The organism is Sphingomonas sp. ABOLE, from assembly GCF_003950455.1.
Lineage (GTDB): Bacteria > Pseudomonadota > Alphaproteobacteria > Sphingomonadales > Sphingomonadaceae > Sphingomonas > Sphingomonas trueperi.
The window spans coordinates 1-56,873 of sequence record NZ_QQWY01000016.1; the positions used below are offsets into that span (position 1 = coordinate 1).

A 56,873-nucleotide genomic window follows, 5' to 3' on the forward strand; every position below is an offset into this window, starting at 1 on the left:
CGCCTGCCGCGAAAACCTGTGTCTGCTGGGCGACACCAGCATCTCGGGCGTCAGGGTCGCACGTGAGCTCGACACGCTGGTGCGTCTCTATGGCAAACCGGCCTGTGTCGTGAGCGACAACGTCCTAGGTCGGGAAGCAGCGGCGGAAAACGGCCAGCAGGTCTCGTTGCGCCGATGGCGATCAGCGCTATGCGGTTCTGATCCAGATGGCTTCCATCGTCAAGGAAAGCGCTCTCGGCCATAGCAAACACAGGATCCAGCGTCCGAGCCGGTCGTGGTCCTCACCGTCCTTAAAATGAGATGCGGATGCCAGATGGAAGGCCCGAACATTATCTACAGGGTCGCCGTAGCGCCCTCACGGCACAGCAGAGAGGGGTCCTTCCATCTGGTGTCCGCCCGTTCGACGAACGGACGGTACTCGGTTCCCGTTTTGATGACGGCGTGCGCGACGCGCGCCATCTTGGCGGTGAGTGCGGTCATGGCCTTGCGGCGGCGATCCGGGTCGTTGCCGTGTCCGGCCACGTACCGACCCAGCTTGTCGCGGAAGCTGTTGTCGCGCTGGCGAATGGCAACCTGAGTCGCCATCCAGAAGGTGCGGCGTAGCCGGGCGTTGCCATACTTCGACAGCTTGGTCTTACCGCGGAATGTGCCGGACTGGCAGGTCGCGAGATCAAGTCCGCAGAACTTGAGGAACTGCCGGTGGTGGGCGAAGCGGCGAAGATCGCCGGCTTCGGCAAGGATGGTCAGCGCGTTGATCGGCCCGATCCCGGGAATCAGGCGCAGGAGCTGATAATCGCGGTTGTCGCTGAGCAAGGCATGGGCCGTTCGCTCGATCTCGTCGCGTTGGCGGATCAGGCCTCGAGCCTGGGCGATGACCATGCGGAACATGGCTATCGCCACGCTGTCTTCGTCGACCGGCAGGGCCACGGAAGCACAGGCTGTCGCGTAAATATCGTTGATCAGCCGGGCCTTGGAGACCTTGCGACCGACTAATGGCCAGACCTCGTTCGTGAATGCCTCCTGGCCCAGTGATGTCATGCTCGCTGGCGTGGGGAAGCGCTCGAGCAAGGCCAGGAACCAATCGGACCGGCTGTTGCCAGCGAAGCGCTCGATCTCCGGAAAGTACAACGGCAGGTAGTGGGTCAGGATCCGGTGCCAGGTCTGGGTCTTGGCCTTGGAAATGGCCTCGTGCGTCTTCGACATCTCCTGCAGATCGTTGATGCCGGCGGCGAGCGGGTCGACATAGCGCTGGGTGGCGCCGATCCGCAGCATGTGCAGGATCACCTGCGCGTCTTTGGAATCGTTCTTATCCCAGCCATTGTGCAACGCCTCACGGGTCCGGGCCAGCGCGACCGACGAAATCAACCGCAGCTCGAAGCCCGCGGCCAGCAGCCGGTGCGCCAGGGTGCGATGGTAGTTACCGGTCGCTTCAAAGCCGACGACAATCCGCCGCCCGATCTCTCCAAGGTCCGCTGCGAGGCGATCGTAGTCCGCCTTGGTTGCCATCACGGTCATCCGCCGCCGGCGACCGCCTTCCGGACGTTCGATCAGCACCTCTTGGCGATGCTTTGACATATCGATGGCTACCAGCACGGCGTCGGTGGGGTTAGAACTGCGCTTGGTCATGGTCGGTCAATCTCCAAAGTGTTGAGTCGACAACTTCACTTTAGAGATCTGCTGGCCGGTCATGGCCGCCTTGATGAAGCCCGCGGGCGCTACGCGCCCTTGCCTTCAACAAGGCAATCCGGCTCTTCGCGGGATCGGTTCCCAATGTGCTACGGAACCGAGTTTACCAGTCGGGCAATCCTGAAATGGGCCAGCGAGAACCGGGTCGAGTGGCACTACATTGACCCTGGCAAGCCCCAGCAGAACGCGTTCATCGAATCATTCAATGGGTCGTTGCGCGACGAGCTGCTCAACGAGGAACTGTTCGACAGCCTGGCGGACGCCAGGCGGAAGCTGGCCGTCTGGCGTTACGACTACAACAACGTCAGGCCGCACTCGTCGCTAGGAAACCGAACACCGGCACAAGCGCGCCGCGCGTTCCTGCAAGACGGAGGCGTCACGCCCGGCGCGCTTGTGCCGGTGGCGCACCACGAATATCAAACCGGCGGACTCTCGTTATGACTGCAGGACCAACCGGGGGCAGGTCACCGCCCGACCGGTACTTGCGGCTCCCGCAGCCGCGCAAGTACTGGCTCCGGCGCCAACCGCTGACCTGCCGTATCAATCTCCAATTCTCACACCCCAGCGCTCTCTTCTGAATTGGACTAGCTTTCCCAAAGAAGAGCAACGCGCCGCTAGCACCCAAGAAGCGTAGGATGATTTCCAGCATTGTTCCTGCCTTGGTGAGTACGCAAGGGGGCTTCTTTCTGTGACGAATGGAAGACGACGTAGCTGCCGATGTCTCCCGGGGACGTGACCCGGCGTTAGCTGGTCAACTCCGGCAACAAGGCGCGCGCCGCCCGTACGTCCGGATAATGCTCATCGCCTTCGATACGCGCGAGTGCGGGTACCAGAATGCGCGCCGCTGCGTCCGGCGTCACCAAGCGGGCCAGCGATGTCGCGGCTCGTAGCGCCCATAGTCCGGCGCCCTGCGTCTCCGCGATCGCCAGCGCCCGCTCGAACTGCGCGCGCCCGGCCACCGCATCGCCGGCGCGCAGCCGATTCTCGCCATCAGCCCGCAGGATCTCGGCAGTTGCCCAGTGAGGCGCGCTAGCTTCTGCCCGCGCGGTCGCTTCCGAATCGCACAGCGCTGCGCAAGCGGTGATGAAAACATCCTTGTCGTGCGGCAAGGGGGGCGGATTCGGTCGATCGGAAACGGCTGTAGCGGCTTGCCCATGCGCAGGTCGGCGATCCGCGAAAACCATGCAGCGAGTTCGGCCATGTAGGTGAAGCGGTTTTCATCTGCCACGCAGCCGAGCAGATCGGCATAGTGCCGGGCCAGTTCGTCGTCGCCCAGCCACAGCGCGATCGGGCAGGCCGCGCTGCTCAGCAGATAGCAGAACGAACTGGGATTGCGCAGCCGCCGGCCATCGATCACCGTTTCCATGACAAGCGCCCGGGCGCTGTCCAGCCGGCCCTGCACCGCCAGCGTGACGCTGTGGTTGCCCCGCAATATCGTCGAATGATCGTAGCGAAGCACCGCGCCATAGGCGGTGCGATCGCTGCATTGGCGGACCAGCTCTGCCCCGATTGCCGCCGCTTCTTCCATGCGCCCCACGCGGAAGGTCATCCCGGCGACCACCCGCTGGGCGAAATGCTGCAGGTCGCGGTCGACATCCGTGCTTCCGGGCGCCAACATCTGCTGCGCGAGCGTCAGCGATGCGGGATGATCGCCCATGATCCCCCGTTGCCCCGAAAGCAACCACAGCGCTGTCGCCCGGGCCACCGGATCGCCGATCTTCTTGGCAATGCGCAACACCTGTGTCGCCGCGCGCACGAACCCTTCGCCGGGCCGGTCGGCGTTGAACAACAGCACGCACAGGCCGACCTGCAGCTGGATCTCCTCGGCCCCGCCGCGCTGGCCGAGCGCGTCCAGCGTGGCGAGCGCTTGCTGCAGCCAGCGATGATATTCGGCGAATTGCGACATGCCGAGCCAAAGCGGCGCGGAAGCCAGGATGAGGCGGACGCCCAGCCGCTTGTCCCCGGCCTCGCCGAGCGACCACACCAGCGCCGCGCGGACGTCGTCGATCGCGTTGCCATATCGTTCCCACCAGGCGGCGCGATCCATCCGCAGCCAATCGGCCTGGGCGCGATCCAGCAGCATCCCGACCCATTCGGCATGCCGGCGCGCCGCGATTTCCGCATGACCGGAGCCCTCGAGCTTGCGCCGCGCATAGGCCTTGGTCGTCTCCAGCAGGCGATAGGCGACCCCTTGCCGGGACGGCTCGATGAACAGCAGCGACTTGGCGGCAAGTTGCAGAATGGCCTGAGCAGCGCGCGCATCCTCCGCCCCATTCGGCGTCGCCACCTGCACGGCGGCGGCAAGATCGAAGGTGGAGCGGAACAGGCTGAGACAACCTAATATCAGCCGCTCGTCGGGCGCGAGCAGTTCGAAGCTCCAGTCCAGCATCGCTTCGAGCGTTTCGTGCCGCGCGAGCGTGCGTCGACCAAAGGACAGGAGCGACAGGCGCCCAACCAACCCGGTGGACAGCCCCTCCAGCCCCACCATCGGCATCGCCGCCGCCGCCAGTTCAAGCGCCAGCGGCAGCCCGTCGAGCGAGCGACACACCGCTGCTACCTGTCGGGCATTCTCCTCGGCCAGCCGGAATCCGCCAGCCGCTGCCGCGGCACGCTCTGCGAACAGCGCGACCGAGGGGTTGCTGGCGATCGTCTCAACCGCGTCTGCGGCGCCGGGTACAGGCAGTGGCTGGAGATGCACTCGCACTTCCCCCGGCACCCGCAGCGGTTCGCGGCTGGTCGCCAACAGCCTCACGCGGGAGCAGGAGTGCAGCAGCGCCTCTGCAGCCTTGGCCGCGATGTCGATGAGATGCTCGCAATTGTCGATCAGGAGGACGAGTTCGGCTGCGCGCAGGCGTTCCACCAGCACGGCGGGCGTCGTGTCCTGGCCCATCGGGCTTTGGAGCGCCGCGGCCGTGGCGGTGGCGACGTGTGCAAGGGACGTGCAGTTCGTCAGATCGACGAAGCAGACGGCGGTACGGGTTCGGAGCTCCGTAAGTGCCGCCAGCGCCACGCTGGTCTTGCCGATGCCGCCTGGGCCGACGATCGTAACAAGCCGATGGCGCGCGATGCATTCCACCACTTCGGCTACGCAAGACTCGCGGCCGATCAGGCGGTTGATCTGCAACGGAAGCGGAAGCGGGCGGATTTCCGCAGACATCGTCGCCTCGGGCGCTTGCTCGCCTGTCGCCTCGATGGTCACGTCGGCGCGCAGCCGATAGCCGCGGCCGGGCACATTGACGATCTAGATATCGTCCTCCGCCCCGGCCCGCAGGGTGCGCCGGATCGCGGTGATGTGCACGCGAAGATTGTTTTCCTGGACGAAAATGTTCGGCCAGACGCGATCGGTGATTTCCTGCACCGCGACGACCTCGCCGGCGCGCTCGGCAAGCAGCACCAGAATCGCGAGCGCACGCGACCCCAGGCCGACGCGGACGCCGCCACTCAGCAATTGCCCTCGTTCCGGCCGAAGCTCGAACGAGCCGAACCGGATGCTCCGCTCGCTCATGACCGTCTGGCGTCTAGCCGACCCACCTACGTCCCCCCGCAGACACGTTAGCGCTAACCGTATGCGCGAATTAGCAGCGTTTGGCACCTGTTAAGTCGGGGCTTTTGGGCGCTTCGGCTATCCGGACCCGAGCACGGACGTAGACCTGGATTGCTCGACGTCCGTGCCGTTTCGCGCCGGGAGATAGTGTATGCGCCTCGTGGAGATTGCGGCGCCGGTCGACGCCGGCGCCGGGGAGACGACTCATCGGCCAACGCCGGAGCAAGTGCGGGCACAGCTGGAACGGCTTCGCGCCCATGCGTTCACCGGTTCGGACAAGCTGTACGCCTTTCTGCACTTCGTGGTGGAGGAAGCGCTGGCGGGCCGCGCGGCGACGCTGAAGGAGTTGGTGATCGGCGTCGAACTCTATGGTGGTGTCATAGAGTATGACCCGAGGATCGATTCCGCCGTGCGCGTGGAGGCGCGCCGATTGCGGCGGAAGCTTGCCGCCTATTATGCCGGTGTGGGTCGTGAAGACGCGGTGATCGTGTCGATTCCGACGGGAGGCTATGCGCCGAGCTTTCGCCTGCGGCAGGATGCGCGGTGCATCGCCGCCGATGCCCCAGGCGCGGCGCTGGAGCCGCCGATACTGGCGGTGCTGCCGTTCACCGCACTCTGCATTCACGAAAAGGCCTTTGCGGCGGGTGTGACGGACGAGATCATCTACGCGGCGGAGCGTGATGCGCATCTCCGCGTCGTGCCGAGAGCGATCATGTTCCAGTTTCGCGAGAGCCGCTATTCGCTCGACGAAGTCGCCACGCATGCCGGCGCGGCCCTGGTGCTGCACGGCACGATCCGGCGGATGCAGGAAGTACATCGCGTATGCGTGGAACTTTCCAGTCGATGCGGGCGAATCCTCTGGTCGGATCGCATCGACATCATCGGCGAAGGCGGCCTCGACGTGCAGGAACGCATGGCCGAAGCGATCCTCGAACGGCTCCCGCGTTCCGCGGTGCGGGAACGATGCATCCGGGAGATCGCATGAAACGCGCTTCGACGTCAACGGGTTAGTCGAAGAGGGCCCTCGGAGCCCTTAGAGCCTGTTTGGAATGCGCCCAGGCGCATTTCCAAACGGTCTCTTAGACGCACTAACAGTCACTCGCGTCCCGCCCTCGCCCGCAATCTATGTCGTGATGAATGCGAGCGCCAACCTTTCGCTCGTCAAGGCGCGGGCCCAATTCGGCATCCCGCAAGTGACCGGCTTTTTCCTCGGTCTCTACGCGTTCGCGGGGCTGCTCCATTTCGGCTTCGCCGGCTTCTGGGCGGCGGTGTTCGTCCGCGCGACCAGCGGGATTGCCGCCGCCGCGCTCGTCACGCTCGGCACCTACTCTCTGATGCAGGCCTTCCCACCCAAGGCAAAGCCGCTCAGCGCGTGATTGGCATGGGATCGGTACGCCACTGGCTCGGCTTGTCCCCGTCGAGGTGCTGGTCAACAGCGGACTATGGGGCCTGCACGCACTCGAACTTGCCTTGGCGTCGCCCTGCCACTGCCGCCCAGCGAGAAGAGCGCCGCTTTCGCGCCGCGCGATTTCCTCACGATTGCGTCGGCGACCGCCGGCCTGTTGCTGCTTTGCCAGGTCATCGGTCAGGGCCGGACGCTCTGGTGGTCCGGCACGCCTTGGCTGCGGGCGAGCGTCACCCCCGCTCACGTCGCCGAATCGATCGACGCAGGTACATCCGCCGCGTTCGACGATGGGACTGGAGGTGCCGAGTGCAGCCCACGCGAGGTCAAGATCGTCGCGTGGCCCGACCGCGCACTTGTTCGGCCAACTGGTCCCGCTGCGTCGGTTTCCAGCCACTGGCCTGGCTGCGTGCCGCGCCCGACTTCATAGCCTTCAGGAGTGCCATCATGCGCCGTCCCCCCGAGATTGACCTTTCCATCCATCACCCTGCCCATGGCGGTTCCGATCGCTTCGCGCTGGCCGTGACGAGGCTGCTGCGGTTCTTCGCCGACACTTTCTTTGCCAAGCGCTACGGCCACCGCGCCATCGTGCTGGAAACGGTGGCGGCGGTGCCTGGCATGGTCGGTGCCACACTCACCCATCTGCGGTGCCTGCGACAGATGAAGTCCGATCGGGGCTGGATCCGCATCCTTATGGAAGAGGCCGAGAACGAACGCATGCACCTCATGACCTTCCTGGAGGTGTGCAAGCCGACCCTGTTCGAGCGGCTCATCGTGCTCATTGTCCAGTGGCTATTCTACATTTTCTTCTTCGCCCTCTACCTGATCAGCCCCAAGACCGCACACCGGCTGGTCGGCTATTTCGAGGAAGAGGCGGTGATCAGCTACACCCATTATCTCGCGGAAATCGATGCGGGGCGCAGCGCCAACGTGCCCGCGCCGGCGATCGCATGCCGCTATTGGGGGCTGCCCGAAAGTGCCACGCTGCGCGACGTGGTACTGGTAGTGCGCGCCGATGAAGCGCATCACCGCGACGTGAACCACGGCTTCGCAGCCGACCTGGGGGGCAAGACGCCCGGCGCGATCTCGCCCTATCCGTGGCACGCCGCCGAGTTGGACGGCCCTGCCGTGCAGGAGCCCGTGCTCTCGGGGCTCCCGGCGCCGCAGTCTAGCACAAACGCGATCGGGTAACCGCGATCGTCGCTGCCTCCAGCGGCTTCGAAGCGGTGCGGACGAAGGGCATTCCAAGATCGCAGCGCAAGGCCGTTCGCCGGTCACGATGCGGAGGGTTCGCCGGCCGCTCGGTTTCATCAACATGGCGAGCGGCAAGCGCCCGCGCTCTACGATCGCCGCACGGGATCTGCTTCTGGTGCTGCGGGAGAGGGAGGCCATGGCGGTCGCATCGGCGGTCGTCCGGTTGCGCAGGTCATGGTCTTCGACCGTACCGCATCTCTACGGCGCAAATGTATCGTGCTCCGGTCAGTTCAGCTCCCGCGCGACAGGATATTGCAGAAGAAAGGCATGGCCGGTGCCCGCATGGGCGAACAACCAAGCTAGCCGCGCGTCCGGGTCGCCCGCAAAGCCGGGTTCGGCCTGGAGCTTCGCCTCGAATGCGGCCTTGATCGCCGGATCGGTGGCGAGCAGCCGCTCGCCGAGCGCGGACAGGATGAAGGCATCGGTGCTCGGCACGGGTGCCAGCATTTCCGGGAAAAAGCCCCAGGCCAGGAACGAGTCCTGGCTCTCGGGCTCGAGCAGCGCGGCTGCCAGCAGCCCCAGCGGCTGATCGGCAGGCACGCGAACGCTGCCCGCCGGCAACACCTGCTCGGCGACGCCGTGGACGAACCCGGCGGTGATCGGCACCCTGCCCTCCTTGGGCTGGGCGAGCTTGGCATCGACCAGCCGCACCCGATCGAGCCGCAGCGTGCGCGGCGCTTCGATCGTCTCGAAGGCGATGCCATGGACCCGCAGGCGATCGATCACCTCGGCCTGTTCGGGCGGGATCCACCAGGCCTTGGGCAGGCGCACGCGCTCGGTGGGGCGCTGGCCGATGATCGGCATGCGGAAGGTGATCGGCTTGCCGGTCCAGCGCTGTTCCGGGCGCCCCGAGGCCGGCGACGGCACCATCTCGAACGCGACCCCCTTGAACTGCTCGATCCAGCCGATCGGCTGTTCGGCGGGCGTCCAGCGGGTAAGCAGTTCGGCCGGGCGGCTGGCGCGATCCTGCGCCTTGGCCTCGGCGATCCGCGCAGCGTCACTGCCGGCGATCCGCAGCGCCGCCTCGAGCAGCACATAGGTGCCGAGCACGCGCTGCCGATAGGGCTTGAGCATATGGTTCTCGACCAGCACCGTCGGCATGCCGATGAAGTCGCCATAGCCGGTCGAATAACGCGGCCCTTCGGGGCTGTAGCGGATGCCCTTGCTCGGCACGCGCGTGTCGATCGGGCTGGGGTAGATGATCGGCGTATGGCCTGCTGCCGTCAGCGCCTGCATCGCGGCGGGGCCGAAGCGTTGCTCCAGCCAGTCGGCGGTAGCGCGGTGGCGGGCATATTTGCCCCAGCCGGCATAGGTGAAGGTGATGTCATACTGCATGTCGAAGCCCTCGCTGACATGGCAGTCGACATAGAGGATGGGGTCCAGCTGCCGGATCAGCCCGATCATCGCGCGCGTCTCGGGCGCGTCGACCTTGGCGTAGTCGCGGTTCAGGTCGATGTCGCGGGCATTGGCCTCCGCACCCTTTTCGGCGGGGCCGCGGATATGGACGAAATTCCAGCGGCTCAGTTGCTCGTGCCCGTCGATATTGTAGATCGGCACGAAGACGAGATCGACCTTGTCAAGCAGGTCCGCCTTGCCGCGCAGCGCGATGTCGCGCAGCAGCATCAGCCCGGCGTCCTTGCCGTCAATCTCGCCCGAATGGATGCCGCCCTGGACCAGCACCACCCGCTTGGGTCCCCCGCCCTTGCTGGCGTGGACATACAGCATCTCGCGCCCCTGGCCCGTGCGGCCGAAGCCGTGCAGCGTGATCAGGTCGGAGGCCGCATCGAGCCGTTCCAGCCATGCGCGGACCTCGGCATAGCGCGGCGTCGTTCGAAACCCCGCCGCTTCCGCCGGCGTGATCCAGGGATCACCGGGCCGAGCGACCAGTGCCGCGCTCTTGCCGGACCAGGGCAGCGCCGGCGGCAGGTCGAGCACGTCCTGCGCGGCGGCTGGCGCGGCGCTCGCGCAGAGCAGGAGGGCGGCGAACGTCGCCAGGCGGGGGCACGAAGGCATCATGGTCGCGATACTCTTACTGGATCAGGAGGCTGGCTGCGCGCTCAGAAGTTCGCGCGCAGGCCGATCGTGGCGGTGCGGGGTGCGCCCGGCTGCACCCAGAGCTGGGTATAGCTGTTCGCATACCAATGCGCGTCGAACAGGTTGGAGACGGTGCCGAACAGCTGCAGCCGCTCCGTGATCCCGACCTCCCCGAACACCCGTGCCAGCGTGTGCGACGGCAGGGTGAACCGCGTGCCGGTCTCGCCCGAGCGCTCGCCGACATATTGCACGCCGCCGCCGAACCGGGCCTTCATTCCGGCGAGCGTGAAGTCGCGTGCCAGCTGCACATTGGCAGTGTGATCGGGGATGTTGATCAGCCGGTCGCCCGGCCGCACCTGGAAGGAGAAGTTCGGATCGAGCACGTTGGAGCGCGCCTCGGCGTCGACATAGGCATAGCTGAGCAGCAGGTCGAGATCGCCGGGCAGCTTGCCCGTCAGATCCACTTCCACGCCGCGGCTGCGCGCCTTGCCGATCGCGACCGAGAAGCCCGGGTTGGCGGTATCGGTGGCCAGCACATTGCGCTTGTTCATCTCGAACACGGAGACGGTGCCGTTCAGCCGCCCACCGAAAGCGCCGAACTTGACCCCCGCCTCGATCGAGCGGGTCGTCTCCGGATCGAAGATCACGCCCGCCGCATCGGTGCCGACATTGGCGCGATAGCCTTCGCCATAGCTGGCATAGAGGCTCAGCGGATCGCTCAGCCGGTAGACGATGCCCGCCTGCGGGCTGAACCGATCGCGCGTGCGGCGGCTGTTCACTGCGGTCTGGCGGTTGTCGGTACGCAGGAGCAGATGGTCGTAGCGCCCGCCGAACCGGATCTGCAGCCGGTCGGTGAGACTGATCTGGTCCTGCAGATAGGCGCCGCTCGCCTCCTGCACATCGCGGCGATCGGTGATCACCCCCGGCGTCGGCAGCGGGAAGCGGCCGTAGACCGGGTTGCGGATGTCGATGACATAGCCGGCCCGGTCGCTGGGGTTGGACGACACGGCGGGCGGGCGCACGCGGGTGAAGACCTGGTCGTAGACGAACCGGTCATGGTCCGCACCGAACAGCAGGCGATGGCGCAGCGATCCGGTCTCGAAACTGCCCGACGCCTCGGCGCGCACCGCGGTTTGTGCCGCGTCGTAGTAGCGGCTGCGGCGCTGGCGCGACAACGAATGGCCGTCGACGAAGAGCTTCTGGCGCGAGGCCGCCGTCTCGGCATCGGAGGAGAAGCCGGTCAGCAGCGTGTCGCGGTGGCTGGCGCCGACCAGCAGACTCCAGCGGTCGCTGAAATCATGCTGCACGCGCAGCTGATGCCCGGTCGCGCGCGCGACGGTGTCGCCATCGCCCGGCTCGCCGAGGAAGCGCGCGCGCGGCACCGTGTCGAGATTGCCGTTGAGCACGACGATGCCACGATCGAACGGGGTTTCCACCCGCGTCCATTCGAAATCATAGGTCACGCGGGTCGCCGCGCCCAGCGCGACGCCGAACGACGGCAGCAGGCCCCAGCGCTTCTGGTGCACCATGTCGCGGAAGGTGTCGCCATCCTCGACATAGCCGATCAGCCGCGCAGTGATGCCGGGGGTGAGCGCGACATTGGCGTCGCCCTCGGCGCGTACCCGATCGAAGCTGCCATATTGCAGCGAGGCGCTGCCGAAGCTGCGGCCGAGCTGGGCCTGTTTGGTGACGAGGTTGATCGTCCCCCCCGGCTCGCCGCGCCCGAGCAGCGCCGCCGCGGGGCCTTTGAGCACCTCGATGCGCTCGATCCCCGCCACGTCGCGCTGGCCGCTGAAGCCGCGCCCGCCGTTGAAGCCGTTGACCAGATAGCCGCTGGGCAGATTCTCGTCGCCGGCAAAGCCACGGATCGCGAAGGAATCCCACAGGCCACCCAACGTATTCTGGCGGGCGACCGAGGCATTGAGGTCCAGCGCATCGGTGAGGCGGGTGATGTTCTGCTCCTGCAACACCTTGTCCTCGATCACCGCGATCGCCTGCGGGATCTCGCGCAGCGCGAAATTGCCGCGATAGGACTGGCGCACCCCGTTGACGGTGATCTCCTCGCGGTCCTGCTCCAGCCCGGTCTCCTGCACGGCCTGGGCGAAGGCCGGCGCGGAGACCAGCATGGCGAACGGAAGAGCGCCGGCAAGCAAGCCGGTACGAACGGAAAGGTGCAACGCCAAATCCCCTGTGTCTGGTGCGGGCGCCGGCCACGGTCGTGGCGGACCCAATGCGCAACGTCTGGCGACCCTGTGGCCCGCCAGCGACGTGAGATGTTGTAACGTTATACAAATTGTTGCGCAAGCGCGAGGATTGCTACGGAGTGTTTCCGGGCCACGCGATGCTCTCCGGCGCGAGATCCCGCGTATAGGCCTCCCCCTTCGCGAACCTCGGCGCTTGATTCCTGTCATCACATCCGCAATGATGAATGATACATTGTATCATGCGAGCGTTCATGTCCTCCCTTTTCCCCACATCGTCTCCGTGCCGCATTCCTGCGATTCCTGACCGACCAACGGGTACCGGCCGCGCATGAAGAGCCCGTGCATCAGCGTCTGCCGGTTCGACGGCCGCACCGGCTGGTGCGTCGCGTGCGGGCGCACGCTGCCCGAGTGCCGCGAATGGAAGAAGGCGCCGCGCCCCCGCCTGCTGGCGATCCGCAAGGCGCTGCCGGCGCGGCTGGCCAAGCTCGACGCGCGCGGCGTGCGGGTTGCCGAGGAAGAGGCATGATCGAGTTTTCCGCGCTTTGGCTGATCTTCGTGCTGGGCTTGCGCCATGGCCTCGATCCCGATCATGTCGCGGTGATCGACAATATCGTGTTTCGCACGGTCGAGGTGCGGCCACGGCTGGCGCTGTGGGTCGGCACGCTGTTCGCGCTGGGCCACAGCCTGTCGGTCGCCGCCGTCGCCATCGGGGTATCGTTGGCGGCGGGCGCGTTCGTGCTGCCGGCCCGGACGGCGCCGATGATCGACCTCGCGGTGATCGGCCTTTTGCTGATCGTGGGAACGCTCAACCTGCACGCGCTGCTGACCCAAGCGCGCTACACGCCCGTGGGGTGGCGAAGCGCGCTGGTGCCGAAGCGGCTGCGTACCAGCACCCATCCGCTGGCGGTGGTCGCGATCGGGGCGATCTTCGGGCTGGTGTTCGACACCGCCACGCAAGCCGCGGCCTGGGGTGCCGCGGCAACGGCGAAGGGCGGGACGACCGCCGCGCTGGCGATCGCCGCGACCTTCGCCATCGGCATGATGCTGGCCGATACGCTCGACAGCCAGATCGTCGCCCGGCTGCTGCGTACCCGCGGCCGCGCCACCGCAACCGTGCAGCGCTATCGCCGCGCGGTGGGCTGGCTGGTGGTGGCACTCAGCTTCGGCACCGCCGGCTATGCGCTCGCCGAACTGGCAGGGCTGACCGTCGCCTTGCCGGACGGAGCATTCACCGCGATCGGTGTCGCCGCCGCGGCCACGATCATTCTCCTGCTGCTCGCCAGCCGCTGGCGGGCAACGGCAGGAACGCGCGCCTGAGCGCCCATTACAAGACTTTCCAAGGGGGATTTCGACATGACCATGAAGGTGCGGCACCTGCCGCGCACGGCGCTGCTCGCGCTCGCCGCCACCGCTGCGGCGCCTGCCCTGGCGCAGGGGGCAGCACCCGGCAGCACCGCCGACGAGATCACCGTCACCGGCTGGCGCCTCCGCCAGCTCGACGTGATCGTACCCACCGGCAGCCGGCTCGACCTATCCATCCGCGAAACCCCCGCGACGCTCGACCGGATCGGCGCCGACGAGATGCTGACGCGCGGCTTCCGCACGGTCGAGGAAGCGACCGGCAGCCTGCCCGGCATCATCTCCGGCGGCTCGCCGGGCGATCCGTCGCTCTTCTCGATGCGCGGCTTTACCGGCGAGCAGATCACGATCCTGCACAACGGCCTGTATCTGGGGCCCGCCAACATGATCAACCGGCCGGGCAACAGCTTCAACTTGGCGGGCATCGACGTTCTGAAGGGCCCCGGCTCGGTGCTCTACGGCCAAGGTGCAGTGGGCGGCGCGGTCAACATCGTCAACAAGCGCCCGGACTTTGCGCGCAATAGCAGCCAGGCGCTCGCCGCCTATGGGGACTTCGACACGGTCAGCCTCGGCCTCGGCGGCAACCGCGTGCTGAGCGACACGCTCGCCGCGCGGGTCGATGCCAGCTATCACCGCTCGAACGGCTTTGTCGACGATACCGGCCCGCATTCGTTCAACGTGACGGGCGGGCTGCGCTACCGTTCGTCGAGCACGCTTTCGGTCGAGCTCAGCGTCGACTATCTGCGCGATCGGCTGTCGACCTATTACGGCACCCCGCTCCTCCCCGCCGGCGCGGCGACGGATCCGATCCCCGGCATCCTCACCAGCGCGAGCGGCGCAATGGTCGATCGCCGCACCCGCTTCGTCAACTACAACGTCGCGGACAGCCGAGCGAACAGCTGGCAGGTCTGGCCGCGGCTTGCCGTCACCTGGTCGCCCTCCGACACGGTGACGCTGGCCAACACCGCCTATTATTTCCACGCCGACCGCCAGTGGATCAACGCGGAGAACTACACCTACAATCCCGGCACCGGGCGGATCGATCGCGACCGCTTCTTCGTCTTCCACCGGCAGGATCTGGTGGGCGACCAGGGCAGCGCGACCTTCCGCCACCACCTCGCCGGGCTGTCGAACAAGCTGGTGGTCGGCTTCGACTATAGCCATCTCGATTTCGTCCGCAGCCGCGGCTTCCCGGACGGAGACAGCGTCGACCTGCTGCGGCCGGTGCGCGGCAGCTTCGGCCCGCTCGACCGCCGGGTGAGCCCTACCCGCTGGGACCAGATCGCGCTGTTCGCCGAGGATGCGCTGGACCTGACGGCCAGGCTCAAGCTCGTCACCGGCCTGCGCACCGAGCGGCTGTTCCTAACGCGCGAGAATTTCAACCTCGACGGCAGCTTCGCCGCGGGCTCCAGCTTCCGCCGCGTCTACAAGCCGTTCAACTGGCGCGCCGGCCTCGTCTACGATCTGACGCCGGCGGTGACGGCCTATGCGTCGTACAGCACCGGCCAGGATCCGGTCGGCGCGAACCTCTTTCTGGTCAATGCCGGCCAGAACTTCGCGCTGTCCAATTCCCGCCAGGTCGAAGCGGGGGTGAAGGCATCGCTGCTCGGCGGCCGCGGATCGCTGACGCTGGCGGCCTATGACATCGAACGCCGCAACATCCTGACCCAGGTCGCGATCGACACGGTGAGCAATATCGGCCGCCAGCGTTCGCGCGGCCTCGAGCTTTCGGGCGAGGCGCGGCTGACGCCGCACTGGGCGGTCACCGCCAGCGGCACCTATGTCGATGCCCGTTACGGCAACTTCGTCGATCCCAATTACAGCGTCGCGGCATCGGGCAACCGGCCGCCGAACGTGCCCGACTGGACGGCCAATATCTGGACCAGCGTCCAGAAGATCGCGGGGCTGCCGCTCGAAGCGGGCGGCGGGGTGAAGTTCGTCGGCGAGCGGTTCGGCAACACTGCCAACACGCTCGTGCTGCGCCCCTATGCGACCGGCATCGTCTATGCGACCTGGGCGCTCACCCCGCGCCTGTCGCTGACCGGGCGGGTCAACAACGTCTGGAACAAGAGCTTCGTGCAATGGGCCGACATCTACTACCCCGCGCAGGTGATGCTGGGGGAACCACGCCGTGCCGAGGTGAGCCTGCTTGCCCGCTTCTGATGCGCACCTGTCGCGGCGCCTGCTGGCGGTGCTGGTCTGGTTCCACCGGTGGCTCGGTGTCGCCACCTGCCTGATCTTCGCCGCCTGGTTCGCCAGCGGCGCGGTGATGCTGTTCCAGCCCTTTCCGGCGCTGCCGCATGCCGCACAAATGGCGCTGCAGGCGCCGATCGCACCGCACGCGGACTTGGTCCCACCAGTACGGGCCGCAGCCGCGCTTCCCGGCGCGGAGACGCTGCGACTGGTCCAGCGCGCCGGACGCCCGGCCTATGTCGTAGAAGGCGGCGGCGTCCTACAGGCCATCGATGCGAGGACGGGTGCGATTCTCCCACCGCTCTCGACCGCTCAGGCACTTGCCGAAGCGCGCCGGATCTTCGGCACTGGAGCCAGCGCCACCGGGCCGTTCGCCTATGATCAATGGGTGGTGCACAACCGGTTCGATCCGGCCCGCCCTTTCTACCGCCTCGATGCGAAAGACGCAGCGGGCACACAGCTCTATCTGTCGGCACGCTCGGGCGAGCTGCTCCAGCGTACCCGCCGCAGCGCACGGGCATGGAACTGGCCGGGGGCGGTGCTGCACTGGGTCTATGTGACGCCGCTGCGCAAGGACTGGCGCGCCTGGGATGCCGGCATCTGGTGGCTGTCGCTGGTCTGCATGCTGGTCGCGATCGCGGGCATGGTCCTGGGTATCGTGCGCATGCTCGCGGCACGGCGCCTCCATCCGCCGCGCCTGACCTTCTTCCGCCGCCGCTGGCTGCGCTGGCATCACCTGCTCGGACTCGGCGCGGGCGTGTTCGTGCTCGGCTGGATTGTCAGCGGCTGGCTGTCGATGGACCATGGGCGGCTGTTCTCGCGCGGGACGCCCACCACCGCGCAGGCGCAGGCCTATGCCGGTTGCCCGCTGGCGGATGTGCTCCGGCAGGTGGACGCCACGCGACTGGCCGCCGGTGCGCCGCCCGAGATCAGCGTGACCCCACTGGCCTGCCGCGCGATCCTGACGCGCTCGGCCGCGAACGGCACCGTCGAACGCGTCGACGGTGCGGGACGCCGGATCGACGACGCAGCGATGCGCGCGCTGGTGCTGCGTGCGGTCGCCGCCAGCTGGCCGCAGGCTTCGGCGGCCCACGTTCTGCCGGTCGATCCCGATGCGACCTATGCGCTGGCCGAAGGCTGGCCACGCTCGGCCTGGCGGATCCCATCGGGCGCCCCGGCCGCGCCGGACCTGTATGTCGACGGCAATAGCGGCCGCCTGCTGACGGTGATGGACTCCAGCCGCGCCGCCTATGCCTGGGTCTATTATGCGCTGCACACCGGCAACGTGCCCGGCCTGACGACACGGCCCGCGCTGCGCCGCCTCCTGCTGCTCCCGCTGGCGGCGGGGTTCCTGTTCAGCATCACCGGCGTGGTGCTCGGCTGGCGACGCCTGCGCGTCAGCGCGTCTCGATCGTGAGATGGGCGAGTTCGTGGACGGGCGCCAGGCGCCGGCGGACCAGCGCCGTGTCCGAAACGCCGGTGACGCTGACGATCGCCGCCCGCGCCTCGGGGCCGACGCGCCAGACGTGCAGATCTACGATGCGGGCATCGCCCGGCGCCTCGACCAGCGCGCGCACTTCTTCCGCGACATGGTCGTCGGTCGCATCGAGCAACATGGCGGCGGTGTCGCGCAACAGGCTCCACGACCAGCGCGCGATGACCACGGCGCCCACCAGCCCCATCGCCGCATCCATCCACGACCAGCCGAGATGGCGCCCCGCCAGCAGCGCCGCGATGGCGAGGATCGAGGTCAGCGCATCGGCCAGCACATGCACATAGGCGGCCCGCAGATTATTGTCGTGATTGTGACCGTGATGGTCATGGCCATGGGCGTGCCCGTGATCATGGTGGTGATGGTGGTGATGCCCGCCGCTCAGCAGCAGCGCGCTGGCGAGATTGACCAGCAACCCCAGCACCGCGATCCAGGTCGCCGTGCCGATATCGACATGCATGGGCTGGAACAGCCGCCAGGCGGACTCGCCGGCGATCCCGGCAGCGACGAGCCCCAGCACCAGCGCCGAGGCGAAGCCCGCGAGATCGCCGACCTTGCCGGTGCCGAAGCTGAACCGCCCGCTCGCGGCATGGCGCCGGGCAAAGGCATAGGCCCCCGCCGCGACCGCCAGCGCACCCGCATGCGTCGCCATATGGAAGCCGTCTGCGAGCAGCGCCATCGAGCCCGTCGCATAGCCCGCGGCGATCTCTCCCACCATCATGCCGGCGGTGAGCAGCACGACCCACTGGGTACGCCGCGCATTCGCGTCGTGCGCGGCGCCGAGGAAATCATGGCTATGGTTCAGCGCGGCAGCGTCAGAGGCCGTCAGCATGGCAGCATCCTATTTGGAGTAGCGGCGGATCACCGCCAGCAGATCGGCAGCGCCCTGGGCACGCGCCTCGTCGGTCAGCCCCGCCCCGGCGACATGCGCTTCGAGATGCTCGGCGATGATTTCGTCGACCAGCCCGTTCACCGCGCCCCGCACGGCCGCCACCAGATGGAGCACCTTGCCGCAGGGTGCGCCTGCAACGAGTTCGCGCTCCACGGCGGCAACCTGTCCGGCAATCCGGCGGACGCGCGCGATCAGTTCGGGACTGGCATCGGTCAAGTGACTCATAGGGGTACCCCCTACCCCTATATTTATGCCGTCCGCAAGGGGCCGAACGCCCCCTGTCCCCACGCGCCAAAGCAGTGGACGTTGCGGCCCATCTTCCTATGCTTGCCCCACGAGACAAACGGAGCCTTCCCCTGAAACATCTGGCCTATCCTCTCGCCGGGGCGCTCGCCCTCGCTGCCCTGCCTGCGGTTGCGCAGACGCGCTACGATCCCGCTACGGCTTTCGCGCCGCTCGCGCTGCCCAGCCCGGCGAATACGGTTCGCGGTGCGAACGGCCTGCCGGGGCCCGGCTATTGGCAGAACCGATCGGACTACCAGATCCACGCGACGCTCGATCCGGCCGCCAAGCGTGTCAGCGGGACGGCGACGATCACCTACACCAACAACAGCCCGGATCGGCTCGACAGTCTGTGGCTCCAGCTCGACCAGAATCTCTACCGGCCGGGCTCGCGCGGGGCGATGGCGAGCGGACGCGTGCCCGGCGGCACCACCGACGGCATGGTGATCGAGGCGGTCGAGCTGCTGTCCGGCGGCAAGACGATCGCGGTTACGCCGCTGATTTCGGATACGCGCATGCAGGTGTCGCTGCCGACGGCCTTGCCCTCGCATGGCAAGATCAGCCTGCGCATCCGCTACCATTTCACCATTCCCGGCGAATGGGGCGGCCGCATGGCCTGGGGCAAGGCCCGCGACGGCGAGGTCTACAACATCGCGCAATGGTATCCCCGCATGGCCGTCTATGACGATCTGCGCGGCTGGGATCCGCTCCCCTATCTCGCCCAGGAATTCTACCTCGACTATGGCGATTTCGACTATTGGGTGACGCTGCCCGCCGGCATGATCGTGGCGGGATCGGGCGAGTTGCAGAACCCGCAGGACGTGCTCACCGCCACCCAGCGTGCACGGCTCGCCAAGGCGCGGACCAGCGATGCGACGGTCGAAGTGATCGCACCGGGCGAGATCGGCACCCCGGCCTCCCGCCCCCGGCAGGACGGCACGCTCACCTGGCACTTCCGCATGGAGAACAGCCGCGACGTCGCCTTTGCCGCCTCGTCCGCCTTCGCCTGGGATGCGGCGCGAATGAACCTGCCCGGCGGCAAGACGGGATTGGCCATGTCGGTCTACCCGGCGGAGAGCCAGGGCCGCGACAAATGGGGCCGCTCGACCGAATATCTGAAGCATGCGGTCGAGGAGTTCTCGCGCCGCTGGTATCCCTATCCCTGGCCCAATGCGGTCAACGTCGCCGGCATCGCGACGGGCATGGAATATCCCGGCATCGTGTTCGACGGGATCGAGGATAGCGGCAACGAGCTGTTCTGGATCACCGCACACGAGATCGGCCATAGCTGGTTCCCGATGATCGTCGGCTTCGACGAGCGGCGGGACGCCTGGATGGACGAGGGCTTCAACACCTTCATCGACGTCTACGAATCCGATGCCTTCAACCACGGCGAATATGGGCCCAAGCGCGACAGCGAATATGCCGAGGGCGGCGGCAATCCGGTGGACGAGATCCTGCCGGTCCTCGCCGATCCCTATGCCCCGCCGATCCTCTCGCGCGCCGATACGGTGACCGAGAAATACCGGCACGCGGTGACCTATTTCAAATCGGCGCTCGGCCTCACCCTGCTGCGCGAGCAGATCCTCGGGCCGGAGCGGTTCGATCCGGCCTTCCGCCGGTTCATCGCCGCCTGGACGTTCAAGCATCCCAAGCCCGCCGACTTCTTCCGCGCGATGGAGGATGCCAGCGGCGAGGACCTGAGCTGGTGGTGGCGCGGCTGGTATGTCCACAACTGGACGCTCGACCAGGCGGTCACCCGGATCGGCCCGGCACGGCAGGGCGAAGGCTCGCTGGTGACGGTGGAGAACCGCGATCCGATGGTGATGCCGGCGACGCTGCGCGTCAGCTTTGCCGACGGCTCGAAGCGCGACGTCGCGCTACCGGTCGAAACCTGGATCCGCACCGCCAGCACCGATGTGTACGTGCCCGGACCACAGCGGGTCGTGCGCGCGGAAATCGATCCTGACCACAAGCTGCCCGACCGCGACCGGAGCAACAACGTGGCACGATGATATCGGGGCGGCCGCCGTCAGGCCCAGCCGCCCCCGATCACGCCGCCGGGGACGCCGGGCGCCGGGATCTGCTCCACCAATCCCTGCAGCCCGAAGCGATCGAGCCCGATCGTCATCAGCGACAGCGTGCCGCGCAGCTGATCCGCGGTGATGTCGCGGGTGATGAACACCATGCGCGTGCGGCGGTCCTCGGAGGGCCAGTCGTCCAGCTCCACCGGCGGGTGGAACAGATGCTGCACCCCGTGCACCACCACCGGCCTGGGATGATCGCGCAAGTGCACGATTCCCTTCACGCGAAGGATGTCCGCGCCCTTCAGGCTGGTCAGGATGTCGATCCAGCGCTCGAACGCCTCGGCACGCAGCGGCGCATCGAAGGTCAGGCAGGTCGCGCGGATGCGATCGTCATGGCGGTTCACGTCGTGATGGTGATGGTGGTGGTGGTCACCATGCCCGTGCCCGTGCCCGTGTGCGGCGTCATAGGCCTCCGCCTGCAGCCAGCGCTGCACGTCGAGGCTCTTGGTCTCCGGATTGTACAGGCCGGCATCGAACAGCCGGTCGGCCTCGATCACGCCGTGCAGCACCGGCACGATCGGCGCCGCCGGGTTGATCGCGCGCAGCCGCGCCTCGATCTCGCGCCGCGCGTCGCTGGACAGGAGATCGATCTTGGTGAGCACGATGCGATCGGCGACCGCGGCCTGGCGCACCGCTTCTTCCTGGCTGTCGAGCGTCGCCATGCCGTTGAACGCGTCCACCGTGGTGATCACGCCGTCCAGCCGGTAGAGCGTGCGCAGCTGCGGATCGGTCATCAGCGTGTGCAGGATCGGTGCCGGGTCGGCGAGGCCGGTCGTCTCGATGACGACGCGATCGAACCAGCAGCGGCCTTCGCGCGCGAACCGCCAGGGCGCATCGCGCAGCGTGGCGCGCAGGTCGCCGCGGATGGTGCAGCACAGGCAGCCGCCCATCATCTCGACGACCATGTCCTCGTTGGACCGCGCGATCAGATCATGGTCGAGGCCGACCGCGCCGAACTCGTTGATGATCACCAGCGCGCGGCGCAGCTCCGGCATCCGCACCAGATGATTGAGCAGCGTCGTCTTGCCGCTGCCGAGGAACCCGGTGAGCACGCTGATCGGGATCAGCGCCTGTTCGCCCGCCATCACGCCGCTCATTCCGGCAGGCTCGGCGCGGGAGCCGGATCGATCGCGAGCAGCAGGCGCGTCTCCCCCGTATCGCCGATCGGCGGCGAGCGATGGAGGATCGCCAACGCCTCCGTCGCCAGCCGGCCCTTGAAGATCGCGACGTCACCCGTGCGCATCTGGCGGATCGGCGTGTCGGGGCCGGCGTCGCCGTGAATCCACTGCGTGCCCGTTCCCATCAGGGTGGTAAGCAGCCGCGCCGTCACATGGTCTGCATGGAATTTGTGGCAGGCGTCGGTCTCGATCACCTCGAGCCGGATGGCGAGCGCGTCGATCTGCTGGACCGCGGCGAAACGGCGGGCGTGGTCGATCATTTCCCCTGCGAGCGCGTCGCCGCGGGCGCCCGCCGGGTATCCGGCTTCCGCCAGCCCCTCGGCGACGTCCGCCTCCAGCGCCTCCAGCGTCGTCGTGAAATCCAGGTCGTCGATCTTCGACCAGTCGAGCTGCGGCAGCCAGGCGAGTGCCAGGGGCAGCGGTCGGTTCCAGATCGCGAGGTGTACCTCCGGGCGCACCACGGCTTCGAGCACGCCGGGATCGCCGCGCTCCAGCGCCACGGCCGGTGCAGCCGTGCGTTGCCCCGCAGCGGCGATCATAGCGACACCTCGCCTGGCGCGGCATTGGAGAGACACTGGTTGCGCAGAAACGGCGCCTTCAAACAACGCTTGGTCGCGCGGCCTGGGCCGGCAGAGTCGATGGAAACCAACCGACGATCCTTGAACTGAGGATATGATGTATCATCTCTATCCGTAAAATGGATGAGGCTCAAGCCGCAGCGCGGCGGGAAGGCAGGAATGGTGCAGGACGAACGACGTGCAGCGGCGGGGTGGCAAGGGAGGCTCGATGGGCTCGGCATCTGCGCCTCGGCGCTGTGCCTGCTGCATTGCCTCGTGCTGCCGCTGCTGCTCGCCGCGCTCCCCGCGCTGGCGGCGCGGTTGGGGCCGCACGACAGCCTGCACTGGCTGGTACTGGCGATTGCGCTCCCCACCGGAGCGATCGCGCTCGGCGGCGGCTGGCGCCGTCACCGCGCAGCCGCGCCCTTGATCCTGGGGGTAATCGGGCTGGCGTCGCTCGCCGCCGGCGTGGCGCTGCCGATGCGGGAATTGTTCGAAACCGGGCTCACCGTCGCCGGCAGCCTGCTCCTCGCCGGCGCGCACCTCGCGAACTGGCGACGGCGTGCCGGTCCGCTCGCGTGGCGCCGCCGTTGCGATCTGGCGTGCTGACGCTCGGGCTACCGACAAATAAATGTAATAGAATATTGTCACATGGACCTCGCCACGCCACAGGGCGAGGACCGGAGACATGATGATGCACGATGACGAGACCCTCGCCCCCGAACGGGCTGCCGCCCCCGACGCCGTCGCGAATCCCGAGCGGCGCGCGCTGCTCGGCGCGGTCGGCATGGCCGGGGTATTGGCGGCCGCGCCGTCCGAAGCCGCCGGGCGCGGCGCGGGAGGGTTGACCGAGATCGAGACCGTCGTCGTGATCTACGCCGAGAACCGCAGCTTCAACAATCTGTTCGCCGGCTTCCCCGGTCTCGCCGACCCGCTCGCGGCGGCGGCGCCTGCCCGCACCGCCCAGCGCGATCGCGACGGATCGGTGCTGAAGGCGCTGCCCAAGATCTGGGAAGGCATGGTGCCCGACGAGCAGGTGGTCGAGCATCGCCGCTACAAGATCGGTCCGGACGATCTGCCGCCGCTCGCCAACGCGCCCTTCGCGCTGGCGACGCCGGAGGGCGATCCGCTGCCGCACGGCGTGGTGACGCGCGACCTGGTCCACGCCTTTTACCAGAACCAGCTGCAGATCAACGGCGGCCGCAACGACGGCTTCGTCGCCTGGGGGGACAGCGGCGCGCTGGTGATGGGCCATTATGGCGAGGCCTCGGCGAAACTCCGCCTGTGGCAGATCGCGCGCGAGTTCACGCTGTGCGACCGCTTCTTCATGGGGGCGTTCGGCGGTTCCTATCTCAACCACCAATATCTCGTCGCCGCCCGCCCGCCTTTCTATCCCGATGCGGACAAGGGCCCGGCACGCGGCCGCATCGCGCAGGTGGAGGGCAACGACACGACCGGCATACGTCTAAAGCTGAAGCCGAGCTCGCCCAAAAGCGCGCTGGACGGGCCGCCCGATTTCGTCCCCAGTTCGCTCACCCCGGATTTCTGGTCGGTCAACACGATGCTGCCGCCCTATGCGCCGACCTACCAGCTCGATCCCGAGCGGCCGGGCTATGCCGACTGGAGCGACGCCAAGACGATGGTCCCCCAGCGCCACGCGACGATCGGCGACGTGCTTTCCGCCAAGGGCGTGTCCTGGGCCTGGTATGCCGGCGGCTGGGCCGCCGCGCTGGCGGGCCACGCGAACGACGGCAGCTTCCCCAGCCGCCCCAACTTCCAGCCCCATCACCAGCCGCTCAACTATTTCGCGCAGTTCGCGCCCGGCACGGCGGCGCGCGCCAAGCATCTGCGCGACGCCGGCGAAGGCGAGACGCCGCGCACCAACCACTTCCTCGCCGACGCGGCGGCCGGCACGCTCCCTGCGGTGAGCTTCTACAAACCGCAGGGCAACCTCAACATGCATGCCGGCTATTCGGACGTCGAGGCCGGCGACCAGCATATCGCGGTGGTGGTCGATGCGCTGCGCCGCAGCCCGCAATGGCACAAGATGCTGGTCGTCATCACCTTCGACGAGAATGGCGGCTGGTGGGACCATGTGCCTCCGCCCAAGGGCGATCGCTGGGGCCCGGGCACCCGCATCCCGGCGGTGATCGTCTCCCCCTTCGCCAAGCGCGGCCATGTCGACCACACCGTCTACGATACCGGCTCGATCGCGCGCTTCCTCACGCGGCGCTTCGGCCTGCCCCCGCTGCCCGGCCTGGTGGAACGCGAGCGCGCGATGGTCGCCGCAGGCGGGCCGGCGCCGGGCGACCTCACCGGCGCGCTTACGATCGGCTGAGCGTCTCGGGCGACGCGAACCGCGGCGCACGGTCGAAGTCCGCCTTGCCGAACGGTCGATCGTGGAAAAGATAGTCGTAGTAGAAGGCCCGCAGCCGCGCGTGGAAGGCGCGGATGCGGTCCTGATAGGCGAGCTGGGCGGCCAGGTCGGTATCCGCCAGCCGCGTCAACAGCGCCTGCACGCCCACCGAGGGCAGCAGCCAGCCCAGCGCCCTGCCCGCCGCATCGCGCCGCTCCAGCCCGGCACGATAGGCGCGGACCCGCGAAGCGACAGCTTCGTCGCCATTCTGGTGGAAGGCGAAATACCATTTGTAGTGGAACTGCGACCCCAGCGGCGGCGAATCCGCCCATTCGGGATGCGCGGCATAGAAGCGCCGCATCGTCGCTTCGCGCGGGATGTCCCAGGCGCGGTTGACCGCATCGCGCTGCGCGAGCGCGATCTCGGCTCCCTGGTCGACCGGGACCGTTTGGTTGATCAGCACGTTGGCGAGCGTCGGCACGATCAGCACCAGCACCAGCCACGCCGCCGCCAGCGTCGCGGCATTGGCGACCGAGCTCCAGCGCAGCCGGCCCACCAGCGCCGCCAGCGCGACCCAGAACAGCAGATAGGCCGCGATCACCACGAGCACGAGCAGGATGGCGGGCGCGCCCACGCCTTCCACAACGGCAGCGACGACGAAGGGCAGCGCGAGCGTCGCCCAGAGCAGCCCCAGCCGCAGCGCGGTCCGCCGCCGCCAAAGTGCCGCGCCGCCCCGGGGCAGCGCCTCCAGCGTGCGCTGGCGCCCGGCCTCGCGCTCGCCCGAGACGAGATCGTGGAACAGCGCGATCACGAACAGCGGCGAGAGGAAGACGAGGACGAAGGCGAAGTCGAACCGGCCGGGCAGCGCCAGCTCCGGATTGAAGGTGTCGCCGTCATAGATCTGCGCTTCCAGCCCCAGCGCCCGCACCCGCAGGATGTACGGTGCCACGTCGCGCATCCCCAAAGCGGCGAAGGCGAGCGGCGCGGGGGGATCCCAGGTCGCGTGGAAGCTGTAATAGGCGGCGCTGCCGGCATCCTTCTTCTGATCGACCCAGGCGGCGATCGCGCCGATATCCTCCGCCTGCGCGGCGGGGATCGCCGCGATGGCGGCGCGCTGGCGCGCGACTTCGGCCATGCCCGCGGCGAGCGCAGCCACGGTGAGGAGGCCGAGCAGCGCGAGCGACAACAGGGTAAGCCGCTGGCGAAGCAGCAGCCGGACTTCGTGCAGGAACAGGGTCATCGAAAGGCTCCCAGGCGCCGGGTCGCCAGCGCGAGCAGCAGGCCGACGACGGCCAGCCAGGCGAGCAGCACGGCCAGCCCGGGCAGCGCTGCCTTGGCGAGCGCGGTGCCGCTCGGCGCGACGAAGGTGAAATCGGGCATGGCCTGCCAGTTGGCGGCCGAGACGCGCTTGCGGCGATCGGCACCCGCATCCTCGGCGGTATCGTCGCTGTAGCGCACCTTCTCCGCCTGCATCGCGTTCAGCCGCTGGACCAGCGCGTAGCGATAGGCTTCGGCCTGTTCGAGGAACCTGCGGTGCCCCGCAAAATCGGTACCCGCGGCCGCCATGGACAGCGAGCGGATCGCGATGGCCGGGCTGAGCACCGCGGCGGTTTCGACGATGGCGTTCTGGCGTGCCTGCGCGGCGTAGCTCTGGCCGGCATAGCGATCGAAGAGCGCCGTGGTCAGCCGCTCGCCCTCCACGCCGAGCAGCCCCTTGTAGTTGACCGGCAGGTCCTCGACGCGGGTCACGCCGTAGCGCGCGAGTACCGCGTGCTTGAACTTGGCGAAATGCGGATCGTCGGGATTGTGGCTGTCGCCCATCCGGCGGAGGTCGCGGGCGATGGCGACATCGGTCTGGAGGCGGTTCTGCAGCGGCACCGCCGCGCTGGCGACATCGGGGGCAACGCGCGGCAGCAGCACCACCGCGATCGCCCAGAGCGCGACGAGCGATAGCAGCGCGTCACGGCTGCGGCGGACCAGCGCCGAGACAAGCAGGATCAGCACCACCCACAGCGCCAGATAGACGCAGTATCCCAGCGCGATCACCAGCATCGGCAGCGCCAGCGCGCCCGGCTGGCCGGCGATCAGTGCGAAGCCCAGCAGCGCCGGCAGCGCCGCGAGGATCGCCACGGTGGCGAGCGCGAGCAGCTTGCCGGCAACGATCTGCCGCCGCGTCACGCCCTGCAGCATCAGCAGCCGCATCGTGCCGCGTTCGGTCTCCCGCGCGAGGGCACCATAGCCGAGAAAAACCAGCAGCAGCGGCGCCACCACCTGCAGCACGAACGCCGGGGTGAGCTGGCCGAAGCGGACGAGCAGCGAGCTCTGCCGGACATCGCCGAAATTGGCGGTGTTCTGCCGGTGCCCCTCCAGGAACATGCTGTTGCCGGTGAACGCGTCGACGCCGGGGTCGAACGCCGCCAGCGGCCCCAGCGGGCGGAAGATGAAATGGCCGTAATGCACCACCCGGTGCGGGTGCCGGTCCGGCTGGGCGTGGAACGCATCCTCGGCCGCCTGGGCATGCCGCGCGCGCAGCTCGGCCATGCCGCGCTGGTGCGACCAGCTGCTCGCCACCGCCACCAGCGTCAGCAGCACCAGCAGCGCAAAGGCGATCATCGCGACGCGGTTGCGCAGCATCAGCCGCAGCTCGTCGCGGGCGATCAGGCGAACGACCTTCATGCCGCAGCCTGCGCTTCGCCGGCCTGGAAGCGGGCGTGGAGCGCGCGGACATCGAAGCGATCCGGTCCTTCCGCCAGCACTTCGTAACGGACGCGGCCGGCCTCCAGAAAGGCGATGCGGTCCGCCACGTCGGCGGCGGAGAGCAGGTCGTGCGTGACCATCAGCACCGCGGTCCCCCGATCGCGCACCTGCAACACCAGCGCGTTGAAGTCCGCCGTGGCGCGCGGGTCGAGCCCCGAGGTCGGCTCGTCGAGCAGCAGCACCGGCACCGCGCGCAGCAGCGCCACCGCGATCGCCACCTTCTGGCGCATGCCCTTGGAGAAGCCGTCGAGCCGCTGGTGCCAGGCGCGTTCCTGCAGCCCGGCGGCGGCCAGCGCGTCGGTGATCGCCCCGCGCGGCTGACGTTGGCCGGACAGCGCCAGCAGATAGTCGGCATTCTCTACCGCCGTCAGATGCTCGTAGAGCGCCACATTTTCCGGCAGATAGGCGATCCGGCGGCGCGCGCCGTCCGGGTCGGTGCCGGGATCGATCCCGCAAACCGCGGCCCGGCCCGCATCGCCGCGCGCAAAGCCCAGCAGAACCGAGAGCGTCGTCGACTTGCCCGCGCCGTTGCCGCCGAGCAGCGCCGTGATGCTACCGGCCGCGACGGCGAGCGATAGCGCGTCGAGCACCCGGTGCGGGCCATAGCTGAGGGTCAGTTGATCGAGCAGGATCGGCGGTTCGACAGCGGTCACGGGGCTTCCTCGGCTTCGGGAGGTAGATGATCGGAACATGAATGCGACGTTATACCGTCCCTCTGCCGCCGAAGTCGTTGCTTGGCTAGACGAAGATTCGTCCCGCAAACATTTTTCACGATGGGAGGGACGGCCGCAGCGACATGAACCGTCATGCCGGTCGGGCGGCCAGGGGCATAGTCGCGGCGCCGTCCGCCGGTCCCGCACGGCGCTGTTGCCGCGTCGCATGGGGATGCAGCCGCCGCCGGCGCTCGTCCGCATGGCTTGTGCGGATGCACGCGCGCGGCGATGAAGCGGCATGGCTCCCGAACCGACGCTTCGTCTCGACTGGGATGATCTCAAGCTGTTCGTCGAGATCGCCCGCACCGGCACGCTGACCGCAGCCGCCGAGCGTCTGCGGCTCAGCCAGCCCACCGCCGGCCGGCGGCTGCGCGGCCTGGAGGAAGCCGTCGGCGCGGCGCTGTTCCAGCGCACGCCTGCCGGCTTCCGCCTGACCGACGAGGGCGAGGCGATGCTCGTCCATGCCGAGCAGATGGCGGAGGAGGCGGTTGCCCTGCAGCGCAAGCTGATCGGCGGCGCGCGCGGACTGGAAGGGGTGCTGCGGCTCTCCACCTCGGACTGGGTTTCGTCGCGGGTACTGGCGGCGCCGCTGGCCGGCTTCGCGATCGAGCATCCCGGGCTGGTGGTGGAAGTGCTGGCCGACTCCCGGCTCTATGATCTCCAGCGGCGCGAGGCCGATCTGGTACTGCGCTTCGTGCCCTTCTCCGGCAGCGACATCGTCCAGCGCCGCTTCCTGCGCATTCGCTATGCGTTATATGCCGCCCCCGCCTATCTGGAGCGCTGCGGCGATCCGCGCGCGAGCGGGGACGGCAACGGCCATCGGCTCGTGACGATGAACAGCGCGCTCGATCAGCTGCCCGACGTCGCCTGGCTGCGGGGCCGCTGGCCCGCCGCCCTGCCCGCCTTCCGCAGCAACAATCGCGAGGCGCAGGGTGCTGCCTGCGTCGCCGGCGCCGGGCTGGCAGTACTGCCCCGCGTGATCGGCGATCAGTTGCCGCTCGCCCGCCTGGAGAGCGAGGCGCCGCCGCCGCGCGACCTGTGGCTCGGCTATCACCAGGATCTGCGGCGGTTGCGACGGCTTCGAACGCTCGTCGATATGCTCGTCGCCGCATTGCCGCCCGAACTCTGAACGGCATGCGTCACCGCATGGAGGTCGTGCGGAACTGGGCGTGGCAAACCGCATTCGCATGGGCAATCTGAACCGCGAACGATCATCAGGAGGTTCGACATGAAAGCCATCGGTTACCACCAGCCCGGCAGCATCGACCGGGACGACGCGCTGCTCGACCTGGACATTCCCGCGCCCACCCCCGGCCCGCAGGACCTGCTCGTCCGGGTGAAGGCCGTCTCGGTCAATCCGGTCGACGTGAAGATCCGCGCCGGCAGCCCGGCGCCCGAAGGCGGGCCAAAGATCCTGGGCTGGGATGCGGCCGGCATCGTCGAGGCGGTGGGAGATGCCGTGACGTTGTTCCGTCGCGGCGATGCGGTCTTCTACGCGGGCGACATCACCCGCCCGGGCGCCAATGCAGAACTGCACACGGTCGACGCGCGTATCGTCGGTCACAAGCCGACCAGCCTCGACTGGGCCGAAGCCGCCGCGCTGCCGCTCACCGCGATCACGGCCTGGGAACTGCTGTTCGAGCGGCTGAACGTGCCGCACGGCCGCAAGCAGGCGCAAGGCAGCCTGCTGGTGATCAACGGCGCCGGGGGTGTCGGTTCGATCCTGATCCAGATGGCGCGCCGGCTGACCGGCCTCACGGTCATCGCCACCGCCTCGCGCCCGGAGACGATCGCCTGGGCCGAGCAGATGGGCGCGCATCATGTCATCGACCATCACAAGCCGCTGGACGAGGAACTCGTCCGCATCGGCCATCCGGAAGTCCACTATGTCGCCGGCCTCACCGCGTCGGATCGCTACCTGCCGCTGTTCCCCAAGATCGTCGCGGCGCAGGGGCACATCGCGCTCATCGACGATCCCGCGCACTTGGATATCGTGCCGCTCAAGCGCAAGTCGATCACCGTCGCGTGGGAGCTGATGTTCACCCGCGCAATGTTCCACACCCCGGACATGATCGAGCAGCATCGTCTGCTGGAGGAGGTAGCACAGCTCGTCGACGCCGGCGTATTGCGGACGACCTTGCGGGAGCGGATCGCCGGCATCCATGCCGCCAATCTGAAGCAGGTGCACGCCCTGCTGGAAAGCGGTCGCGCGATCGGCAAAACCGTGTTGGAAGCGCTGTAATCAGCCTGATGCCGCCTGCGGTGCAGGCCGGCGTATCGATCGCGCCGCTGCGGCGCGATCTCCCGACCGACCCCGCAGGGCCGGTAAACGCCGGGCCCCGAAAGGCCCGGCGTGAACCCATTACTTCTTGCCGAGCGTGAGGCCGCCGAAGCGCTTGTTGAAGCGCGCAACCTGGCCACCCTGGTCGAGCAGCTGACCGCGACCGCCGGTCCAGGCCGGGTGCGCGAGCGGATCGATCTCGAGCTGCATGAGATCGCCTTCCTTGCCCCAGGTGGAGCGCGTCTCGTACACGGTGCCGTCGGTCATCTGCACCTTGATCATGTGATAATCGGGGTGGGTGTTCTGCTTCACATCGAATTCCTTGAAAGAGGCCGCCGGTTTCCGACCGGCAGCGGACGCGCGCGCCTAGCAGAGCTGGGGCCCGCACGCAACCTCATTGCCGCATGCGCCACCAGCGGCGGAGCGCAACGAGCGACCAGATCGCCTCGACCAGCCCGAACGGCCAGGCCCCCTGCAGGAAGCCATAGGCCGATCCGAGCAGGCAGGCGCCGGCAAAGCCGAGCACCCACCAGGTCGAGCGCGCCTCCAGCGCATAGGTGACCAGCATCGCCGTCACCGCGAACAGGCCGAACCAGGTCAGTGCGTCCATGGTCCGGCCCTGGTCTCGATCACGTGGCGGGCGCATCGGCTATCATCGCGGTGAATTCGCATTCCGCCGCCACTTCGCCGTCGATCAGCGCCTTGCCGGCGAACTTGCTGACGCGCGAGCGCTTCTGCACGAACTCGACGTGCAGCTTGAGCAGCACGCCCGGCTCCACCGGCTTGCGGAACTTCACGTTGTCGATCGCCATGAAGTAGACCAGCTTGCCCGAGCCGCCGAGTTCCATCGACTCGACCGCCAGCACGCCCGACGCCTGGGCGAGCGCCTCGACGATGAGCACGCCCGGCATGATCGGCCGACCGGGGAAATGGCCCTGGAAAAAGGCCTCGTTGATCGTCACCGCCTTCACCGCCACGATCGACTTGTGGAGGATCAGCTCCTCCACCCGGTCGACCAGCAGCATCGGAAAGCGGTGGGGCAGCGCCGCCATCACCCGCCCGATATCGAGCGGACCGATGTTGCTGCCCCCCTGCTCTTCCCCGCTCACCGCGGTTCGGGCTTGGCCGGCTTGGTCGCCGGGGCGGCGGCCGGACGGGCGGCACCCGGTGCCGCGGCGGCACCCTGCTGCTGCTGCTGCTGCGCGCGGGCGGCGGCGAGCTGATAGGCGCGACGCTTCAGCTCGTTCACCTGCTGCTGGAACTGCACGGTGCGCTGCTGCGGCTGCCAGTTGGCCGGCGGGGTGATCGCGACGGTCGGGGTCTTGTCGAGCTCGGCGACGACGGCGTCGCTGATGTCCACCGCGTCGGGGGCGTAGACGATCGCTTCCGGCTGCAGGATCACGTTGACCTTGCGGGCGTTGACGACCGACATCTGCGCCGCGTCATACAGCGCCAGGATCTTCTCGAACGCGAACAGCTCCGCCAGGATCGACGGCATCTGCAGCTTCTGGATTTCCTCGTTCGCCTGGTTCTGCAGGGTCATCAGCTGGGTGTAGTTCGGATCCTTGCGCGCAGCCGCGGCCTGCTCTTCGGCTTCCGAAACCTGGCCGTCCTTGTTGGTGTCGATCGTGGCGATCAGCGCACGGGCGTCGGTCTGGAACTTGGTCTGGCGGGCCTGGATCTGGTCGCGCACCGGCTTGTAGGTGGTGTCCAGCTGGCTCTCGGCGGTGGTGAACGCCTTGGCGCGGGTGATCACCTCCATCGTGTTGATGGTGGCGATGCCGGCGACCTGCGCCGAGGCCGGCGCAGCGACGGCCATCGCCGCGGAGGCGGCGAGCGCCGCCGCGAATACACGGTTCTTCGTCATTAGAACTGAGTCCCTACGTTGAAAGTGATGAGCTTCTTGTCGTCGCCGGGCTGGCTGACGATCGCCTTGGCAAGGTCGATGCGCAGCGGGCCGAAGGGCGAATTCCAGTTGACGCCAACACCCACCGAGATGCGCGGCGACGCGGTGCTGCCGCGATAGGCCTCGTAGAAGGGCGAAGTCGAGGTGAAATACTGCGTGTTGACCGAGGTGCCGGCGCAGGCGTCGGTCGTGCCTGCGGCATAGCCGACGGTGCAGCGCGTCAGCAGGCCCTGGTTGGTTCCCGAGCTCACCGTGTACAGCGGGTTGCCCGCGCTGTCGAACACCGGATCCTGCTTCACCAGCAGCGTCGGGGAACCGTCCTTGTTGAACAGCTTCTTGCCCGAGGCGTCGGTCGCCTGGGTGAAATAGTTGTTCGTGGTCGGCTGACGGATCGAGAACAGCGAGCCCATCTGGACATAGATGGACGGGCGCAGGCCGAGCTCCGCCGCACCCGAGCCGAGCGGCAGCTCGAGCTCCGCCTTGGTCAGGTAATAGGCCTTGCCGCCGAGCGCGTCGTCGATGACCTGGTCGCGGTTGGTGATCAGCGCCTGGGTGCCGGCAAGCGGGTCGCCGCTATACTGGTAGCGCTGCACGCGCGGGCCGACGCCGCGAATGTCGAAGCCGCGGAACTGCGGCTCGCCGAGGTAAAAGCGATCGGTGATGCGGACCTCGGTGCCGTCGAGGCTCTTGATCACGCCGCCCTCGCCGGTGACCGAGAAGACGAAGCCGCTGCCGAGGCCCCAATATTTCGCGCCGTCGACCCGTCCGCGAACGTACCGGACGTCGCCGCCCAGCCCGGCCACGTCGGCACCGAACGAGATGCGCTGGCCGCGCGTCGGGCGCAGGCGGCTGTTGAGGCTGTCATAGATCAGCGACAGGCCGACCAGCGAGGTCAGGCGATTGCCCACCGCTTCGCAATAATAGCGGCCGGCCTTGAACGGATCGCACTGGCCGTTGGTGTAGAAGGTCGCCTGGTCGAGCGTGACGTCGTCCTTGGCCAGATAATAGCGGCCGGACAGCGTCCAGTATTCGGTCAGCGGCAGACCCGCGACCAGCTGGAAGCCGGTCGACACCTGGCGATAGGTAGTGTTGCGGTTGGTGCCGAGATAGTTGAACGAGTTATAGTCGCGACGGAAGATCGTCGCACCCAGCGCGATGTTGCTGTCGAACAGATACGGCTCGGTGAAGCCCAGTTCCACCGACTTCGAATAGCTCGAATAGTCGGCCGAGATGCTCGCCGTCTGGCCCATGCCGCGGAAGTTGCGCTGGCGGATCGAGGCCTGGAGGATGAAGCGCTCGAGGCTCGAGAAGCCCGCCGACAGGGTCAGTTCGCCGTTCGGCTTCTCTTCCACGTTCGCGCCGAGCACGATGCGGTCGGGCGCCGAGCCTTCCTTGCGCTCGATCTCGAACTTGTCCTGGAAATAGCCCAGGCTGTTGATGCGGTCCTGCGAGCGCTTGACCAGGAAGGTGTTGAAGGCGTCGCCCTCGGCCACGCGCATTTCGCGGCGGATCACCTTGTCCTGCGTCTGGCGGTTGCCGGTGATCTCGACCCGCTCGATATAGGTGCGGTTCGCCTCGCCGATGTGGAAGTTCATCGACATCGTCAGCGCATCCTTGTTGCGCTGGAAGTCGGGGCGAACATCGGCAAAGGCATAGCCGAACAGGCCGGCGGTCTCGCTCAGCTGCTCGACCGTGTCCTCGACGGCCTTGGCGTTATACCACTGGCCTTCCTTGATCGGCAGTGCCGCGGCGAGCTTCTTGTCATCGAAGTCGCGGATCGCGCTGTCGACCGTCACCGGGCCGAATTTGTAGCGAGGGCCTTCCTCCACCACATAGGTGATGATGAAGTCCTTCTTGTCCGGCGTCAGCTCGGCCACCGCCGAGATCACGCGGAAATCGGCATAGCCCTCGGTCAGGTAGAACTGGCGCAGCTTCTGCTGGTCATAGGCCAGGCGATCCTGGTCGTACGACGTGTTCGAGCTGAGGAAGTGCGACAGGCTGGCCACCTTGGTCGCCATCTGCGCGCGCAGCTTCTTGTCGCCGAACACCTCGTTGCCGATGATGTTGATCTGGCGGACCTTGGACTTCGCGCCCTCGTGGATCTCGAAGATCACGTCGACGCGGTTCTGGTCGAGGCTGACCATCTTCGGCTCGACGCGCGCGGCGAAACGGCCCTGGCGGCGATACAGCTCGATGATCCGCGCGATGTCGGCGCGCACCGCGGTGCGGGTGAAGATCTGACGCGGCTTGAGCTTGATCTCCTTGTCGATCTTGTCCTGCTTAAGCCGCTTGTTGCCTTCGAACACCACGCGGTTGATCACCGGGTTCTCGCGGATGCGGAGCACCAGGTTGCCGTCCTCGACGCCTTCGATCGCCACGTCGGCGAGCAGTTCCGAGGCGAGCAGGTCCTTGATCGCCTGGTCGATCGTCTCGTTGGTATAGCTGTCGCCCACGCGCAGGCGCGTGTAGCTGAGCACCGTCTCCGGCTCGATGCGCTGCGAGCCTTCCACCCGCAGCGACTTGATCGTGCGCACCACCGCCGGCGTCGCCGGAGCGGGTGCAGCCTGGGGCTGGGCCGCCGGCGCCGCGGGCCTCGCCGCGGTCTGCGCCTCTGCCGGCGCTACCACGCCCGACAGGATCGTCCCTGCCAACAGCGTAGCCGTCGCCCGCGCGCCCAAATTGCTTGCCTTGATCGCAGTCACCATCCCACCCCAGTCGGAATCCAAATATTGCCGGAACGCGCGCGGCATAGTGCCGCCCTGCACGAACCCCCTTAGCCGATCAAGCCGGCCAGATGCCTCCACACACCGAAAGCGCCCAGATCGTTGAGCGTCACGAACAGCATCAGGGCAAGAACTGCCAGCATGCCGCCACGGAACGCCCATTCCATCACCTGCGGCTCCACCGGGCGCCGGCGGACCGCCTCGACGGCGTAGAACAGGAGATGACCACCATCCAGTACCGGCACTGGCAACAGGTTGATGAATCCCAGATTAATGGAGACGAGCGCGATCAGGAAGGCGAACTCGATCGGCCCCATGGAAAGCCGTTCGCCCGAGACCTGGGCGATCTTGAGCGGCCCGCCCAGCTCGGCAACCGAGCGGCGGCCGGTGATGATCTGGCCAAGGCCGTCCACCGTCATGCGGACAATGTCCGCCGTGGTCCGCAACCCTACCAGCGGCGCCTCGATCAGCCCCACCGGCACTTGGGTCGAGCCCGCCGCGCCGATGCCGAGCTGGCCGATCTTGAACTCGTTGCCGAAGCGATCGCGCTCCAGCCGCGTGCCGATCACCGCATCGACGCTGCGCGGGGCGCCGCCGCGGACGAAATCGACCCGAACGGGTTCGTTCGGCCGCAGCTGGGTGAACTGCACCATGTCGGCATAGGTCTCGACCGCGCGGCCGCCCAGGCCGGTGATGCGATCGCCGGGCTGCAGGCCGGCCTTTGCGGCGGCGCTGCCCTCGATCACCGTGCCGATCACCGACGGCGTCCGGTTCTCGCCGAACATGAAGGCGAAGGCCGAGAGGATGACGATCGCCACCAGGAAGTTCATGATCGGGCCGGCGGCGACGATGATCGCGCGCTGCCACAGCGGCTTGGCCTGGAAGGTCTTGGCGCGCTCGCTCGCCGGCAGCTGCAGCCATTCGGGCGAAGGCTGGCTCGCCGGGTTCATGTCGCCGGCGAAGCGGACATAGCCGCCCAGCGGCAACAGGCTGAACTTCCAGCGCGTGCCGCGGCGATCGGTGATGCCGGCGATCTCGCGGCCGAAGCCGATCGAGAATTCCTCGGCCTTCACCCCGAAGAGGCGGCCCGCCAGATAATGTCCCAGCTCGTGCAGGAACACGAGCGGCCCGATCACCAGCGCGAACGCCAGAATGGTGAGCAGGATGCCGGGGGATTGGATCAAGCGACGCAGTCCTTCACTCGCTCAGCCGCGTAAAGCCGCGCCTCCGCGTCGATCGCCAGCACGGCATCGAGCGTTTCCGGCGCGGCCGGGTCATAGCGAGACAGCGTATCGGCAGAGATTGCGGCAATTTCAAGAAATCCGATCCGCCCGGCGAGAAAGGCCGCGACGGCGACTTCGTTGGCGGCATTGAGAATGGCCGGACGCGCCCCGCCCGCCTTCAATGCCTCCATCGCCAGCGCGAGCGCCGGGAAGCGATCGAGATCGGGATTTTCGAACTCGAGCTTGCCCACCGTGGCAAGGTCGAGCGGCGGGCACGGCGTCTCCATCCGCTCGGGCCAGGCCAGCGCATAGGCGATCGGCGTGCGCATGTCGGGCGTGCCGAGCTGGGCCAGCACCGATCCGTCGACATATTCCACCATCGAATGGACGACGGATTGGCGATGGACCAGCACGGCCAGTTGCTCGGCGGCGACCGGGAACAGGTGGAAGGCCTCGATCAGTTCGAGCCCCTTGTTCATCATCGTCGCGGAGTCGACCGAGATCTTGGCGCCCATCGACCAGTTGGGATGCGCCACCGCCTGTGCGGGGGTGATGTCGCGCATCGCTTCCTTCGGCGTCGCGCGGAACGGACCACCGCTGGCGGTAAGGATGATCCGGCGGACGCCCCTGGGCGCGGTGCGATCGAGGCACTGGAACACGGCATTGTGCTCCGAATCGACCGGCAGCAGCGTCGCGCCGTGCACCCGCGCCGCCGCCATCATCACCCCGCCCGCCGAGACGAGCGCCTCCTTGTTGGCGAGCGCGACCGTGCCGCCAGCCTCCAATGCCGCCATCACCGGCTTGAGCCCAGCGCTGCCGACGTTCGCCGCCATGGTCCAGTCGGCGCCCATGCGGGCCACGTCGCACACCGAATGCGCCCCGCCCATCGCCTCGACACCGCTGCCGGCCAGCCGCTCCTGTAGCGCCGGCAGGCATTTCTCGTCGGCGACCACGGCGCAGCGCGCGCGCGTGCGGATCGCCGCGGCAGCCAGCTTCTCGACATCGCAATTTGCGGTCAGCGCCACGACTTCGAAGGCGTGCGGATTTCGTTCGATCAGATCCAGCGTCGAGGTGCCGACCGAGCCGGTCGCCCCCAACACCGTGACGCGCTTCACCACCAGTATCCTCCCACGACCACCTGATGATGGATCGCAAAAAACAAAGCTGCAACCGGGGCTGCGAAGACAAGGCCGTCGAGCCGGTCGAGAATGCCGCCATGGCCGGGCAGCAGGTTGCTCGAATCCTTCACGCCCGCGACCCGCTTGAGATGGCTCTCGTACAGGTCGCCGATCTGCGAGGCGAAGGCTACCAGCGGCGACACCGCGACCAGCCACCAGCCGATCGCGCTCCCCGGCGCCAGCGCGACATAGCCGGCGGAGAACAGGATCGCGGCAACCAACCCGCCGATCAGCCCCGCCCAGGTCTTGTTCGGGCTGATCGAGGGCGCGAGCTTGGGCCCACCGATCGCGCGACCGGCAAAATAGGCGCCGCTGTCGCACACCCAGACGATCGCCATCGTCCACAGCGTCGCGGCAAAGCCCTGCGGATGGTCGCGGAGCAGCAGCAGCGCGAGCACCGGCAGCCCGACATAGACCTGCCCCGCCGCCAGCTTGGCGTTCCGCGTCACGATCGCGACGAAGAAGAAGGCGCCGAACACCAGCCCCAGCGCCAGAAACCCCGGGCCGGCGGCTGCCGGGCTCAGGATCGCCAGCGGCACCATCATCACATATTGGGCGAGCCGGCGCTGGCGCTCGTCCTGCGCCAGCAGCGCCCATTCGCCGATCATCAGCACGGCCATCACCGTGATGACCAGCCAGAAGCCCCAGCCGCCCGCCCATAGCGCGGCGAGCGCGAGCCCGACCAGCGCGAGCCCGACGACGGCACGTTTCGGAAGATCGGAATTCTTGCTCACAGGCCCCCGAAACGCCGCTGGCGCCGCCCGAACTGGGCCAGCGCATCGGCCAGCGCGCGCTCGTCGAAATCGGGCCATAGCGTGTCGACGAACAGCAGCTCGGCATAGGCCGCCTGCCACAGCAGGAAATTGGAAAGCCGCTGCTCGCCCGAGGTGCGGATCATCAGGTCGAGCGGCGGCAGGCCCGCCGTCTCCAGCTCGCTTTCGAACCGCGCCTCGTCGATCGCGGCGGGATCCAGCGTACCGTCGCGCGCCTGCTCGGCGAGCCGCCGGGCAGCCGCGAGCAGTTCGGCCTGCGCGCCATAGTTGAGCGCCAGCACCAGCGTTGGCCCGGTGTTGACCGCGGTCCGCGCGATCGCCGCCTCGATCATCGTCACCAGATCGGGCGACAGCTCACGCCAGCCGCCGATCACCCGCAGCTTGACGCCGTCGGCGACGATCTGGTCGAGCTCGCGCTCGAGGAACTGCCGCAGCAGCCCCATCAACGCGCCGACTTCCTCTTCCGGGCGCCGCCAGTTCTCGGAGGAGAAAGCGTAGAGCGTCAGCACCTCGATGCCGAACGACCGCGCCGCGCGCGCGACGCGGCGCACCGCCTCCACGCCCTGGCGATGGCCGGCGACGCGGGGCAGCAGGCGCTTCTTCGCCCAGCGCCCGTTGCCGTCCATGATGATCGCGACATGGCGGGGCGGCGGAGCTTCGCCGCCCGAAGCGGAGGCCAGCTTAACGGCCACCGCGCCCTGCCCTTTCGGCCGCACCAGAATGCCCGGCGCGGATCACTTGCCCAGGATTTCCTTTTCCTTGGCAGCCGCCGCCGCGTCGATCTCGGCGATCGTCGCGTCGGTGATCTTCTGGACCTCGGTTTCGTGGCGCTTGCGCTCGTCCTCGCCAAACACGCCCTTCTTCTCGTCGGTCTTCAGGCTGTCCATGCCGTCGCGACGCACGTTGCGTGCGGCGATACGGGCCTTTTCGGCATATTGGTTGGCGAGCTTGGCGAGCTCCTTGCGGCGCTCCTCGGTCAGGTCGGGAATCGGCAGGCGCAGCGTCTGGCCGTCGACGATGGGGTTGAGGCCGAGCCCGGCCGAGCGGATCGCCTTGTCGACGGGGCCGACGTTCGACTTGTCCCACACCTGCACCGAAAGCATGCGCGGCTCGGGCGCCGAGACGGTCGCCACCTGGGTGATCGGCATGTGCGAGCCATAGACCTCGACGGTCACCGGATCGAGCAGCGTGGTCGAGGCGCGGCCGGTGCGGAGACCGGTCAGATCGTGCTTGAGCGATTCCACGGCGCCGGCCATGCGGCGCTCGAGATCTGCCTTGTCATATGCGGCCATTTTCGGCGTTCCTTGAAGCTTGGGTACAGTGGGTTACGCGGCGTCCGCGTCCTGGACGATGGTGGAAGTCCCCTCGCCCCGGAGCACCGAGGCGAGATTCCCCTCGCCGCGGATGTTGAACACCACGATCGGGATATGGTTGTCGCGGCACAGCGCGACGGCCGAGGCGTCCATCACCTTCAGATTGTCGGCGAGGACGCGGTCGTAGCTCAGCGTCTCGTAGCGCTTCGCGGTCGGCACCTTCTTGGGATCGGCGTCGTACACGCCGTCGACCGAGGTGCCCTTGAACAGCGCGTCGCACTTCATCTCGGCGGCGCGCAGCGCGGCGGTGGTGTCGGTGGTGAAGAACGGCAGGCCGGTGCCCGCGGCGAACAGTACGACGCGGCCCTTCTCCATGTGGCGCTCGGCGCGGCGGCGGATATAGGGCTCGCACACGCTGGCCATCGGGATGGCGGACTGGACGCGGGTCTCGACGCCCACCTTCTCGAGCGCGTTCTGCATGGCGAGCGCGTTCATCACGGTGGCGAGCATGCCCATATAATCGGCGCTGGCGCGGTCGAAGCCTTGCGCTGCACCGGCAATGCCGCGGAAGATGTTGCCGCCGCCCACGGTCATGCAGATTTCGAGGCCGCTTTCCTTGGCCTCCTTCACCTCGAGCGCGACGCGCTCGCAGGTCTCGGGATCGATGCCGAACTGACCCTGGCCCATCAGGACCTCCCCCGACAGCTTGAGAAGGATGCGGCGGACGGTCGGTGCGGTCATGGTTTTCCTGAGATCTTGAGAAGCGGACAGCGAAGCGGCGCGGACCCTAGAGGAGCCGCGCCGCGCGAACAAGCGTCGATGCCGGGGAAAAGCCGTCGAAACGACCTTGCCCCGACGCGCCTGATTACTTGGTGAGACCGGCGGTCGCCGCCACTTCGGCAGCGAAGTCGCTCTCTTCCTTCTCGATGCCTTCGCCGAGCTGGAAGCGGACATAGTCCTTCAGCACGATCGCCGCGCCCGAATCCCTCGCCGCCTTGGCGATGACGTCCGACACCGGGGTCTTGCCGTCCATCACGAACAGCTGGCTCAGCAGGGCGTTTTCCTTGGCGAACTTCTTCACCGCGCCATCCACCATCTTCTCGATGATCTCGGCCGGCTTGCCGCTCTCGGAGGCCTTTTCGGCCGCGATCGCGCGCTCGCGGGCGAGCACGTCCTGGTCCAGGCCGCTCTCGTCTAGCGCCAGCGGGAAGGCGGCGGCGATGTGCATCGCCAGCTGCTTGCCGAGCGGCTCGAGCACGTCGACACCGGCTTCCGATTCGAGCGCGACGAGCACGCCGATCTTGCCGAGGCCCGGGGCCGCCGCATTGTGGACGTACGGGATCACCGCGCCCTTGGCGACTTCGACCTTCTTGGCGCGACGCAGCACCTGGTTCTCGCCGATCGTGGCGATGTTGGCGGTCAGCGTCTCGTCGACGGTCTGGCCCGACTCCATCTTCGCGCCCTTGATCGCGGCGATATCGTCACCGGCTTCCAGCGCCAGCGCGGTGGTCTCGCGGACGAAGTTCTGGAAGATCTCGTTCTTGGCGACGAAGTCGGTCTGCGAGTTGACCTCGACGGCGACGCCCTTGGTGCCGGCAACCGCCAGGCCGACCAGACCCTCGGCCGCGGTGCGGCTCGACTTCTTGGCGGCAGCGGCGAGGCCCTTGGCACGCAGCCAGTCGGCCGCGGCTTCCATGTCACCGTTGGTCTCGGAGAGCGCCTTCTTGCAATCCATCATGCCGGCGCCGCTCTTCTCGCGGAGTTCCTTGACGGCGGCTGCAGTGATCTCGGCCATGTCTCTATTCCTCAGTTAAAAGTCGGGCGGAGCAGTGCGTGCGCCCTGCCCCGCCCCGATTACGGTTCGATGACGCGGGCGATCAGCCTTCGACGGCTTCCTCGACCGGCGGCTGCTCGGCGGCACCGAAGTCATAGCCCTGCTGCATCAGCGCCTCGCGGCCGCCACGGGTCGCGGCGATGGCGATCGCTTCGCAGTAGAGGCGGATGGCGCGGCTGGCGTCGTCGTTGCCCGGGACCGGGAACGCGATGCCGTCCGGCGAAACGTTCGAGTCGAGGACCGCGACGACGGGGATGCCGAGCGTGTTGGCTTCCTTGATCGCCAGCTCTTCCTTGTTCGCGTCGATCACGAACATGATGTCGGGAATGCCGCCCATGTCGCGGATGCCGCCGAGCGAGAGCTCGAGCTTGTCGCGCTCACGGGTGAGCTGCAGCACTTCCTTCTTGGTGAGGCCGTGCGTGTCGCCCGACAGCTGCTCTTCGAGCGTCTTGAGGCGCTTGATCGAGTTGCTGATGGTCTTCCAGTTGGTGAGCATGCCGCCCAGCCAGCGGTGGTTGACGAAGTGCTGGCCCGCACGACGCGCGGCGTCGGCGATCGGCTCCTGCGCCTGGCGCTTGGTGCCGACGAACAGCACCTTGCCGCCGGCAGCGACGGTCGAGCTGACGAACTCGAGCGCGCGGGCGAACAGCGGAACGGTCTGCGACAGGTCGATAATGTGAACGCCGTTGCGCTCACCGAAGATGTAGGGCTTCATCTTCGGGTTCCAGCGATGGGTCTGGTGACCGAAGTGCGCGCCCGATTCGAGCAGCTGCTGCATGGTGACGACGGGTGCCGCCATAGGGATAACTCCTTCCGGTTGGTCCTCTGGGAAGCGGGAATTCGGAATTGCTCCGAACACCGGGTTATGATGCTTCCCATGCGGGGTTGAGGCGGGCCGCTTAGTCGATTGCGCGGGCGGACACAAGCTGGAACATTATCGGAACATCGCTTGACGTTGGAACAAGAATGGAACATACAGCGATCAGAACGCGATTGATGGAACAGGCGGGAGTCTCGGTGGTTCGAGGTTCTTGGGTTCCGCTGGGATCGGCGTTGAAGATCGGGAGCCGGGTAATGACTGGATTCGCTGTCTTTTTTCTGTTCGGGTCGGCGTTCACGGCCGCCGTCTGGACGCTCTACGCAAGCATTCATCCGCAACTGCATCGCTTCGCCGAATTGTTCGGCATGGCGCGGCCGGTCGCTCTTCCCGCTCCCTCGCCGCGCCTGTCGCGCGTCAGGGTACGATCGGTCCCGGCGCGGATGCCGCGTCTCCACCCGCAGCGCGCAGCCGCCTGATCCGGCGGTAGGACCGGATGCTGAACGGGATGCTGGCGAGATAGGCGATCGCCACGATCGCCAGTGTCGTCCAGGGCGCTGAGACCAACGCCGCGGCGAGCGCGACCAGTGCCGCGATTGCCTCGAATCGGACATTCTGGCGCAGCCGGATTTTCGGGCCGAAGGTCGCGACGCTGGAAACCATCAGGATCGCGATCAGCACCGTCCACACGGCGATGATGATCGGCTGGCGTGTGACCGCTTCACCGGTCCACAGCCAGAGATATACCGGGGTAAGCGCCAGCGCCGCGCCGGCCGGTGCAGGAACGCCGGTGAGGAAACCCGCCGACTTGTGCGGCTGCTCGGCGAGATCGATCTGGGCGTTGAAGCGGGCGAGCCGCAGCGCGCAGAACAGCGCGTGGAGCAGCGCGACGAGCCAGCCGAAGCGCCCCAGCGCCTGGAGCGACCAGAGATACAGGATCAGCGCTGGCGCGACGCCGAACGAGATCGCGTCGGACAGGCTGTCGAGTTCGGCGCCGAAGCGGCTCTCGGCGCGCACCAGCCTGGCGATACGCCCGTCGATGCCGTCGAGCACCGCGGCGGCGAGCACCATCAGCACCGCGGCTTCCCAGTTGCCGAGGATGGCGAAACGAATGCCGGTGAGGCCGGAGCAGAGCGCCAGTGCGGTTACCGCGTTCGGCAGCACCGCGCGCAGCGGGATGCCGCGCGGCAGCGCCGGCCTGCGGCCCAACCCGCGCCCGATGCGCGGGCGACGATCACTCATTGTGCTACCCCGGCAAGATTCTGGATGCCGCGGCGAGCGATGATCGTCTCGCCGGCGATGGTACGCTGGCCAAGGACGACCTGCGCGCCATAGTCCTCGGGCAGGAAGATATCGACCCGGCTGCCGAAGCGGATCAGGCCGATGCGCTGGCCGGCGACGACCATGTCGCCCGGCTTGACGAAGGCAACGATGCGCCGCGCGACGAACCCGGCGATCTGGGTAAAGCCGATGCGCAACCCGTCGCGATCCTCGACCACCATGTGCTGGCGCTCATTCTCGTCGCTGGCCTTGTCGAGATCCGCATTCATGAACTTGCCCGAGATGTAGATGACGTGCCGGATCGTTCCGGTGATGGGCGTGCGGTTCACATGCACGTCGAACACGCTCATGAAGATCGACACGCGCACCATCGGCGCGCTGCCGAGCGCGTGCGGGCCGGCAAGTTCGGGGGGCAAGGGCATGCGCTGAATCATCGTGACGAGCCCGTCGGCGGGAGCGACGAGCACCCCCTCCTCCACCGGGGTCACCCGGACGGGATCGCGGAAAAAAGCGGCGATGCCGAGCGTGAGGAACAGCAGCGGCCAGGTGAGGACGTCCCACACCCACAGGCTCAGCAGCGCGACCGCGGCGACGATCAGCACATATTTGCGGCCTTCGGGGTGGATATCGGGAAAACGCCACTTCACCGTCGAGGTACCGACCGGAGGCTTGTCGAGCGATGTCATGGCCGCAGGTGTACCCGCGCGGCAGCCGATTTCCTAGACACTCCTGCATGCAGCCCCCTGCGCAGAGAAAATCCGGGCAACAAAGCGGCTCTCCGGCGTTGTTGCCGTGGCCAGGATCGGGATGCTTTTCGACGACGGTCGCTTGCATATCCGCCGGAATTTGCGCAACCGAAGTCCCGAAGCGTCATATTTTCGTAAGGAAGCCCATGCCCCCTTCGACCGCCACCGCGAAACGCCGGAGTGCCCGTCGCACCCGTCCGGCCGGTGTGCCCTCGCCGACGATGTTCTTCCTGCAGCAGTTCCTCAAGCGCCCGGTGATGGTCGGCGCGGTCGCCCAGTCCTCGGGGCGGCTGATTCGCCGCATGCTGAGCAAGGTCGACTGGGCGAACACCAGGTTGTTCGTCGAATATGGACCGGGCGTCGGCACCTTCAGCCGCCCGATCCTCGATCGGCTAGGCCCCGATGGTAAGCTGATCGTGATCGATACCAACCCCGATTTCATCCGCTATCTGCGCCAGTCGATCGACGATCCGCGCTTCGTCGCGGTGCTCGGCTCGGCGGCCGAAGTGCAGAAGATCGTGCGCGACAACGGCTTCGAGCAGGCGGATTACATCGCCTCGGGCCTGCCCTTCTCGACTCTGCCGGACGGCGTCGGCGACGCGATCGCCAAGGCGACGCGCGACATCCTCCGGCCGGGCGGCGCGTTCCTCGTCTATCAGTACAACCCCAATGTCCGGAACTTCCTGACCCCGCACTGGGACCATATCGAGCACGAGATGGAATGGTGGAACATCCCGCCCGCCCAGCTCTGGTGGGCCTGGAAGGACTGAACCCTCCCACAGGATATGAAAAAAGGCGGCCATGGGGTTCCATAGTCGCCTTTTTCTTGGTCGAGGCAGCGGGGCGACGACAGCGCCGCCCCGGCTCGGCTTACCAGTTCCACATCGTCCCGTCTTCGAGGCGGGCGACCGGCAGATAGGCCGGCTTGTACGGATATTTCGCCGCCAGTTCCTCGTCGATGTCGACGCCGTGGCCCGGCGCCTCGCCGCAGAACAGATAGCCCTTGTCGAAGTGATAATCGTGCGGGAACACCGCATCGGTCTCTTCGGAGTGGCGCATATATTCCTGGATGCCGAAATTCGGGACCCAGGTGTCGAAATGGAGCGCGCAGCCCATCGTCACCGGCGACAGGTCGGTCGCGCCATGGCAGCCGGTGCGGATCTGATAGAGGCTGGCGAGATCCGCCAGGCGACGCAGATGCGTCAGGCCGCCGGCGCCGACCACGGTCGCGCGCAGATAGTCGATCAGCTGGTTCTGGATCAGGTCCTTGGCGTCCCAGATCGTGTTGAAGATCTCGCCCACCGCCAGCGGCGTGACGGTGTGCTGGCGGATCAGCTTGAACGCTTCCTGGTTCTCGGCCGGCGTCACGTCCTCCAGCCAGAACAGCTGGTAGGGCTCGAGCATCTTGCCGAGGTTGGCGGCTTCCTGCGGCGTGTAGCGATGGTGGCCGTCATGCAGCAGGTGATGGTCGAAGCCATAGGTCGCGCGCAGCTTCTCGAACAGCTTGGGCACATAGTTGAGCGCCTTGCGCGTGTCCCAACCGGTGACCGAGGGCAAAGCCGCATCGGCGGGCTCGTAATACATGGTGCCGCGGCCGACGCCGTAGGCATCCTTGATGCCCGGCACGCCGGTCTGCGCGCGGATCGCCTTGTAGCCGAGATCGATATATTTGCCGACCGCATCGACGGTCTGATCGATATCGGCGCCATTGGCATGGCCATAGACCATCACGCCGTCGCGGCTGCGGCCGCCGAGCAGCTGGTAGACCGGCATGCCGGCCATTTTGCCCTTGATGTCCCACAGCGCCATGTCGACCGCGGCGATCGCGCGCATCGTCACCGGGCCGCGGCGCCAATAGGCACCACGATAGAGATACTGCCAGATATCCTCAATCCGGCGCGGGTCCATGCCGATCAGGCAGGGGATGACGTGGTCCTCGAGATACGAGACCACCGCCAGTTCGCGGCCGTTGAGGGTGCCGTCGCCGATGCCGTAGACGCCCTGATCGGTGTGGATCTTCAGCGTCACGAAATTGCGGCCGGGGCAAGTTACGATAACCTTGGCCGAGACGATCTTCATCGAGCTACCTCTATAGGCTGTTTGTTGCCGCTGGCCTGACCAATCCGCGCGCCCATGTCAAGGGATTGGCCAGACCTCCGGGGCATACCGTAGGGGCGACAGGCTGAAATTTTCCTCAACGGCGAAGGGCTATATCGCCGCTCAGAATGCCGGCTTGCCGTACACCTGGCGCGTGACCGGATGGCTGCTGCTAAGCCCGCCATCGACCGCAATCGCCTGCCCGTTGACATAGCTCGCCGCGTCGGACGCGAGGAACAGCGCCACCTGCGCGATTTCCTCGGGCCGCCCCGCGCGTCGCAATGGATTGAGCTGGCCCAGCTTCTCTTCCTTGCCCTGCTCGCGCGCATAATCGAACGCGCGCTGGGTCATGCCGGTCTCGATCAGCCCGGGGCAGATCGCGTTGACCCGCACGCCCGAGGTGGCGAGTTGCTGTGCGGCGCTCTGCACCAGGTTGATCACCCCCGCCTTGGACGCCGAATAGGGCGTGCCGCCTGCTCCCGAACGAAGCCCCGCGACGCTTGCCGTACACAGAATCGCCCCGCCGCCGCGCTCGACGATCCGCGGCGCGACGTGCTTGATGGCGAGGGCCGGGCCGATGAGATTGACGCGCAGCACTTCCGTCCAAAGTACTACGTCAGCGTCGAAAATCCCTGCGGTGCCACCGGAGATGCCGGCATTGGCGTAGAAGATGTCGATTCCGCCGAATTGTTCGCATGTATTCTTAATAAGGCGCCGCACGTCGCTCTCATCGGCTGCATCGATCTCGACCGCCAGTGCCTCATCCAGCCCGGCAATCGTCTCGTGAACGCCAGCGTCGCGATCGGCCGCAACCACTTTCGCGCCGCGCGCCGCGAAGGCACGAACCGTTGCTCGCCCGATGCCGGAGGCGGCACCCGTCACCACCGCGACCTTGCCGGTGAAATCGAACCCGCCGCTCATTCCCCTGCCCTTTGCGCGAAATGCCACGCCGCCGACGCCAGCCCCGGTAGTCGCTCGACCGTGTTGGCCGCCTGCGTGCTCGAGGCATTGCCGTCGAGCATCCGCTTCTTGATCCCCTGGACGATGCCGGTCAGGCGGAACAGGTTGTAGGCGAAGTACCAGTCGAGATCGGGCACGCCGTCGCGCCCGGTCGCGGCGCAGTAGCGCGCGACCATTGCCTCGATCGTCGGGATGCCCGTCTCCGGCCCCGCCAGCCCCTTCACGCCCGATCGGCCCTCCGGCTCGGTCACCCAGTTCATCAGGAAATAGGAGAAATCGGCGAGCGGATCGCCGAGCGTCGACAACTCCCAGTCGAGCACCGCCAGCACCTGGGACCGGTCGGCGGCGAAGATCATGTTGTCGATGCGATAATCGCCATGGACGATGCTGGTCTGGGTCTGCGGCGGCACCGTCCGCGGCAGGAAGTCGATCAGCGATTCCACCTCGGGCAGATCGTCGGTCTGGCTGGCGCGATACTGGCGGGTCCACCGTTCGACCTGGCGGGCGAAATAATTGCCCGGCCTGCCATAGTCGCCTAGGCCGACCGTCTCCGGGTCGATCCGATGCAGCGCCGCCAGCGTGTCGACGATCGCCTCGTAGATCGCGGTGCGCGCCGCCGGCGCCATCTCCGGCAACGACCCGTCCCAGAAGGTTCGCCCCTCGACCATCTCCATCAGGTAGAAAGGCGCGCCGATCACCTGCCGGTCCTCGCACAGGGCATAGGGCCGCGCGACGGGGAAGCCGGCGGGATGCAGCGCGGCGATCAGCCGATATTCGCGCTCGACCGCGTGGGCGGAGGGCAGGATCGTTCCAAACGGTTTGCGACGGAGGACATAGGCACCGCTCGTACTTTCAACGCGATAGGTCGGGTTACTCTGCCCTCCTGGGAACTTGGTGACGGTAACCGGGCCGGTGAAGCCGGGCACCTGCGCCGAGGCCCAGGCGGCGAGGCGGGTTTCGTCGAGGTCGCTCATGCGAAGGTAATCACCGAGCGAACGCTCGTGCCTTGCCGCAATTTCTCCAGCGCATCGTTGACCTGGGACAGGCCGATGCGCTCCGCGACCATCGTGTCGAGGTCGAGCTTGCCGTCCAGATAGAGTTGCACCAGCCGCGGCATGTCGATCGGGAAGCGCGTGCTGCCAAGCAGCGAGCCCTGGATCTTCTTGCCGGTGAGGAAGGTATGGCCCGGCAGGCTGACGCTCTGGCCCGGTGCGATCATCCCAAGGATTGTCGCCGTGCCGCCACGCCGCAGGATCTGCCAGGCAAGCTCCGCCGTTGCCGGCCTTCCGACGGCCTCGATCGCATAGTGGACCCCGCCGCCGGTCAGCGCGAGCACTTGCTTGGCGACACCCTCGTTCGTGGGATCGAGCATATGGGTCGCCCCCATCTTCTCGGCCAGCGCGCGCTTCTCGGCAACCGGATCGAGCGCGAGGATCTGGCCGGCGCCGGCGATCTTGGCGGCGTTGATCGCGGCGAGCCCGATCCCGCCCGCGCCGATCACCGCGACGCTCTCGCCGGGGCGCAATCGGCTGTCGTTGAAGATGGAGCCCGCGCCGGTGATCACCGCGCAGCCGAGCAGCGCGGCGCGATCCAGGGGCATGTCCTTGGCAATCGCGACGCAGGCATTTTCGTGCACCAGCATCATCTCAGCGAAGGCGGAGAGGTTGAGGAACGGCGCGAGCGGCCTGCCATCGGCGAGCTTCAGCCGCGGCTCGGCATCGGCGGGCCGCCGCGTCGAGGGATCGATGCAGAGCGAGGGCCGACCGGTCACGCAATACTCACACGAGCCGCAAAAGGCGGTGAGGAAGGTGATGACGTGATCGCCCGGACGCAGATGCGCGACATCCGACCCCACCGCCTCCACCACCCCCGCAGCCTCGTGCCCCGGCACCGTCGGCACCGGGTGCGGGAAGGCACCGTCGACGAAGTGCAGGTCGGAGCGGCACACCCCCACTGCGGCGGTGCGGATCAGCACTTCGCGCGGCCCGGGCTTTGAGACCTGAACCTCCTCGATCGCGAGCGGAGTCTTGGCCTCGAACAGAACGGCTGCTTTCATCCCGCCCCTCCTACCGGCTCACGCCGAGATCGCCGGAAGAGGCGCGATCCGCCTTGAACGCGGCATATTTGCCGAACTCGGCGCGGGCGATCGCGCGGGCATGGACCTCGTCCGGGCCGTCCGCCAGCCGCAGCGTCCGGACGCTGCCCCAATTGTGCGCGAGGTCGAAATCGTCGCTCACCCCTGCCCCGCCATGCGCCTGGATCGCGTCGTCGAGGATCTGCAGCGCCATGGCGGGCGCCTGCACCTTGATCATCGCGATCTCGAGCTGGGCGGCCTTGTTTCCGGCCTTGTCCATCAAGTCCGCCGCCTTGAGGCACAGCAGCCGCGTCATCTCGATATCGATCCGCGCGCGGGCGATGCGCTGCTCCCAGATTGAATGATCGGCGATGCGCTTGCCGAACGCGACGCGGCTGACGAGGCGCTTGGCCATCGCCCCGATCGCCTCTTCGGCGACCCCGATGGTCCGCATGCAATGGTGGATGCGCCCGGGCCCGAGGCGCCCCTGCGCGATCTCGAAACCGCGGCCTTCGCCGAGCAGCAGATTCTCCGCCGGCACGCGCACGTCGCGCAGCACGATCTCGGCATGGCCATGGGGTGCGTGATCATACCCGAACACCGAAAGCATCCGCTCGATGGTCACGCCCGGCGTGTCGAGCGGCACCAGGATCATGCTCTGCTGGGCATGCTTGGCAGCGCCGACATCGGTTTTGCCCATCAGGATGGCGATCTTGCAGCGCGGGTCGCCCGCACCCGAGGACCACCATTTGCGCCCGTTGATCACATACTGATCGCCGTCGCGCTCGATCCGCGTCTCGATATTGGTCGCGTCGGAAGAGGCGACCGCGGGTTCCGTCATCAGAAAGGCCGAGCGGATCTCGCCGCGCATCAGCGGCGCCAGCCACGCATCCTTCTGCACCCGCGTGCCGTAGCGGTGGAGCACTTCCATGTTGCCGGTATCGGGCGCGGAGCAGTTGAACACCTCCGACGCCCAGCCAACCCGGCCCATCTCCTCGGCACACAGCGCATATTCCAGATTGGTGAGCTGCTCGCCCTCGAACACGAAGCTGTCGTCGACATGGGGGCGTCCGGACTGGGGCGGCATGAAGAAATTCCACAGCCCCGCCGCCTTGGCGCGCGCCTTGACGTCCTCCAGCACGGGATTGACCGACCAGCGCTCGCCCGCCGCAGCGGCGGCGCGATACTCGGCCTCGCGCGGGCGGATCTCGGCGTCCATGAAGGCCTTCACCCGGTCGCGGAAATGGGTTTCGCGCGCGTTCAGCGTGAAGTCCATAGCATCGCTCTCCTGTCGTTCTTTGGCGGCAGCCTAGCCCGTACCCGATATTCGGTAAAGGGCACCGCCCGATCAAATTACCGCATACCGAGATCAAAAAACCATTTGGGCGCGCCATGGAAACGGCTAAGCTGGAGGGATGCAATCGCCGCCCAAGACCGAGACCACCAACACCAAGCGGTTCCAGGCCAAGCGCGACGCCATCCTGGCCGCCGCCGCCGCCGCGATCAACGAGCAGAGCGCGAAGGGCATGACTTTCGCCGATGTCGCGCGGCGCGTGGGGCTCAACACCACGTCGGTCACCTATTATTTCAAGCGCAAGGAAGACCTCGCCGCCGCCGCGTTCGAGCAGACACTCGCCTGGCTGCACGACATCCTCGATGAGGCGCTGGCGGAGCCCACGCCCGAGGCGCGCGTTGCGCGGTTCCTCGCCATCAACATGGAGCGGCTGGCACGGATCGGGCGGGGCGAGGAACAGGCCGTGGCGATGCTGTCGGACCTTCGCGCGATGGAGGAGCCGCTCAAGGGCAAGCTGATGGCGGGCTGGCGGAACGTCTTCCGCAAGACCCGCAGCCTGTGGGGCAGCGACGGCAGCCGCGCCGAGACCGACCTGCGCGGCGCCCGCGCGCATGTGCTGCTCGAGAACAGTTTCTGGCTGAACGCCTGGATCACGCGCTACGAGATCGACGAATATCCGCGGGTCGAGGCGCGGCTGATGGACGTGTTCCGCCACGGCATCGCCGCGCCGGGGCAGCGCTGGTCACCCGAACTGTTCGAGCTGGTCCATGACGAGCCGGAGCCCGGCCGCGAGGCATTCCTGCTGGCGGCTACCAGGCTGATCAACGAGCTCGGCTATCGCGGCGCCTCGGTGCAGCGCATCGCCTCCGAGCTCAACGTCACCAAGGGCAGCTTCTACCACCATCTCGACGCCAAGGACGATCTGGTGATTGCCTGCTACAAGCGCAGCTTCGACATCCTCGCCGATGCGCAAAGGCTGGCCGAGGGCCATGCCGGCAACCAGTGGCAGCGGATCGAGAGCACGCTGGCGACGCTGCTCGACTATCAGTTTTCCGAGCGCGGCCCCCTCTTGCGCACCACCGCGCTGTCCGGCCTGCCGCCGCATGTCCGCAACACGATGCTCGACCGCTCGAACCGGATCGCGCGGCGCTTCGCGGGCATGCTGTCCGACGGTATCGCCGAGGGCACGATCCGGGCGATCGACCCGCTGGTCGCCAGCCAGGCGCTGATGGCGCTGCAGAACGCGGCGTTCGACATGCGCAAATGGGCCGGCACGATGCCGCGCGAGCGGGCGGTGGCCTTCTATGCCTCCACCCTCGCCTATGGCCTGTTCGACGATCGGGTGCTGGAGAGCTGACGACGCCCGTCAGAGGTGCTTCTTGTCCAGCTTGCGGGCCAGCGTCCGGCGGTGGAGCCCCAGCCGCCGCGCCGCTTCGGACAGGTTGTAGTTGGTATCCGCCAGCGTCTGGTGGATATGCTCCCATTCCAGCGTCTTGATCGAGGTCGGCCGCGCCTTGAGCTCGGTATCGACATCGCCGTCGACGCGGTCGAACGCCGCCTCGATATCGTCGGTGTTCGCCGGCTTCATCAGATAGTTGGTGGCTCCGAGCTTCACTGCCTCGACCGCGGTGCTGATGCTGGCAAAGCCGGTGAGGACGACAATCCGCATCGTGGGATCGATCTCGTGCAGCTGCTTGACGCAGACCAGCCCCGACCTGCCGCCGAGCCGCAGGTCGACGACGGCGCGATCGGGCGCGAACGCCCGTGCGAGCGGCTCCAGATCCTCGGGCCCGTTGCGCACCTCAACCGTGTAGCCGCGCCGCTCGAACGAGCGCCCCAGCGTCCGCGCGAACACCGCATCATCCTCTACGATCAACAATTTGTGAGCGGTCATTCGCCTTCATCCTCGAGTGCGAGCGCCGCCTGGGGCACCCGGAGCAGCACCTCGGCCCCGCCGGCGTCGCGATTGCGCGCGGTCAGCGTTCCGCCGAGCGTTCGTAGCACATTGTGGGTCAGGAACAGCCCCAGACCCGCGCCCTGCCGGCCCTTGCTGCTGTTATAGGGATCGCCGATGCGCGGCAGGATCTCTTCGGGGAAGCCGCGGCCGTCATCGCGGACGGACAGGACCAGCACATCCTCGTCCTGGCCGACCGACAAGCGGATGCGAGTCGCCCCCGCCTCGACCGCATTGTCGAGCAGATTGACGATCGACTGGCCGAGCGCGCGATCGGCGACGATCGGCAGGTCGCTGCCGAGCCGATAGTCGAGAATCACGCTGTCGTTGCGCGGCCAGGCCTCGACCAGCCCGGTGACGAAGCGGCGCAGCGTCGTACGCTCGGGCGCCTCGCCGCTGATCTCGCCCGCGGCGAACAGGATGCCGGCGACGATCGCCTTGCAGCGCGCCACCTCGGCCTGCATGTCCGCCACTTCGGCGCTGAGCTGCGGGTCCTTGGCGATCTTCCGGTCCGCGCGCCAATCGCCCAGCGCCACCGAGATCGACGCGAGCGGCGTGCCCAGCTCGTGCGCCGCGCCGCTGGCGAGCAGGCCCATCCGGACGATATGCTCCTCCTCGGCGGCGCGCTGGCGCAATTCGGCGAGGCGCGCATCGCGATCGCGCAGGTTACGCGCGATGCGGGTGACGAATTGGACGATCAGCGTCGCGGTGAGCGTGTAGTTGAACCACAAAGCGAACAGGAACGCGCCCGACAGCGACGTGGAAAGCATCGGCGGCAAAGGGAGTGGGCGGTGCACGACCGCCAGAAAGGCGAAGGCCGCGCTGGTGAGGAAGACCAGCGCCCAGCTGGAAGCGGTCTCCAGCAGCACCGCGCCGAGCACCACCTGCAGCAGATAGAGCGAGACGAAGGGGTTGGTCGCGCCGCCGCTCAGATAGAGCAGCACGGTCAAGCACATGACGTCGACCAGCAGTCCGGCCATCACCTGCGCATTGGTTGCCGGACGCAGCGCCCGCGCCGGGTACATCGCCAGGTTGAGCGAGACCAGCACGCCGACGGTGGCGAGCATCGGCACCAGCGGAAGGCGGACGTCGAAAACAAGGTGGACACCGAGGATCGTGGTCAGCTGCCCCAGCACCGCCAGCCAGCGCAGCTGGACCAGCAGCAGCAGGTTGCGGCGGGCGGCGTCCTCCGGCGTCGCCGTGGTCATGCGTCTCCGCGCCCGCGCCACGCCCGCCAGGCGAACCAGGCGGTCAGCAGCGCCATGCCGAACCAGGTCAGCGCATAGACGAGATGATTGTTGGCGAAGCGGACGACGGTCATCCCGCCGCGCGGCCAGCCGTCCCCGCTGCGATCGGCGTCGATGAAATAGGGCGCGAGCTGCTGAAGCCCCTGCCCCATCGCAGCCACGTCGCGCGAATACCAGCGATTGGCGGCGGGATCGTTGGCGCGGAGGAACCCGCCCTTGGGCTCGCTCAAGCGGAGAAGCCCGGAGATGCTGACCGGCTTCACGCTCGTCGTGATGCAGTCGGGCAGCGTCTGGCCTTCGGGCAGAAAGCCGCGATTGACGAAGACGGTGAAGCCGCGCGCTGTGACCAGCGGAGTCATCACCCATTTGCCAGGCCCGAGTTCGGTGACAGCCTGGGCCAGCTTGGTGCGGCAGGGAAGATAGGTGCCGGTGATCCGTACGCGGCGATAGCTCGCTTCGCTATCGATGCCCGCCCATTCGGCGGGCCCGGGGGCGGGCACCGGCGCCGTGGCCAGTCCCCGCTCTACCCGGTCGATCAATGCCAGCTTCCAGGCGCGCCGCTCGACCTGCCAGATGCCAAGGCCGAGGAGGATGGCGATCAGCGGCAGCAGCGCGATCGCCATCCCGTTGCGGGAAGCCGGCCGGCTCACATGCCGGCGCCGGAAGCCATCCCGGGCATCATGTTGAGGTTCATGTTGTACATCACCCACAGCGAGCCCGCGAGCGCGATGACGATGATGATGATCGTGAACACCAGCGCCATCAGGGTCCAGCCCTGCTCCGACTTGCTGTTCATGTGGAGGAAGTAGATCATGTGGACGACGATCTGCACCATCGCCAGGGCCGCGCAGATCGCCACCGCCACGCGGGCGTCGGCGATCCAGCCGCCCATCACGATTCCGAACGGGATCGCGGTGAGGACGACCGACAGCAGGAAGCCGGTGATGTAGCCGCCGCGGGTGGAGTGCGGCGCATCATGGCCATGATCGTGGCCATGACCATGGTCATGGCCGGCGTGGCTGTGGGGGTGCGCGCTCATCGCATGGCTCCAAACAGATAGACGAAGGTGAACACGCCGATCCAGATCACGTCCAGGAAGTGCCAGAACAGCGACAGGCACTGCAGGCGACGGACATTGGCCGGGATCAGGCCCTTGCGGCCGATCTGCACCATCAGCGTGAACAGCCAGATCAGGCCGAAGGTGACGTGCAGGCCGTGGGTACCCACTAGGGTGAAGAACGAGGACAGGAACGCTGAGCGCCACGGACCCGCACCTTCATGGATCAGGTTCGAGAATTCGTAGAGCTCGATGCCGAGGAAGGCGGCGCCGAACAGCGCGGTCAGCAGCAGCCAGGCCTGGACGGCGCCCTTGCGCTGTTCCTGCATGGCGATCATCGCGAAGCCATAGGTGATCGACGAGAACAGCAGCATCGCCGTGTTCACCGCCACCAGCGGCAGCTCGAACAGCTCGCGGGAGGTGGGACCTCCCGCATAACTGGTACCATAGACGCCCCAGGCCGCGAAGAGCATCGCGAAGATGAGGCAGTCGCTCATCAGGTACATCCAGAAGCCGAGCAGCGTGCTGCCGCCGGGTTCGTGATGCTCCTCCTCGAGCTGGTAGAAGACGGGGATATCGCCCGTCGGTACGGTCGTGGCGCTCATCGCGTCAGGCTCCATGGCGCGCGAGCACCGCGGTGCGCGCATTCTCGGTTTCGGTCACTTCTTCCGCAGAGATGTAGAAGTCGCGATCATAGTTGAAGGTATGGGCGATCGCCGTGACCAGCAGGCCCAGGAACGCCGCGGCCGCGAGCCACCAGATGTACCAGATCATCGCGAAGCCGACGACCAGCGAGAAGCCCGCCAGGATGACGCCGGCGCCGGTGTTCTTCGGCATGTGGATCGGCAGGTAGCCGGTGAGCGGACGCTTCGCGCCGCGCGCCTTCATGTCGTACCAGGCATCCAGGTCGTGGATGACCGGCGAGAACGCGAAGTTGTAGGCCGGAGGCGGCGACGAGGTCGCCCATTCCAGCGTGCGCGCGTTCCACGGATCGCCGCTGTCGTCGCGCAGCGCCTCGCGGTTGCGGATACTGACGAAGATCTGGAGGAGGAACGCGGCGATGCCGACCGCGATGATCGCGGCGCCGATGGCGGCGATCACGAACCAGATCTGCAGGCTCGGATCCTCGAAGTGGCGCAGACGACGGGTCACGCCCATGAGGCCGAGGACGTAGAGCGGCGTGAACGCCACCCAGAAGCCGACCACCCAGCACCAGAAGGAGACCAGGCCCCACTTCTTGTCGAGCTTGAAGCCGAAGGCCTTGGGCCACCAGTAGTTGATGCCGGCGAACAGGCCGAACAGCACGCCGCCGATGATCACGTTGTGGAAGTGCGCGACCAGGAACAGCGAGTTGTGCAGCACGAAGTCCGCCGGGGGCACCGCGAGCATCACGCCCGTCATGCCGCCGATCACGAAGGTCAGCATGAACGCGATGGTCCACATCATCGGCAGTTCGAAGCGGATGCGGCCCTTGTACATGGTGAACAGCCAGTTGAAGATCTTGGCACCCGTCGGGATCGAGATGATCATCGTGGTGATGCCGAAGAAGCTGTTCACGCTCGCGCCCGAGCCCATCGTGAAGAAGTGATGGAGCCAGACGAGGTACGACAGGATGGTGATGACCAGCACCGCGTAGACCATCGAGGTATAGCCGAACAGGCGCTTGCCCGAAAAGGTCGAGGTGACTTCGGAGAAGATGCCGAACGCCGGCAGGATCAGGATGTAGACCTCAGGGTGCCCCCAGATCCAGATCATGTTCACGTACATCATCGGGTTGCCGCCGGCGGTGTTCGTGAAGAAGTGCGTGCCGACATAGCGATCGAGGCTGAGCATCGCCAGCACCGCGGTCAGCACCGGGAAAGCGGCGACGATCAGGATGTTGGTGGCAAGCGCGGTCCAGGTAAAGATCGGCATCTTCATCAGGCCCATGCCCGGCGCGCGCATCTTGACGATGGTGGCGACCAGGTTGACGCCCGACAGCAAGGTACCCACGCCCGCGATCTGCAAGGCCCAGATATAATAGTCGACGCCGACGTCCGGCGAATAGTCGAGGCCCGACAGCGGCGCCATCGCCAGCCAGCCGGTCCGCGCGAACTCGCCGATGAACAGGCTGGCCATCACCAGC

At 67.3% G+C, this 56,873-nt stretch carries 51 protein-coding genes and 3 pseudogenes (1 of these 54 running past the window's edge); 16 read left to right on the plus strand and 38 right to left on the minus strand.

Going from position 1 to position 56,873, the window contains the following annotated elements; all coding sequences use genetic code 11:
* Positions 1-121: pseudogene (locus CA234_RS11470) on the plus strand (IS3 family transposase); the annotation flags it as partial.
* A 208-nt stretch (positions 122-329) separates the two neighbouring features.
* Here CA234_RS11470 and CA234_RS11475 read toward each other — a convergent pair.
* Positions 330-1,626, minus strand: a pseudogene (locus CA234_RS11475) (IS110 family transposase).
* Positions 1,627-1,779: 153 nt separating this feature from the next.
* Between CA234_RS11475 and CA234_RS11480 the strand changes: the two are divergent.
* Positions 1,780-2,127: pseudogene (locus CA234_RS11480) on the plus strand (integrase core domain-containing protein); the annotation flags it as partial.
* A 415-nt stretch (positions 2,128-2,542) separates the two neighbouring features.
* Here the strand turns inward: CA234_RS11480 and CA234_RS11485 are convergent.
* Positions 2,543-4,918: an AAA family ATPase gene (locus tag CA234_RS11485; RefSeq protein WP_126001751.1), complete on the minus strand. Its 2,376-nt coding sequence runs from the start codon at positions 4,916-4,918 to the stop codon at positions 2,543-2,545.
* 9 nt (positions 4,919-4,927) lie between these two features.
* Positions 4,928-5,191: a winged helix-turn-helix domain-containing protein gene (locus tag CA234_RS11490; protein WP_126001752.1), complete on the minus strand. Its 264-nt coding sequence runs from the start codon at positions 5,189-5,191 to the stop codon at positions 4,928-4,930.
* 190 nt (positions 5,192-5,381) lie between these two features.
* Between CA234_RS11490 and CA234_RS11495 the strand changes: the two genes are divergently transcribed.
* The 3 genes from CA234_RS11495 (at position 5,382) to CA234_RS11505 (ending at position 7,823) form a co-directional block, all read left to right on the plus strand.
* Entirely contained in the window at positions 5,382-6,215 is an 834-nt protein-coding gene (locus tag CA234_RS11495) for a hypothetical protein (protein WP_126001753.1), read from the plus strand.
* Between the two features lie 148 nt (positions 6,216-6,363).
* Positions 6,364-6,606: a hypothetical protein gene (locus tag CA234_RS24920; RefSeq protein WP_241213465.1), complete on the plus strand. Its 243-nt coding sequence runs from the start codon at positions 6,364-6,366 to the stop codon at positions 6,604-6,606.
* Positions 6,607-7,079: 473 nt separating this feature from the next.
* Positions 7,080-7,823 (plus strand): alternative oxidase, encoded by a 744-nt coding sequence (locus CA234_RS11505; protein ID WP_241213466.1) that lies wholly within the window; start codon positions 7,080-7,082, stop codon positions 7,821-7,823.
* Between the two features lie 288 nt (positions 7,824-8,111).
* Here CA234_RS11505 and CA234_RS11510 read toward each other — a convergent pair whose 3' ends face one another.
* Together CA234_RS11510 and CA234_RS11515 are read right to left on the minus strand one after the other, a co-directional pair.
* Positions 8,112-9,902 carry a M14 family metallopeptidase gene (locus tag CA234_RS11510; RefSeq protein WP_125974330.1) on the minus strand — a complete coding sequence of 597 codons (1,791 nt, stop codon included), beginning with the start codon at positions 9,900-9,902 and terminating at the stop codon, positions 8,112-8,114.
* Between the two features lie 41 nt (positions 9,903-9,943).
* On the minus strand, positions 9,944-12,046 hold the full coding sequence (locus CA234_RS11515) for a TonB-dependent siderophore receptor (RefSeq protein WP_125974499.1): 2,103 nt from the start codon (positions 12,044-12,046) through the stop codon (positions 9,944-9,946).
* A gap of 406 nt (positions 12,047-12,452) precedes the next feature.
* Here CA234_RS11515 and CA234_RS11520 point away from each other — a divergent pair, with 406 nt between their 5' ends.
* The 4 genes from CA234_RS11520 to CA234_RS11535 are packed head-to-tail and all read left to right on the plus strand — an operon-like array spanning position 12,453 to position 17,093.
* The gene (locus CA234_RS11520) at positions 12,453-12,650 is read left to right on the plus strand and encodes a DUF1289 domain-containing protein (protein WP_125974332.1); all 198 of its coding nucleotides are present in this window, start codon (positions 12,453-12,455) and stop codon (positions 12,648-12,650) included.
* Positions 12,647-13,441: a nickel permease gene (locus tag CA234_RS11525; RefSeq protein WP_125974334.1), complete on the plus strand. Its 795-nt coding sequence runs from the start codon at positions 12,647-12,649 to the stop codon at positions 13,439-13,441. Before CA234_RS11520 ends, CA234_RS11525 begins: the two co-directional genes overlap by 4 nt.
* 36 nt (positions 13,442-13,477) lie before the next feature.
* Entirely contained in the window at positions 13,478-15,646 is a 2,169-nt protein-coding gene (locus CA234_RS11530) for a TonB-dependent receptor (protein ID WP_126001754.1), read from the plus strand.
* The gene (locus CA234_RS11535) at positions 15,633-17,093 is read left to right on the plus strand and encodes a PepSY domain-containing protein (RefSeq protein WP_241213467.1); all 1,461 of its coding nucleotides are present in this window, start codon (positions 15,633-15,635) and stop codon (positions 17,091-17,093) included. Before CA234_RS11530 ends, CA234_RS11535 begins: the two co-directional genes overlap by 14 nt.
* On the opposite strand, the gene dmeF is transcribed toward CA234_RS11535, so the two are convergent.
* Positions 17,074-18,000: a CDF family Co(II)/Ni(II) efflux transporter DmeF gene (gene dmeF, locus CA234_RS11540; RefSeq protein ID WP_126001755.1), complete on the minus strand. Its 927-nt coding sequence runs from the start codon at positions 17,998-18,000 to the stop codon at positions 17,074-17,076. The genes CA234_RS11535 and dmeF overlap by 20 nt on opposite strands.
* A gap of 9 nt (positions 18,001-18,009) precedes the next feature.
* Complete coding sequence (locus CA234_RS11545; RefSeq protein ID WP_010543460.1) at positions 18,010-18,285, minus strand: metal/formaldehyde-sensitive transcriptional repressor; 276 nt, start codon at positions 18,283-18,285, stop codon at positions 18,010-18,012.
* Between the two features lie 98 nt (positions 18,286-18,383).
* Here CA234_RS11545 and CA234_RS11550 point away from each other — a divergent pair, with 98 nt between their 5' ends.
* Positions 18,384-20,357 carry a M1 family metallopeptidase gene (locus CA234_RS11550; RefSeq protein WP_241213468.1) on the plus strand — a complete coding sequence of 658 codons (1,974 nt, stop codon included), beginning with the start codon at positions 18,384-18,386 and terminating at the stop codon, positions 20,355-20,357.
* Between the two features lie 17 nt (positions 20,358-20,374).
* On the opposite strand, the gene CA234_RS11555 is transcribed toward CA234_RS11550, so the two are convergent.
* Both CA234_RS11555 and CA234_RS11560 read right to left on the minus strand, forming a co-directional pair.
* Positions 20,375-21,526 carry a GTP-binding protein gene (locus tag CA234_RS11555; protein WP_125974338.1) on the minus strand — a complete coding sequence of 384 codons (1,152 nt, stop codon included), beginning with the start codon at positions 21,524-21,526 and terminating at the stop codon, positions 20,375-20,377.
* Positions 21,523-22,146, minus strand: a complete 624-nt coding sequence (locus CA234_RS11560) for a DUF1826 domain-containing protein (RefSeq protein WP_125974340.1) — start codon at positions 22,144-22,146, stop codon at positions 21,523-21,525. Before CA234_RS11560 ends, CA234_RS11555 begins: the two co-directional genes overlap by 4 nt.
* Positions 22,147-22,308: 162 nt before the next feature.
* Here CA234_RS11560 and CA234_RS11565 point away from each other — a divergent pair, with 162 nt between their 5' ends.
* Positions 22,309-22,773, plus strand: a complete 465-nt coding sequence (locus CA234_RS11565) for a MerC domain-containing protein (RefSeq protein WP_241213469.1) — start codon at positions 22,309-22,311, stop codon at positions 22,771-22,773.
* A gap of 79 nt (positions 22,774-22,852) precedes the next feature.
* Positions 22,853-24,502 (plus strand): acid phosphatase, encoded by a 1,650-nt coding sequence (acpA, locus tag CA234_RS11570; RefSeq protein WP_241213470.1) that lies wholly within the window; start codon positions 22,853-22,855, stop codon positions 24,500-24,502.
* Here the strand turns inward: acpA and CA234_RS11575 are convergent.
* From CA234_RS11575 to CA234_RS11585, 3 genes are read right to left on the minus strand one after another with little or no spacing between them, the layout of a single operon-like run.
* On the minus strand, positions 24,489-25,760 hold the full coding sequence (locus CA234_RS11575) for a DUF3526 domain-containing protein (RefSeq protein ID WP_125974342.1): 1,272 nt from the start codon (positions 25,758-25,760) through the stop codon (positions 24,489-24,491). The genes acpA and CA234_RS11575 overlap by 14 nt on opposite strands.
* Positions 25,757-27,196 (minus strand): DUF3526 domain-containing protein, encoded by a 1,440-nt coding sequence (locus tag CA234_RS11580; RefSeq protein WP_126001756.1) that lies wholly within the window; start codon positions 27,194-27,196, stop codon positions 25,757-25,759. The genes CA234_RS11575 and CA234_RS11580 overlap by 4 nt, the downstream gene beginning before the upstream one ends.
* Positions 27,193-27,969, minus strand: coding sequence for an ATP-binding cassette domain-containing protein (locus CA234_RS11585; RefSeq protein ID WP_126001757.1), 777 nt, complete (start codon positions 27,967-27,969; stop codon positions 27,193-27,195). Before CA234_RS11585 ends, CA234_RS11580 begins: the two co-directional genes overlap by 4 nt.
* A 259-nt stretch (positions 27,970-28,228) precedes the next feature.
* On the opposite strand from CA234_RS11585, the gene CA234_RS11590 reads away from it, so the two are divergent.
* The gene (locus CA234_RS11590) at positions 28,229-29,119 is read left to right on the plus strand and encodes a LysR family transcriptional regulator (protein ID WP_126001758.1); all 891 of its coding nucleotides are present in this window, start codon (positions 28,229-28,231) and stop codon (positions 29,117-29,119) included.
* A 99-nt stretch (positions 29,120-29,218) separates the two neighbouring features.
* Positions 29,219-30,232 (plus strand): zinc-binding alcohol dehydrogenase family protein, encoded by a 1,014-nt coding sequence (locus CA234_RS11595; RefSeq protein WP_125974350.1) that lies wholly within the window; start codon positions 29,219-29,221, stop codon positions 30,230-30,232.
* Positions 30,233-30,352: 120 nt separating this feature from the next.
* On the opposite strand, the gene rpmE is transcribed toward CA234_RS11595, so the two are convergent.
* The 15 genes from rpmE to CA234_RS11670 all read right to left on the minus strand — a co-directional run bounded on the left by rpmE (position 30,353) and on the right by CA234_RS11670 (position 44,005).
* Complete coding sequence (gene rpmE / locus CA234_RS11600; RefSeq protein ID WP_064313046.1) at positions 30,353-30,583, minus strand: 50S ribosomal protein L31; 231 nt, start codon at positions 30,581-30,583, stop codon at positions 30,353-30,355.
* A gap of 82 nt (positions 30,584-30,665) precedes the next feature.
* Positions 30,666-30,881, minus strand: a complete 216-nt coding sequence (locus CA234_RS11605; protein ID WP_125974352.1) for a hypothetical protein — start codon at positions 30,879-30,881, stop codon at positions 30,666-30,668.
* Positions 30,882-30,900: 19 nt separating this feature from the next.
* Complete coding sequence (gene fabZ, locus CA234_RS11610) at positions 30,901-31,380, minus strand: 3-hydroxyacyl-ACP dehydratase FabZ (protein WP_126001759.1); 480 nt, start codon at positions 31,378-31,380, stop codon at positions 30,901-30,903.
* Positions 31,377-32,138 carry an OmpH family outer membrane protein gene (locus CA234_RS11615; RefSeq protein ID WP_125974357.1) on the minus strand — a complete coding sequence of 254 codons (762 nt, stop codon included), beginning with the start codon at positions 32,136-32,138 and terminating at the stop codon, positions 31,377-31,379. Before CA234_RS11615 ends, fabZ begins: the two co-directional genes overlap by 4 nt.
* Positions 32,138-34,882 (minus strand): outer membrane protein assembly factor BamA, encoded by a 2,745-nt coding sequence (gene bamA, locus CA234_RS11620; RefSeq protein WP_206431178.1) that lies wholly within the window; start codon positions 34,880-34,882, stop codon positions 32,138-32,140. Before bamA ends, CA234_RS11615 begins: the two co-directional genes overlap by 1 nt.
* A 68-nt stretch (positions 34,883-34,950) precedes the next feature.
* The gene (locus CA234_RS11625) at positions 34,951-36,084 is read right to left on the minus strand and encodes a M50 family metallopeptidase (protein ID WP_126001760.1); all 1,134 of its coding nucleotides are present in this window, start codon (positions 36,082-36,084) and stop codon (positions 34,951-34,953) included.
* Positions 36,081-37,238, minus strand: a complete 1,158-nt coding sequence (locus tag CA234_RS11630; protein WP_126001761.1) for a 1-deoxy-D-xylulose-5-phosphate reductoisomerase — start codon at positions 37,236-37,238, stop codon at positions 36,081-36,083. The genes CA234_RS11625 and CA234_RS11630 overlap by 4 nt, the downstream gene beginning before the upstream one ends.
* Entirely contained in the window at positions 37,235-38,035 is an 801-nt protein-coding gene (locus CA234_RS11635; RefSeq protein ID WP_206431176.1) for a phosphatidate cytidylyltransferase, read from the minus strand. Before CA234_RS11635 ends, CA234_RS11630 begins: the two co-directional genes overlap by 4 nt.
* The gene (locus CA234_RS11640; protein WP_277600096.1) at positions 38,032-38,766 is read right to left on the minus strand and encodes an isoprenyl transferase; all 735 of its coding nucleotides are present in this window, start codon (positions 38,764-38,766) and stop codon (positions 38,032-38,034) included. Before CA234_RS11640 ends, CA234_RS11635 begins: the two co-directional genes overlap by 4 nt.
* A 42-nt stretch (positions 38,767-38,808) precedes the next feature.
* A complete protein-coding gene (gene frr, locus CA234_RS11645) occupies positions 38,809-39,366 on the minus strand; it encodes a ribosome recycling factor (protein WP_121076988.1) in 558 nt (185 codons plus the stop codon).
* Between the two features lie 33 nt (positions 39,367-39,399).
* Positions 39,400-40,128, minus strand: a complete 729-nt coding sequence (pyrH, locus tag CA234_RS11650) for a UMP kinase (protein WP_125974367.1) — start codon at positions 40,126-40,128, stop codon at positions 39,400-39,402.
* Between the two features lie 124 nt (positions 40,129-40,252).
* The gene (gene tsf, locus CA234_RS11655; RefSeq protein ID WP_126001763.1) at positions 40,253-41,182 is read right to left on the minus strand and encodes a translation elongation factor Ts; all 930 of its coding nucleotides are present in this window, start codon (positions 41,180-41,182) and stop codon (positions 40,253-40,255) included.
* 82 nt (positions 41,183-41,264) lie between these two features.
* Positions 41,265-42,020 carry a 30S ribosomal protein S2 gene (gene rpsB / locus CA234_RS11660; RefSeq protein ID WP_125974371.1) on the minus strand — a complete coding sequence of 252 codons (756 nt, stop codon included), beginning with the start codon at positions 42,018-42,020 and terminating at the stop codon, positions 41,265-41,267.
* Between the two features lie 435 nt (positions 42,021-42,455).
* The gene (gene pssA, locus CA234_RS11665; protein WP_125974373.1) at positions 42,456-43,280 is read right to left on the minus strand and encodes a CDP-diacylglycerol--serine O-phosphatidyltransferase; all 825 of its coding nucleotides are present in this window, start codon (positions 43,278-43,280) and stop codon (positions 42,456-42,458) included.
* Complete coding sequence (locus CA234_RS11670) at positions 43,277-44,005, minus strand: phosphatidylserine decarboxylase (protein ID WP_125974375.1); 729 nt, start codon at positions 44,003-44,005, stop codon at positions 43,277-43,279. Before CA234_RS11670 ends, pssA begins: the two co-directional genes overlap by 4 nt.
* Before the next feature lie 206 nt (positions 44,006-44,211).
* Between CA234_RS11670 and CA234_RS11675 the strand changes: the two genes are divergently transcribed.
* Complete coding sequence (locus tag CA234_RS11675) at positions 44,212-44,835, plus strand: methyltransferase (protein ID WP_125974377.1); 624 nt, start codon at positions 44,212-44,214, stop codon at positions 44,833-44,835.
* A 100-nt stretch (positions 44,836-44,935) separates the two neighbouring features.
* On the opposite strand, the gene manD is transcribed toward CA234_RS11675, so the two are convergent.
* From manD to CA234_RS11700, 5 genes are all read right to left on the minus strand, one after another.
* A complete protein-coding gene (gene manD / locus CA234_RS11680; RefSeq protein WP_125974379.1) occupies positions 44,936-46,144 on the minus strand; it encodes a D-mannonate dehydratase ManD in 1,209 nt (402 codons plus the stop codon).
* A 141-nt stretch (positions 46,145-46,285) separates the two neighbouring features.
* Positions 46,286-47,083 carry an SDR family NAD(P)-dependent oxidoreductase gene (locus CA234_RS11685; RefSeq protein WP_126001764.1) on the minus strand — a complete coding sequence of 266 codons (798 nt, stop codon included), beginning with the start codon at positions 47,081-47,083 and terminating at the stop codon, positions 46,286-46,288.
* Positions 47,080-48,096: a phosphotransferase family protein gene (locus CA234_RS11690; protein ID WP_126001765.1), complete on the minus strand. Its 1,017-nt coding sequence runs from the start codon at positions 48,094-48,096 to the stop codon at positions 47,080-47,082. The genes CA234_RS11685 and CA234_RS11690 overlap by 4 nt, the downstream gene beginning before the upstream one ends.
* Positions 48,093-49,178 carry a Zn-dependent alcohol dehydrogenase gene (locus CA234_RS11695; RefSeq protein WP_126001766.1) on the minus strand — a complete coding sequence of 362 codons (1,086 nt, stop codon included), beginning with the start codon at positions 49,176-49,178 and terminating at the stop codon, positions 48,093-48,095. Before CA234_RS11695 ends, CA234_RS11690 begins: the two co-directional genes overlap by 4 nt.
* A gap of 10 nt (positions 49,179-49,188) precedes the next feature.
* Positions 49,189-50,472, minus strand: a complete 1,284-nt coding sequence (locus CA234_RS11700; protein WP_126001767.1) for an acyl-CoA dehydrogenase family protein — start codon at positions 50,470-50,472, stop codon at positions 49,189-49,191.
* 139 nt (positions 50,473-50,611) lie between these two features.
* Between CA234_RS11700 and CA234_RS11705 the strand changes: the two genes are divergently transcribed.
* Positions 50,612-51,847: a TetR/AcrR family transcriptional regulator gene (locus CA234_RS11705; RefSeq protein ID WP_126001768.1), complete on the plus strand. Its 1,236-nt coding sequence runs from the start codon at positions 50,612-50,614 to the stop codon at positions 51,845-51,847.
* A gap of 9 nt (positions 51,848-51,856) precedes the next feature.
* Here the strand turns inward: CA234_RS11705 and CA234_RS11710 are convergent, their stop codons facing one another.
* The 6 genes in view from CA234_RS11710 to cyoB are tightly spaced (at most 23 nt apart) and all read right to left on the minus strand, a layout consistent with a single transcriptional unit that may run on beyond the window.
* Positions 51,857-52,384: a response regulator transcription factor gene (locus tag CA234_RS11710; protein WP_126001769.1), complete on the minus strand. Its 528-nt coding sequence runs from the start codon at positions 52,382-52,384 to the stop codon at positions 51,857-51,859.
* Complete coding sequence (locus CA234_RS11715) at positions 52,381-53,652, minus strand: ATP-binding protein (RefSeq protein WP_126001770.1); 1,272 nt, start codon at positions 53,650-53,652, stop codon at positions 52,381-52,383. The genes CA234_RS11710 and CA234_RS11715 overlap by 4 nt, the downstream gene beginning before the upstream one ends.
* A complete protein-coding gene (locus tag CA234_RS11720; protein WP_126001771.1) occupies positions 53,649-54,314 on the minus strand; it encodes an SURF1 family protein in 666 nt (221 codons plus the stop codon). Before CA234_RS11720 ends, CA234_RS11715 begins: the two co-directional genes overlap by 4 nt.
* 23 nt (positions 54,315-54,337) lie before the next feature.
* Complete coding sequence (gene cyoD, locus CA234_RS11725) at positions 54,338-54,730, minus strand: cytochrome o ubiquinol oxidase subunit IV (RefSeq protein WP_126001772.1); 393 nt, start codon at positions 54,728-54,730, stop codon at positions 54,338-54,340.
* A complete protein-coding gene (gene cyoC / locus CA234_RS11730) occupies positions 54,727-55,353 on the minus strand; it encodes a cytochrome o ubiquinol oxidase subunit III (protein ID WP_125974399.1) in 627 nt (208 codons plus the stop codon). The genes cyoD and cyoC overlap by 4 nt, the downstream gene beginning before the upstream one ends.
* Before the next feature lie 4 nt (positions 55,354-55,357).
* On the minus strand, positions 55,358-56,873 hold the 3' portion of the coding sequence (gene cyoB, locus CA234_RS11735; RefSeq protein ID WP_125974401.1) for a cytochrome o ubiquinol oxidase subunit I. It continues 485 nt past the right edge of the window; 1,516 of the gene's 2,001 nt are visible here — the last part of the coding sequence; the start codon falls outside the window, past its right edge — the gene reads right to left on this strand; its stop codon occupies positions 55,358-55,360.

Bases quoted from the DNA above. Each gene is read 5' to 3' on its own strand.
- CA234_RS11685 (WP_126001764.1), bottom strand. From the start codon at position 47,083: ATGAGCGGCGGGTTCGATTTCACCGGCAAGGTCGCGGTGGTGACGGGT.
- CA234_RS11545 (WP_010543460.1), bottom strand. From the start codon at position 18,285: ATGAGTCACTTGACCGATGCCAGTCCCGAACTGATCGCGCGCGTCCGC.
- CA234_RS11670 (WP_125974375.1), bottom strand. From the start codon at position 44,005: ATGACATCGCTCGACAAGCCTCCGGTCGGTACCTCGACGGTGAAGTGG.
- tsf (WP_126001763.1), bottom strand. From the start codon at position 41,182: ATGGCCGAGATCACTGCAGCCGCCGTCAAGGAACTCCGCGAGAAGAGC.
- CA234_RS11710 (WP_126001769.1), bottom strand. From the start codon at position 52,384: ATGACCGCTCACAAATTGTTGATCGTAGAGGATGATGCGGTGTTCGCG.
- CA234_RS11700 (WP_126001767.1), bottom strand. From the start codon at position 50,472: ATGGACTTCACGCTGAACGCGCGCGAAACCCATTTCCGCGACCGGGTG.
- CA234_RS11560 (WP_125974340.1), bottom strand. From the start codon at position 22,146: ATGATCGCCGCTGCGGGGCAACGCACGGCTGCACCGGCCGTGGCGCTG.
- manD (WP_125974379.1), bottom strand. From the start codon at position 46,144: ATGAAGATCGTCTCGGCCAAGGTTATCGTAACTTGCCCCGGCCGCAAT.
- rpsB (WP_125974371.1), bottom strand. From the start codon at position 42,020: ATGGCGGCACCCGTCGTCACCATGCAGCAGCTGCTCGAATCGGGCGCG.
- CA234_RS11565 (WP_241213469.1), top strand. From the start codon at position 22,309: ATGAGGCTCAAGCCGCAGCGCGGCGGGAAGGCAGGAATGGTGCAGGAC.
- CA234_RS11605 (WP_125974352.1), bottom strand. From the start codon at position 30,881: ATGGACGCACTGACCTGGTTCGGCCTGTTCGCGGTGACGGCGATGCTG.
- CA234_RS11585 (WP_126001757.1), bottom strand. From the start codon at position 27,969: ATGTTCCGATCATCTACCTCCCGAAGCCGAGGAAGCCCCGTGACCGCT.
- acpA (WP_241213470.1), top strand. From the start codon at position 22,853: ATGATGATGCACGATGACGAGACCCTCGCCCCCGAACGGGCTGCCGCC.
- CA234_RS24920 (WP_241213465.1), top strand. From the start codon at position 6,364: ATGAATGCGAGCGCCAACCTTTCGCTCGTCAAGGCGCGGGCCCAATTC.
- dmeF (WP_126001755.1), bottom strand. From the start codon at position 18,000: ATGCTGACGGCCTCTGACGCTGCCGCGCTGAACCATAGCCATGATTTC.
- CA234_RS11720 (WP_126001771.1), bottom strand. From the start codon at position 54,314: ATGGCGATCGCGCTGCTGCCGCTGATCGCCATCCTCCTCGGCCTTGGC.
- CA234_RS11530 (WP_126001754.1), top strand. From the start codon at position 13,478: ATGACCATGAAGGTGCGGCACCTGCCGCGCACGGCGCTGCTCGCGCTC.
- CA234_RS11520 (WP_125974332.1), top strand. From the start codon at position 12,453: ATGAAGAGCCCGTGCATCAGCGTCTGCCGGTTCGACGGCCGCACCGGC.
- CA234_RS11510 (WP_125974330.1), bottom strand. From the start codon at position 9,902: ATGATGCCTTCGTGCCCCCGCCTGGCGACGTTCGCCGCCCTCCTGCTC.
- CA234_RS11715 (WP_126001770.1), bottom strand. From the start codon at position 53,652: ATGACCACGGCGACGCCGGAGGACGCCGCCCGCCGCAACCTGCTGCTG.
- cyoC (WP_125974399.1), bottom strand. From the start codon at position 55,353: ATGAGCGCCACGACCGTACCGACGGGCGATATCCCCGTCTTCTACCAG.
- cyoD (WP_126001772.1), bottom strand. From the start codon at position 54,730: ATGAGCGCGCACCCCCACAGCCACGCCGGCCATGACCATGGTCATGGC.
- CA234_RS11515 (WP_125974499.1), bottom strand. From the start codon at position 12,046: ATGCTGGTCTCCGCGCCGGCCTTCGCCCAGGCCGTGCAGGAGACCGGG.
- CA234_RS11595 (WP_125974350.1), top strand. From the start codon at position 29,219: ATGAAAGCCATCGGTTACCACCAGCCCGGCAGCATCGACCGGGACGAC.
- CA234_RS11695 (WP_126001766.1), bottom strand. From the start codon at position 49,178: ATGAAAGCAGCCGTTCTGTTCGAGGCCAAGACTCCGCTCGCGATCGAG.
- CA234_RS11575 (WP_125974342.1), bottom strand. From the start codon at position 25,760: ATGACCCTGTTCCTGCACGAAGTCCGGCTGCTGCTTCGCCAGCGGCTT.
- CA234_RS11495 (WP_126001753.1), top strand. From the start codon at position 5,382: ATGCGCCTCGTGGAGATTGCGGCGCCGGTCGACGCCGGCGCCGGGGAG.
- CA234_RS11525 (WP_125974334.1), top strand. From the start codon at position 12,647: ATGATCGAGTTTTCCGCGCTTTGGCTGATCTTCGTGCTGGGCTTGCGC.
- CA234_RS11580 (WP_126001756.1), bottom strand. From the start codon at position 27,196: ATGAAGGTCGTTCGCCTGATCGCCCGCGACGAGCTGCGGCTGATGCTG.
- CA234_RS11690 (WP_126001765.1), bottom strand. From the start codon at position 48,096: ATGAGCGACCTCGACGAAACCCGCCTCGCCGCCTGGGCCTCGGCGCAG.
- CA234_RS11590 (WP_126001758.1), top strand. From the start codon at position 28,229: ATGGCTCCCGAACCGACGCTTCGTCTCGACTGGGATGATCTCAAGCTG.
- CA234_RS11555 (WP_125974338.1), bottom strand. From the start codon at position 21,526: ATGAGCGGCGTGATGGCGGGCGAACAGGCGCTGATCCCGATCAGCGTG.
- frr (WP_121076988.1), bottom strand. From the start codon at position 39,366: ATGGCCGCATATGACAAGGCAGATCTCGAGCGCCGCATGGCCGGCGCC.
- CA234_RS11550 (WP_241213468.1), top strand. From the start codon at position 18,384: ATGCTTGCCCCACGAGACAAACGGAGCCTTCCCCTGAAACATCTGGCC.
- CA234_RS11615 (WP_125974357.1), bottom strand. From the start codon at position 32,138: ATGACGAAGAACCGTGTATTCGCGGCGGCGCTCGCCGCCTCCGCGGCG.
- bamA (WP_206431178.1), bottom strand. From the start codon at position 34,882: ATGGTGACTGCGATCAAGGCAAGCAATTTGGGCGCGCGGGCGACGGCT.
- CA234_RS11505 (WP_241213466.1), top strand. From the start codon at position 7,080: ATGCGCCGTCCCCCCGAGATTGACCTTTCCATCCATCACCCTGCCCAT.
- CA234_RS11705 (WP_126001768.1), top strand. From the start codon at position 50,612: ATGCAATCGCCGCCCAAGACCGAGACCACCAACACCAAGCGGTTCCAG.
- CA234_RS11490 (WP_126001752.1), bottom strand. From the start codon at position 5,191: ATGAGCGAGCGGAGCATCCGGTTCGGCTCGTTCGAGCTTCGGCCGGAA.
- pyrH (WP_125974367.1), bottom strand. From the start codon at position 40,128: ATGACCGCACCGACCGTCCGCCGCATCCTTCTCAAGCTGTCGGGGGAG.
- CA234_RS11675 (WP_125974377.1), top strand. From the start codon at position 44,212: ATGCCCCCTTCGACCGCCACCGCGAAACGCCGGAGTGCCCGTCGCACC.
- pssA (WP_125974373.1), bottom strand. From the start codon at position 43,280: ATGAGTGATCGTCGCCCGCGCATCGGGCGCGGGTTGGGCCGCAGGCCG.